The following is a 57671-nucleotide window of genomic DNA, read 5'->3' on the forward strand; positions in this document are numbered from 1 at the left end:
GGGAAACACAAGTCATCTGTCGCACCTACTTATTATTCTCAAATCGCTGCGGCAAATTCAAGGGTCGCCTCGAGCCAGAGACCGAAACCTTACTACTCAAGACTCTTTGGGATAGAACCGTACTAAAAAACGATATCCATTGGGCACGACAAAGCACTTGGTGGATGGATGGCAGCGAGAATCATGACCTCAGTGCAAAAGCTAATAACTTAGTAAGCTCACGGATTTTTATGAATGAACCGGAGTACAAAGATAGAGTTTACCCTGACTATGGCTTCGGCGGTGGCTATCACTACGGTCGCGCCGGGTATTATGGCAAAGGTATTGATGCCAATTCACGCCATGGTGGTGGTAGAGCTCATTTAAGTGATGGTAAAAAATATAATGCCGAGGACCATTACAAAGCCTGGACCAAATTCTTGAAAGAGTACTTTCGTGAACGCGCTAAGCATGGCTTTTTTATGGAAAGACACTCCTATATATACAGTAAGCACACCATGAATATGGTGGACCTGATATATGCTTACGGCGGAGACAAAGAACTTAGCAAGATCGTCGGAAACTTCATGACCCTCTATTGGGCTGACTGGGTTCAGGCGGGAGCCGCAGGCATTACCGGTGGACCAAAAACAAGGTTTCACAAACGTGCTGTAGGAGCTGAGTGCAATAGAGGAATGATTGAATTCTTACTTGGTGGACCTGCCAATACTGGAATTTGGAATTACTGGAATAATATCAATGACTATGAGCTGCCTGAACTTGTGCAGTTAATGGCACTAGATCGTGAAGGCATGAATAACTTTGTTTATCAATCCCGTGGAATCGGCGAAGAGATAGGCACACAACCAAGGCCTAAGGGCTTAGAACGAAGCACAGCAATTAACCCAAATTCAAGATTCCTCAAATATGTCTACGTTACCCCACTATATACACTAGGCACGCAAATGGACCACCCCCAGGCCATTCACTCACATTTGAGTAAGGCTGGACGTTGGCATGGTATGACCCTAACTGCAGATAATAATGCCAAGATTGTCCCTGTCTCTTTCCCAACCGAAGCTGATTATAGAGGTAAAACTGACCCTGTCTCATTGGAAGTCATGAATCGAAGCCTGCAATCAAAAAACACTCTCATTGTTCAGCGCAGTAGAGGCTACACTGCAATCCATCCGGACTGGTATCCCCAATACAAGCAAAGAACTGAGATGGGCGTTTATTTAGGTAAATCCTGGGATGAAAAAATTGAACAAGATGGTTGGATATTTTTACGAAAAGGAGATGTCTACGCCGCGGTTAAAGTGATCTTACGAGACCAAAAATTTGAAGACGAAAAAAAGAAAAAACAGTCTAAAGGAACACAAATCCTGTTTCATAGTCATGAAGATGACCCCACAGTAAAAATGCTGGACAAGCCCTACAGCTGGATTAGAAATAATGAATACATTAAATTTAATAATCGCTTTTCACCTGTCATTATTCAAGCTGGTGATAAAAACCAGTTTGTCAACTTTTCAAATTTCATGAAAGAAGTAGCGCAGTCGGACTGTCAACTCTACAAAACGGTGGTTCCCACCTTCAACATTCTCACCTTCACGCCTCCCGATAAAGATGCTTCTGAGATGGAATTTAATGCGGCAAATACGGCTATCCCCACTGTGGATGGCAAAGCCATCAACTATGAATACCCAATGACCTTCGACAGTCCCTATATCAAATCAAAATACGGTAGTGGAATCATTGATATCCAGTACGACGGCAAAAAGCTCAAACTCGATTTCAATGAATCATTGTGGAATAAATTATTTTAATTACAAGGAAGATAAAATGAAAAAGATCATCACAATCTCAATCTTGCTAATGGCCTGTACATTTAATCTATTTGCACAGGAACAAGTAAAAGTTAGCACAGCCGATCGCGGCGATGGCAAAGTATACATCTACAAAACCTCAGGCGGAAATGAACGCAAGATGGAGGTCTACTTCCCACCGAATTACGACCCTAAAAAATCTAAAGTCCCTGGCATAATCCTTTTTCATGGCGGTGCCTGGCTCGGAGGGTCTCTAGCAGAATTCCGCAGGACGTGTGCCTATTTTGCCAGTCGAGGACTCGTCTGTGCCACAGCAAATTACCAAATGCTTAAAATCAGCAAAGCCGAAGCCGGCAAACTGTGTGCTACAGGCGACACACACAAACGTGTATGCGTCATCGATGCCAAGAGTGCCATCCGTTGGTTCAAGCAACACGCCGACGAATTCGGTATCGATCCCAACCGTATCATTACCGGAGGAACCAGTGCTGGCGGTCACATCAGTGCACTCGCCACCATGAACGCTGATCTCAACGATCCGTCTGACCCGATGGATATCGATACATCCGTCGTCGCTTATATATGGGTTAACCCTGCTTTTTCCCGTGCTGACCACAGATCTCCCGAAATCTACCTAATGGATCACCTTAAAGCCGACTTAGCACCTTCCATCGTCTTCTGGGGCGAGAATGACAATTGGAAAAAAGGCTGGGACATCGCCTATGCGAAATGGAAGTCACTAGGTGTAAAAAATATTGAAGTCAAGATTGCACAAAACGAAGACCATGGTTTTTGGAATCATCAAGAACAATGGCAAAGAGCCATGCTCATCGAAACAGATAAATTCCTCATAAAGCATGGTTTCCTTAGTGGTCAGCCGACTCTCAAGATGCCAGAAAATAGTGAAAAATTTACATTTTTTAACACTAATGAACTAAAAAAATTAGACAACTCTTCAACTCGCCCCACTCCAAGAAATGAAGCCTGGTTGAAAAATCATGCCAAAAGAGAAAAAAATCTTCGAAAAAAAGAAAAAGTAGACATCTTACTTATTGGTGATTCTATCACCCATGGCTGGAATAAGCATGAAAAAATTCTCAGTAATCTGTTTGCAGAAGAACAAGTCTTGAATCTCGGTAACCCTGCTGACAAAACAGAAAATATTATTTGGCGATTGGAACATCATACACTGGATAAAATCACACCAAAAGTTGCTGTGGTTCTGGCCGGGACTAATAATTCCAATAATGATGAATACACCGATAAAGAGATTGCTGAAGGCGTGGAAACGATAATCCAAACTCTTCTGAGAAAACTACCTGAAACGAAAATCTTGCTATTGGGTATTTTCCCACGCGGATCATATGATCAAAGAACAAAAATAAAGCGTGGTCTAAAAGTGGCCACAATGAATGCACAGTGGGAAAAAATTACACGTGTCAACAAGATTTTAGAAACACTAGCTGATGGAGATAAAATTATTTATCTGAATATTAATCAGGCTTTTTTAAATGAAAATGGTGCCCTGCCCATATCAGTCATGCCCGATCTTTTACACCTAAACGAAAAGGGGTATTCAATTTGGGCAAAAGAAATGTTTACCACACTTACTAAAATTATGGAAAAATAAAATGCTAAATAATATTTATTCTTTAAGTCTATTACTTATTACTTCCTTAACGCTTGCTGGCAAGGACATCGATATACCTAAACTTATCAAAGCGAAATGTGCCTCATGTCATGGGCCCGACCTCAAAGGGCTCGGCGGTGTATTCCCTAACTTATGGGAGTCGGATTTAGTCAAAAAGAAAGATGTTAAAGGCATCGTAAAATTTGTTATCGCGGGAAGTGGGCCGGATTCCAAATCACTCGCCCAAATGCCTCCTCGTGGAGGCGCCTTGGATTTAACTGACGAACAGATTAAAAAGATAGCTATCTACCTAACGACTAACAAAGCGCCAAAAGATAAGATCGTAAAAGTACCAGAAGGTATGGGAGTTCTTCACAACAACTACGGTCCAGTTGTTGGTGCAACGATTGATCTAGGAGAAGATTTACAAGGCACCAAGCATATTGTTAGCAGATCACATATCGTTCCCTTAGGAAAAAATCGCAAAAATGGAATCGTCTTCGATAGCGACACGATGAGCTATGGCTCTATTTGGTTGGCAGGAAAATCCCCAAGTGTAGCCATTAAAGGCCTACCTTTTAAAAATGGTCATATGCCAAGTTTAAATAAACGCCATCAACACTTACTTAAATCAGGGTCACGAAATGGTTGGAGTCACGAAGGCAATTTGACCGACCCACGTGAACAAAAGTATGAAACTTATCCCGCAATGGGCCCCTTACCTAAACATTGGGCTCACTTCAAGGGTTATTATCTCTACGATGAAAAAGTTATTTTCAAGTACACAGTGGGCGATGCTGTCGTTTACGATAGCCCAGGTTTTATCGCCGGAGTCAATAAAGGAGCTATCACAAGAACCTTAAATATAAGTGGTGCCAAAGCTGAAAAAATCATTTTAGCTGAAGCTGAAAATGCCAAAATTGAAGATGGTGTAGTGAGCTTTTTCACTAAAGGCAATTCAGAACCGACATTTATAGAACTATCCGAAAAATCAAAACAAGCGAAATTTGGTATAGAAAATAATATCATTTATTTAAACATACCTGAAGGTGACTCTAAATTAAAATTGATCTTTTGGGCTGGTCAGAAAGACTTAAACCTTTCATTCAAATCTTTAGCTGGCAAAGCCGAGGATTTACTGGCATTCACCCATGGTGGAAATATTCAATGGCCTAAAGAATTCAAAACAACAGGCCAATTATCGACAGATACTCAATCAGCTTATGTCCTCGACCGTATCACCCTCCCTTATGATAATGAATATGAAGGAAGAATGAGAATCGGTGCCTTCGATTTTTTCGCCGACGGCACACGTGCTGCACTATGTACCTGGGATGGCGACGTTTGGATTGTAAGCGGTATTGACCAAGGTTTAAAAAACTTGACTTGGAAGCGCTATGCGACAGGGCTTCACGAACCACTTGGTCTAAAAATAGTTGACGAAGTTATCTACACGGTAGGTGATGATCAAATCACCCGTTTTCACGATTTGAATAATGATGGCGAAGCCGACTTCTACGAAAACTTTAATAATGATTGGGATCTGACCGAGGCCTTTCACGCCTTCTGCTTTGACTTACAGGTCGGCCCAAAAGGTGACTTCTTTTTCAGTTTCGGAAGTCCTGTGAATCCTGGTGGACATGGCTTTCAAAGAATTGGGCGTCATCATGGTACCATTATGAAGGTTAGTCCAGATGGACAAAAGATGAGCATTTACGCTTCAGGTTTTCGCGCTCCCAATGGCATTGGCATAGCAGCAAACGGTCAAGTTACCTGTGGAGATAACGAGGGAAGTTTTGTTTCCGCTAGTCCCATCCACTGGGTAGAACCCGACAAGTTCCACGGCGTAGTAGATACTTACCGTGGCACCCAGAAACTCAAGACCGAGCCTATTGCACGTTATTTTCTTCCCATGCGCCCGAAAAGGTGGGCTGAAAAAATCAAAGCTGAGGGTGGCAATATCGAAGAGATGGTTGACCACAGTGAAATGCCTAAACCACTGGCATGGCTCAGCAAAAAAAGACAAGTAGACAATTCTGGCGGTGGTCAGGTTTGGACAGGTGAAAATTGGGGGCCTTTATCAGGTGAACTCCTGCATCTTTCATATGGACAAAGCAAAGTTTACCTGGTTTTAAAGGAAAAGAAAAATGGGATCATGCAAGGAGGAGTCGTCAACCTTCCTTTTAAGCTTACCAGCAGCGCGATGCGTGCCCGTGTGAACTCTAAAGATGGCCAGGTCTATTTGTCCGGTTTAAATGGTTGGCAGTCAAATGCAGATAAAGATGGTGGCTTCGATCGTATTCGTTACACAGGGAAAAAGCTCTACATGGCAATAGGCTTAAAATCAGCAGAAGGTGCGCTAGACATAAGTTTTAGTCAAAAATTAGATAAAGCTTTCGCTCAAGATATTGCTAATTTTTCTATCAAAGCCTGGAATATTAAATGGAGCCAAGATTACGGATCACCAGAAATGCCACAGAAAGGTTTTCAAGTTAAGAAAGCTGAACTCTTGAAGGATGGTAAAACTGTTCGTTTGAGTATTCCTGATTTAAGGCCTGTTCACATGATGGAAATCCAATACAATATCAAAGCTGCAGATGGCCATATCATTACCGGCAAGATCGATAACACGCTCCATTCTATCAAGTCAGAAAATCTAGATAATCGTCTAAGTGATGCTGAAAAGAAAGATGGCTGGGAGCTACTTTTCGACGGTAAGACAACAAAGAATTGGCATAACTGGAAAACAAAAAAGCCCCTCAAAGAAGATAAGTGGGTTGTTGAAGATGGGACATTGCTCCTTAAGGAAAAAGGTCATGACATCTATACAAGTCAAGCTTATGAAAATTACGAATTGGTTCTGGAATGGAAAACGACGGGCAATAGTGGTATTTTCCTAAGAGTTAATCCAGCACTCGAAGGCCCCATTTGGAAAGTTGCTCCAGAAATGCAAATTGAAAATACTCCTGGGAATAAGAATAAATCAGCAGCGGGTTTATTTAATCTCTATAACATTGAAGGGGAGAAAGTACTGCACGTAAATGACTGGAACCATGTTCGCATTCGCATGCAAGATGGTAAGGCAACGCATTGGTTCAATGGCAAAAAAGTATATGAGTATGAAATCGGTTCTGCGGACTGGAACAAGCGTGTGGCAAAAAGCAAATTCAAAGATACAAAAGCTTATGGCCAAACAGCCAAAGGACATATCGGCTTACAGGATCATGGCGCCGTGGTTGCTTTTAAAAATATTAAGATCAGAAATCTAGGTAAGAATAATTAATAGAGTGGAAAATCATATGTTTAAAAATTCACTTATAATTAAACGATTGACATCCTTACTTTTAACGTTAATCGCTGGCATAAATCTGATTTACGCAGAACAAAGACCGAATATTGTCTGGATATTTTCTGATGATCATGCCCCCAATGCCATTGGTGCTTACGGTGGACGATTCGAGAAAGAGAATATCACACCACATTTAGACCAATTAGCCAAAGAAGGGATGATTTTTGATCGAGCCTATGTGGCCAACTCAATCTGTGCGCCAAGCAGAGCAACTTTGCTCACAGGTAAACACAGTCATATGAATGGTAAATACCACAATGGCGATCGCTTTAACCATGATCAAAATCAATTTCAAAAAGTCTTACAAAAACATGGCTACCAGACAGCTATGGTTGGAAAAATTCATTTAAATGGCGCCATGCAAGGTTTCGATTATTGGGAAGTTCTTCCTGGTCAGGGAAAGTATGTGCATCCGGATTTTATCACCAAGGGTGGTAAGACGAAGTATAAGGGACATTCAACGGATATTATCACAGATCGAGCCTTGCGCTGGTTGAAAAATGACCGCGATGATAAACCATTTATGTTGATGGTTCATTACAAAGCTCCACACAGAAATTGGACGCCTGCTCCGCGCAATATTGAAGCCTTCAAAGACAGAGTTTTTCCTGAACCCCATAACCTTTTTGACAACTATGAGGGACGAGGCCTTGCAGCTCATAAACAAGATTTAAGCATTGAAAAATCCATGAGGATTGAATATGATAATAAGGTTGGCCGAAATGGTTTTGATGAGCGCACTCAAGATTTTAAACAAAATACATATAAAGGCAAAGATCTTATTCGTTGGAAATACCAAGCTTACATGAAGGATTACCTAGCGTGTGTACATGGTGTTGATGAGAACATAGGCAGACTTATGGATTACTTAAAGCAATCAGGTCTAAATGAAAACACCATTGTTATGTACTCATCTGATCAGGGTTTTTACTTAGGTGAACATGGCTGGTTTGATAAAAGGTTTATGTATGAAGAATCTTACCGAACGCCACTCCTTGTACGCTGGCCGGGGATTGTTAAGGCAGGTACACGCAATGCTGACTTAGTTCAAAACATAGATTTTGCAGCCACCTTTTTAGATATGGCCAAGGCAGATATCCCCAATGACCTGCAAGGTAAAAGTCTTGTGCCGCTCATGAAAGGTAAAACACCCGCCGATTGGAGAAGCTCACTCTATTACAGATATTACCAATATCCCGGGACACATAGTGTACGACGTCATGAAGGGGTATCGACGAAAAGATATAAACTTATCCGTTTTTATGGTAGGGATGTCCCAAATGAAGAAGAATGGGAGCTCTTTGATTTAGAAAAAGATCCTCATGAAATGAAAAGTGAATTCAATAACCCTGAGTATGCCAATATCATTAAAGACTTAAAAGAAGAGTTAAGAAAACTTAAAACTCAATACAAAGTCCCTGCCGATAACTTTGACTTTAAAATGAAACAACTCCCCAATCAACTCCCTCGTGAGAAGAAATCAGTTTCCTCAAAATGATTGATGTAAATACGAGAAATTGATCTACTCAAAAACTGTTAAACCGTGAGAACAAGCATGATAAAAACTTATATCACCCTATTATTAAGCACTTTCTGCATGAGCGGAATCCTTCAGGCTGAAATAGAGAAAAATTTAGTAATCGGCCTTATTGGTGATTCGACTGTAGCTACAACTTATGGTTGGGGGCCCGCCTTCGCCAAACAAGTCAACAAAAATGTTACCGTACTCAACTACGCAAAAAATGGTGCCACCCTCGACTCGCTGTCCAGGCGTTTAGACGACCTGCTCGCAAAGAAACCTGATTACGTATTAGTTCAATTTGGACATAATGACATGAAAGTCTACGATGCCAAAGCCTACGCTAAAAAACTCAAAAATTATGTACTGCGAATCAAGAAGGCCGGTTCAAAAGCTATTATTTTAAGTTCTGTAACTCGTCGTAACTTTGATGAAGATGGCAAAATTTTACCAAGAACTTTTAATGGCAATGAAAGTCGCATTTTACCGAATTTTGCGCTCAGTGCAAAAGCTCTTGCAAAAGAGCAAAAAGTCCCCTTTTTAGATCTCAATACCATCAGCATTGCCCATCACAATCAAATCGGAGAAAAGGAAAGTCAGACATACAATTTTGAACCGACAGACACCACCCACTTTAGCCCAAAGGGCGCCCAGGCCATTGCCTCTATCATCATAAAAGAATTAGAGTCCGTTGCACCGGATTTATTTTTTTACCTCCATAATGGCAATAATCCAATCAAAGTATTTCTACTCGCCGGGCAATCAAACATGGTGGGACAAGTTTACGGGGGTGGCTTAAATGCCCCCTACAATCAGGCTTATTCAAAAGTTAAGACTTGGGACTACAGGCGAAACAAATGGGTGGCTTTAGCTCCTGCCTATCGAATTGGCCCAGAAATCGGCTTTGGGCATGCCATTACCAAAGTCTTACCGGATGACGATATTCGCCTAGTCAAATATGCAGCAAATGGCACTAACCTTTATAAGAAGTGGGCTCCGTCTACAGGAAGACAATATATCAACTTTATGAAAGCGAGCTATGGCGCTCTAGCTGATCTCGAAAATAAAAAAATACCCTATGAGATAACGGGGATGCTTTGGCTTCAGGGAGAAAGCGATGGAAAGGAACAAAAGGGAGCTGAATATAAAAAGAATCTTTCTAATTTTATAAAGGATATACGTCTAAGGTTCAATTCTCCCAATATGCCTTTTATCATAGCCCGAGTGCGCAATTTTTACGGCAAGGGCAAAGAAGCCCAATTGGTTCGCAAAGCCCAAGCAGATTTAGCCCAAGAAATGGCCTCTGTTGCCTGTTTTGATACAGATGATTTAAATCCACTTATAAACGGCGGCCACTACAATTTAGAAAACACTATTACAATCGGCCAGAGATTTGCGCAAAATTTTGATTTAATTAGCAAGGAAATAAACATGAGTCATGAACAAGATAAAAACGCATTCGACACCGCAATAAATCAAAACTGGAAAGAGGTTTTTAATGACCCTTGTACAGAAAACTGGCAAGAGAAGTGGTTTCTCGATGGTAAAATTGCCGCCGTTACCAATCGTGCCAATGGCATGCAGCTCGCTGCTGGTCCACAATTCTTAAACGATGACCACCACATGGTTTTATGGACTAAGGAAGAATTTACTGGAGATCTAAAAATTGAATTTGATTACACTCGTACTGATTTCGCAACCCGTTGTGTCAATATTATTTATATACAAGCTACAGGATCAGGCAAGGCCCCCTACTCAAAGGATATAAGCGAATGGAATAACTTACGCACAACTCCTGCCATGAAAATGTATTTTAACCATATGAATACCTATCATATTAGTTTTGCTGCATTTAATAACACTGATGATTTAAATGAAGATTACATAAGAGCAAGACGTTACATTCCAAATAGTGAAGGCCTAGAAAACACAGATCTTGAGCCAGACTATTTCAATACAGGCCTATTTAAACCAGGAGAAAAACATCACTTCACGATCATTAAAAAAGATCAACAACTATTTATGAAGATCTCTAATAATCATCAGACCGCTTACTTCCATTGGAATAATACAGAAGCTCCGGGAATTGAATCTGGTAGAATTGGTCTACGTCACATGTTCACTCGTTCCGCCATCTACAAAGACTTTAAAATTAGTGTCCCACAATAAAGGAGTAAATAAGATGCAAAGAGTAGCCTTTAAAATGCAGTTGAAACCTGGTTTCGAGAATGAATACAAAAAGCGTCATGACGAGATTTGGCCGGAACTCAGCCAAGCTCTGAGCAATGCTGGTATATCTGATTACTCAATCTTCTTAGATGAAGAAAGCTTAAGCCTTTTTGCGGTACAAAAATTGAGTGCCCATAACAGCGCAAAAGAACTTCCACAAACAGAGATTGTGAAAAAATGGTGGGATTACATGGCTGATATCATGGAAACAAATCCTGACAATTCACCCGTGTGCATAGAACTCAAAGAAATGTTTTTTCATGAATAAGCCCCTCCAAACAACCACTATCACGTTTTAATGAAACAATTAAATACAACAAAAGAGTTACAACTGAATAATTTATTATTTTCAAGAAATGACCAAAGTAATAATATTTTTAATTTTTTGAAGTATTCATGGACTTTCTCTTATTAATTTCAAACGGATCAATGATCAATGAACAAAACAACAAATAATAAAAAGCTCATTCTTATAATTCTTCTGGCCTTTTATGTATTATCGTATGCCGGGCTGAGATTAGGTAAAATGCTTGTTTATCGAGTAAGCTGGAATAACAAGATTAATTACGAAACAAAAACTCACGACACATCTGTTTCGTCAAGAGACATTTCATCTTGGAATGATGAAGCTCCTTTAAATAACTCTATGTTCACATTTGTTTTCAAACCATTGATAGCGCTTGAACTTGCTGTAAGACCAAAACCAAAACCCTTAGCCAATTACACTCCTAAACAACTATCTGCCATAATAGATACCCATAAAGCCTCACTAAGCTTACGTCAAAAAGCACGAGAGAAAGTCCTTACTAAAAAGACCTCTTGGCCCGGCGGAGCTTGGGGTGACACCATGTGGGAACTCTGTGCTCTCTACCAAAACGAAAAAATCGACCTAGCTAATCAACGCTTATTAGATCGTAGTCAAAATTTCACTGAAACGATTAGCAATCTGAACTCAGAAAAAGGCTTTGTTTTTCTTCCTGAAAATTACGGAAAGTATTCCCCTTGGGCATATTTTGCCATCACTGATTATGTTCGAATCCTCTCTCTCTTTAATTCTAAAAGCACTCACTTCCCAGGTCGCTTAAAACCCACAACAGAAAAGGCTATGAAAGAGGCTCTTTGGTTAGTGGTAAAAGAAATGAGCCGGGTAAAGGATGCTTCCTTAGATAATCTACTTGTGCTCTATGGCACTGAAAATCATGACCTAACCCTTCGCCCTGTTTATTATTTGGTAGCCGGCCTACTAAAAAACGACCCCGAATTTAAAGAACGAAAATATAACGATGGGTACACTGCACTCGAACATTACGATGCCTACAATCGCTTTTTCCAAGAATGGCCTGTGCAACGCATTAAAAGTGGTCTGTGGTTTGAAATCGGTTCAGATACCTATCAAAAGTATTCTTGGCCCTCCTTGTTTAATATGCAAGATCTCTCACTGGATCCACTCGTTCGTAAACGCTTTGGCATGCTCATGGATATAGCCTTTATCGAAGAGGCCCAAATCTCCGTTAATGGTCGTCGTGGGGGTGGTCGCAGCCGAGCGGGATACGGAAAAAACAGTTTCGAAACGTATAAAAATCTTCTCTATGCTCCTGAAGGCCTATATGCTGGATCTAGTCATTCGAAAGTAATCGAAACCAGTAGCTACCAACTGCCAGCAGCGGCAATCTTATTACGCAAAACTGAATTGCCGGCGCCTGAACCCTTTGTTATTGAAAATCGCATTCTTGGTGAATTAAAATCACTCAAAAAAGATAATTTCACAGCTTACACGAGTGATTCCGCTCTTATTAATTATGCCTACCGTACCCCTCATTACATCATGGGCAGTACATTGCAAAACCCAGCCTTAAGCATAACATCGCCTGATAGTGGTAAAGCCATACTAAAGTATAGTGGCATTAGCCGACAAAACCGTTGGTATGGAATTTTATTCGATGATCCCGATGCCCGCCAGACTCTAACTCCGTCCTTAAGTAAGCGTACCGACGATGAAATCTGTGCCATTTTCCCAGAGATCCAAGTACCGAAAGGAGGCCGCCCACAACACCCTCACTGGAGCTTTCAACACGAAAATGTACTCTTTATTCAACGCATTGATAATCAGCCTAAAGGCATGGGCTCCTACCACACCAATACAGTAAGCATGCGCTTCCACGGAAAAAAACTAAAAAAAATAGAGCAAGATGGCTGGATCTTCGCAAGTAATGGTAAGGCTTATGCGGCCGTTAAATTTATTAATGGTGGCTATACGTGGGACGAAAGTGGTGAACTGGCCAGTCCTCTAAAAAGCCCAGAGATCGCCACGAGTACACGCTACTTGATACACAGTGGTGATAAAGATAGTCACGATTCATTCGAGGCTTTTCAAAAGACAGTCTTAGCCAATCCATTGACCATCGAAGCAAATCGTATAGTCTATCAAGCCAGTCCTAATAGCCCGCAATTGGAATGCTTTCTCTACGACCCTCATACACACAGGGACTTTAAACTGCCAAAGATTAATGGGCAGGTCATTAACTTACGTCCCTCGTGGGCCTTCAAGAGCCCCTACCTCAATAATCAATTTGAAGATGATCAAGTTAAAGTAAGCGTTGGCCCCGTTCATCAAAATTACGACTTCAGAAAGGCCAAAATCACACATTGAGTAAAGATGATAAACCATAACTTCTAAAACACGCTTAAAAAGAGAATACTAAGATGAAACTAGCAATAATTGGAAACTGGGGGCACCACGTTCACGTCCTTCAGGAAACAGATAAAATGAACGATCTAGAACTTGTGGCAATTGCCCCCGGCTTTGAGGGTGAGGACTTGAGCTCAATGACTAATCAATATAACAAAGCTACAGTGTATGACGATCACCTCAAGATGCTCGAGCAAGAAAAACCCGATGTCGTTACAATTAGTACTCGTTTAGATAAAATCACCAGCCTCGCTATTGATGCCTCCAATGCAGGTTGTCATAGCATTTGCGAAAAACCCCTAGCACTCGAACATGAAGCTCTCTTGCTACTCTGGAAAACTATTACTAAAAATCGCACACAATGCATTGCCATGCTCCCAAACCGCAACCACCCCGTATTGGCCTTTGCCAAGCAACAAATTGATGCTGGCAGAATTGGTGAGGTAAGCTTATTGAATGCGAGAAAATCCTATAAATTTGGCCACACTCGCGATGAATGGTTATGTAAACGTTCAAGCTATGGCGGAACCATTCCATGGATAGGCATCCACGCATTAGATTTTATTAATTCTGTATCGGATTCTCCATGCACAAGCCTTTCTGCAATGCACGCCAACCTGGCTCACCCTCAATTCCCAGAGATAGAGGATTCTTGTACCCTATCAATCAAGTTTAAAAACGGAACTCTCGCAACGGCTAGCGTTGACTACTTACGTCCATTATCAGCAGACGGTCACGGTGACGACTGGATTCGCATTGTCGGAACTTCAGGAATTATCGAGGCCTCAATGGACCGTGGAGAATGTACTATTATCGACTCATCAGGTCATAGTAAAATCACAAGTTTTGATGACAAATCGCCCTATTACCCACCCCTAATGAGAACATTCCCAAAATCCGGAACTGGAGAAATCACAGCAGAAACTCGACGTAGTTTTCATCTTAGCCATTTAGGACTATCTGCTCGGGATGCTGCAGACACTGAGGAAAAAATGATAATAAAAAAGGCTCCATGGGACAAAACATAAGGGCTTTAAGAAGGCTTGTACGGGACTTAAAAAACTAAAATTTTTCGACCTAAGACGAATAACTAATTTAATAAAGAACAAAGGATTTACAGATGTTGAAAATTGCAATAATCGGTGTTTCTGGATACGGTAAAATCATTTATGATCTTTGCAAAAACTCAGAAAAAACAAAAGATGTAAAAGTAATTGCGGCAGTTATTAGAACCCCATCTAAATGCCCCGATGTTTATGAGGAAATCATAGAATCTGGTGGACAAGTTTTTTCAGATGCCGAATCAATGTTTTCATCCATGAAAGGTCAACTTGATTTAGTCTGCATCCCAACCGGGATAGAAACACACGCCTCATTAAGTATAGCCGCTATGGAAGCGGGAGCCCATGTAATGGTCGAAAAACCAGCTGCCGGCACAGTCGAAGAAGTAGATACTATGATGGAAGCCTCCAAGAGAACTGGTAAAATTGTAGCCGTTGGCTTTCAGGATATTTACCGAAACGATATACAGGAAATCAAAAAGAAACTCCTCACCAAGGAATGGGGTGAGGTTAAATCAGTCTCTGTACTTGGAAGCTGGCCACGTCCAAAAATGTATTATAGAAGGAACAATTGGGCTGGTCGCCTAAAGTCCGGTGATTCAATGATTTTTGACTCTCCTGCCAATAATGCTCTTGCTCATTATATGAACCTCGGTTTATATCTTGTAGGTGAAAACTTTAAAAGTAGCGCCAGTATTGCCACCATTGACGCCGAGTCTTATAGAGCATACCAAATAGAGACATTCGACACACTTATTTGTCGTGCAAAAACTAATAGTGGAATTCAATTTCACTACACTGTAACACATGCCAGCGCCGAGAACTTTGAGCCCATAGTCAGTATAAAAACAGATAAATATAAAATAGTTTTGGCATGTGATTCAAATAAGGTTTACGATCTTGATAATAAACTCATTACTGAACTAGAACATAATGACACATGGACTGGAAGAAATAATATTATTCCTGCAGTAGTGGATAAAATTAATGGACATGATTCATTTATTTGTGACCTCTCAATAGCTCGCTCACACACTTTATTCATCAATCGTCTTCACTCACAGAATAAAGCTAACGATTTTGCTAATGACCTCGTATACGAAACCGTAATTAAAGATAATGAACACTTAGTGGTAAAAGGTTTGTTACCTGCTTTAAAAGAAGCTTCATCTAAAGGTGCTTTATTTAGTGAAATAGGCTATAAATTCAATTAATATATCTGTGCATGCCAGTTAATATTTGAAGGGGGATTTTAAGATTAAATCCCTTTACGATTGAATATCATTCTATTTTTAAAACAACTCATTTCAATTAAGCTTAATTAAGAAATGAGTTGAAAATGATTTACCTCAACTCCTCATCCAGGTAAGCGATTTCTTTTTGTAAGGCCGCCATGACTCGCTTCTTGTAGACATACACAGAGTTTTGTGAAAGACCTTATTCAAGAGGAGATTCCATGCAGTCTTAATGATGTTACCCGCTGTATTGGGCTCGTCAAAGGCATCATGCCCAGTCGTTTTTCTTTAGCGCATGAGTCCATAGCGATAAAACCTTAACAAGTCTTTCAGCTAATCTATTTCCACGGGCAGATAAACTGCTACTTTACCGTAACTCTGATTATTCATTGCTCGTAGCCGAGCCATTCTTGGGTCATGAGCAGATGTTGGTGCTCCAGGGGCCATAATATTGTTTACTCGCTTGACTGATCCATCCTCATAGAGAAAATTACGATCTAATGTACCGCGAGCAACGTAACTCTTATAGAAAACTGATTTATTAGCCCCAGCAAGTTCCTCACTGGACATGCCTCCAGCATTATCAGGGTGCGAACTTGCCCATAGACCATCACCTCCGGGGATATATAGATCATTATCGGCAAGTAAAACACTGAAGGAGTTATTTATACCATCCCAGCCCCAAGTAATACGATCCCCCACCTTTAAAAGAGCCGTGTTGCGATAACCATTACCACTGATCAACTGTTGGCCGTAGTACATTTCGTATGCTCCCGCAAGATTGCCACTAGCGCTTTCCGGATTCCAACTTTTAGGCTGATTCAAGGGACAAAAAAAGCTTTTGATTGATATATAGTCGACCAACAGAGATCTTCCCTTGGAGCTCGGTTCCAGATTGTCAAGACGGGCCATCGTGCGTTGAGGCCAGTAATCATTGTTATCATTCGTGTAAGAGTATAGAGCTAAACCGTTTTGGCGCATATTCTCTGTACAGCCTACCAATCGTGCTTTAAACCTAGATTTCTTCAAATTAGGTAGCATAAGGGAAGCCAAGATCCCAATGATCGCAATCACAACTAAAAGTTCTATCAAAGTAAATTTTTTCATAATCAATCCTATTAGCTCTCAAACATAAACATATTCAGTATAATTCAAACGAGCGTTTGATTTATATAATAAAATCGCTAAATAATATAAATAAATCACAAAAACCATTCAAAAAAAAGGTGCTATTTTCTGATTACAAGAAACTTATATATAAAAAAAATTAAGAGATTCTATTCAGAAGCCCAAAATTTATAAAAAATTTTATATTTCAGCTATTCTACTTCCACTGGTAGGTAAGCTGCCTGCAGGTTGTAACTCTTAGCATTGTTTGCTCTTACACGAGCCATTCTTGGGTCATGATCAGCTGTTGAAGGTCCAGGGGGTAAAATATTGTTGACTCGCTTGACTGAACCATCCTCATAAAGAAAATTACGATCTAATAAGCCGCGAGAGTTGTTACTCCTATAAAGCTGTGATTTAAGACCAGATACATTACTCTCTGAAGGGGACATGACTCCACTGTTGTCAGGGTGCGTACTTATCCATAGACCACTATCTGAGTAATATTGATCAGCATCGGCCAGTAAAACACTGAAGGAGTTATTTATACCATCCCAGCCCCAAGTAATACGATCTCCCATCTTTAATAGAGCAGAGTTTTCATGTCCATCAGCACTGATCAGCTGTTGGCCGTAATACATTTCATAGCTTCCCCCAAGTGTGGTGGTAGTATCGGTTTCTGGATCAAAATCTGGCTTATTTAATGGACAGAATAAACTATCAAGTGATATATAGTCGGCCAGCAGTGATCTCCCCCGGGATTTATATTCCAGATGATGAAGATGTGGCACAGTACGCCGAGGCCAATACCGATCGTTATCATCTGCGTAAGAGTATAGAGCTAAACCATTTTGCCGCATATTCTGTGCACAAACTGCCAATCGAGCTTTATATCTAGACTTCTTCAAATTAGGTAGTAAAAGGGAAGCAAGAATACTAATAATCGCTATTACAACTAGTATCTCTATTAAGGTGAATTTTCTTTTCATTTATATTCCTTTAAGCTTATTGAGAGAAAGATTTGATGATTCTTCAATACTTAATTTGCAGTCAAAAAAAACCTGCCGTGCTTTTTTTTATTTTTTTTTGAGTTTCATTAAAATAAGGCTATGCACTTAATTCTTAATACCCGTATTATCGTCAGCTGACAAAATCTTACAGCAAAATTTAATTTTGCTTTACCCTCTTAGACATTTATTTTGGGCTCTTTTTCACCCAAATAACTCAACTTGGACTTATTTTACATGATCAAATTTTTCCTGTAAAATATACAAGGAATAAATGGGCTATTCACTGCAGCTCAATCATTTTATTGACTATCAACAAGGTTCAAGACACACTTGGATAAACCTGTAAGAGCGGTGTTTCATTAAACATTGAAACCTTTCTTAAGTTTGTTTTTTCATTTAAAAAAGTCAGATCAGTGCAAAACCACTTAATTCAGCTCTTTGAAATACTTGTCCCAGGCATCATCTCCGGCATCGAAATCACCGGGTTCAATGCTTACACTGCCATCGAAGCAATAAACATATCATTAGGTGATAAATGCCTTTATTTAATGAGGTCAAATAAGTTTAAGCTCTTAGATATTCAATCATTAGTGCATCCAAGGCAGGAATTGATAAACTCAAACATTTTATACTTATAAGTGTAGGAAGACGCGACAACAACAGCATCTCTATCAAGGATAGATTGAATGTAGTTCATGAATGGCAGGATATTGTTATTCACTTGAGCTTCCTCTAATGCATTGAAGTATATCTGCCTTTCCTCATGCTTAATGATCTACCAAGGCAGCTTTTCTTTACAAAGGAAGTAATTCATTACGAAGCGTGATGATAGACCGGGGACAGGTTAAATTTTGAAAGGGAAAACTCTGTAAAAACTTGCAATAAATCTTTGGGACAATCTTTTTGAAAAAAAAATAAAAAAAATATGAGTGACCTATGAATAAATCGAACTTATATGTACAGATGCTTGAGCTTTCTTTAAAAAAAGCACCTTTCATTCTCTGAAACTAAAAGTCACCTCAGTTCCTCGTCCAGGTAAGCGATTTCTTTTTGTAGAGCTGCCATGACTCGCTTCTTGTAGACATATACAGAATTTTGTGAAAGCCCCAGTTCCCTGGCGACTTCTTCACCTTTTTCACCGGAAGCCAACTTTTGAAAAGACTGTAAAACCTTCTCCTCAAACTTAGCGGAAATATTCTCCCAGGCGGTCTCAGTCACATGTTTTTCCCATTCCTGCTGACAAATTTGCTCAATTTCTGGAGGCAAGCCCTTCTGAAGTTCTTGAGCTTCAAAATCACTTTCAAAGACGCTCGCCTTTTTACTTTTATGATAAAAAGTGTTGGCCGTTCTTTGAGTAATCACACTCAACCAAGAACGAAAGCGACCTTTTTGAGTTTGGTACTCGAAGTCAGGCAGTTTTTTCCAAGCAATCAGCATGACCTCTTGAATGATGTCTTCCCGATCAACTGGCTGAATTTGCTGTAAATTTTGCACCACTCGGTAAACGTAGGGTCTATAAAAAGCAATAAATTCTTCCCAAGCATCATCATTATATTGATCACGAATTTTTAACAAGAGAGTTTGTCGCGTATTTTTTGCTTGATTCATAAGGTGAAATTACTCTTGAATAAGGTCTTATTACTAATAAAAAGTGTGCTAGGATTAATTGTAATAGCTTAATAGTTATTTGTCACTTCTTCATCTAATTTAAAGTTCTAATGCTTAGTGCCGATCTATTAATTCTTCTTATTGTTAAATGCTTAAGTCTGTAAATGAGTATAAAGTCTATTGCAGTAGTATTTTATAAGATATGTAATACATTATATATTATGTATTACATAATATATAAACGAGAGCTTATATGAAGACTACAGAAAACATAGTGAAGTTTTACGAAGCATCACCAGGTGTACATACACTCAAGGAGCTCGAAACTATAGGTGCTTACGCCAACCTAGTTCGCGATCTCGTAGCTCATGGTATACTCGAAGAAGTAGCGCGCGGGCTCTATCGACTTAGTACACAGGAAGAGCCTGAACACATACATTTTGAAGCAATAGCAGTTGCCATACCCCAAGCGGTTTTTTGCTTGCTAAGCGCATTGACTTTTCATGAAATCGGAACACAGAGACCTTTTGAATATCACATTGCAATTCCTAAAGGTAAAAGAGCTCCTCAGCGTCAAGATTTTACTATTCAAAGTTATCAACTCAGTACTTCATCCTATCAAGCAGGCATAGAAAAACACGGGCGAATCAAAGTCTATAGTGTTGCTAAAACTGTGGCAGATTGCTTTAAATTTCGCAATCAACTTGGTCTTGATGTGGCATTGGAATCCCTCAAAGATGTTCTACGTAATAAACGTGCTAGCGTAGCTGATCTATTGGAGATGGCGGAAGTTTGTCGAGTTAAAAAAGTGATAATGCCTTACCTGGAGTCTTTGGTATGAAAAATCATGCAGCCTCAGTACGTGCCAAACTTAAGAATCAGATGAAACAGACTAAGGAAGCCCTTCACTTTATTGAGTTACAATATGTTCAGGAACGCTTCCTATATCGTTTATCTCTATCATCCTGTAAAGAACAATTTATATTGAAAGGTGGCACTCTATTTTATGTATGGGCGGAACAAAAATATAGACCCACTAAAGATTTAGATTTTATGTTTTACGGAGACTTAGCGCGTGATGTAATACTGGATCAGATCAAAGAAATATGTGCTATAGATTACCCTGAGGATGGTATTAATTTTGTTTGGAGCAGTTTTACTTACGAGGAGATAAAAGAAGCTCAAGAATATGATGGTTTACGGATTAACTTTACTGCGAAGATAGGAAGCTCAAAAATTGCTATGTATTTGGATATATGTACGGGAGATAAGATTACGCCAGCACCTCTAGAGTTATCTTACCCGAAACTATTAGCTGGGTTCAAAGAAGTAAAACTCAAGATGTACCCCAAAGAGACGGTGATCGCTGAGAAGGTTCATGCTATGATTAGCTTGGATCTAGCCAATAGTCGTATGAAGGATTATTTCGATGTCTATATACTAATCACTGAATTTAGTAAAGACTTATCAGAAGAAATATTAATTGAAGCACTTACAAGCACCTTTTCTCACCGAAAAACTGAAATACCAACACCGCCGGCAAAGGTGTGGACATCTTACTTTTATAATGAATCCATAAAAATAAACCAGTGGAAAGCTTTCCTTAGGAAAAACAAGATTACTCTGCAAGTAAGCTTAGAAGATGCATGTACAGAAATTGGAGCCGTATTAAACCCACTACTCCTTAAAAAGCCTGTAGAATAAACATGAGTTTAGATGACAAAAAATTCACCGACTTCCTACAAAAGCAGTATAAGCTTGTTCAGGAGAAGCTTGCTCAGGAGAAGATTGAGGCCGAAAAGCCAGCTTCTTATCATGATCGATACATAAACAAAACTCTTATCGGTGAAGGCGCACAAAAACAAATTTTCCAAGTTTACGATACAGCTTGTAGTCGTGACATAGCCATGGCGGTACTCAAGGGTAATTCACAGGTAGAAAAAGCACAATTTTTGCGGGAAGCGCGAATCACGGCTTTACTGCAGCACCCAAATATCATGCCGGTTTATGAAACGGGTAAAGATGAATGCCAACACCCTTACTTCACTATGAAATTGGGACGAGGCGATACTCTGCAAGAGCTTATTGACGCAAAAACAAAGCAGCCCCTCCAGGAACTTTTGTCCCTCTTTCTCAAAGTCTGCGAAGCGCTCATTTACGCTCATTCAAAAGGTATCTTACATCGAGACCTCAAGCCCGAAAACATCTACGTCGGTCAGTTTGGTGAAGTTCTCTTATGTGATTGGGGCTTGGCTAATATCGTACTGGAAGACTGTGAAGAAACTATTCTTGATGATCAGGACTTACAAGATCTCAATTTAAAGGTATCTCTCAAGGGGATCATTAAAGGAACTCCTGGCTTTATTGCTCCTGAAATTTTAAAAACCGCCGACTACTCCTTCCAGAGTGATGTCTATGCCCTGGGAGCTATTTTTTATTGTTTGTTAACTGGCCAAGAGCCAAAGACAACGGACACTCAAGAGCAAAGCCTTTTTAGCAAACAAGACAACTCTGAGTCGGATAGTTTAAAAGCCATCTGTAAAAAAGCTCTCGAACCCAATAAAGAAGCTCGCTATCAAACTGTTCGTGAAATGTCTCTGGATATCAGAGCCTACCTCAATGGCTTTGCGCCTAAAGCGGAAGATGCAGGTACACTTACGCAAATCAAACTTTTATATAAACGCAACAAACGCGTTATGAATACAGCTGCTTTTTTTCTCATTCTCATCACTGCTTTAGGTCTCGGTTTTATATATTCACTACAGCAAAATGAAAAACAGGCCTTAAAGCTATTAAGTCAATTAAAGGAATCTGATTTAAAGCGTAAAAATGCTGAATCCGAGTTAATCCCCCACTATCTACAAAAAGCCAAAACTGCCTTTCTTGAAGGACAAGCGGAAACGGCACTGACACTTGCTCAGGTATGTTTTGATTATGATAAGGAAAACAAAAAAGTTCGAGACTTATTAGGCAAAGCACTCATGTCCATGCAAAATTTTGAGGAGGCTGTAAAAATATTAAAAGGCATTAATCCTGAAATATATTCAATAGCTAAAAACTGTGTTCAAATAAAGGCCCGAAAAAGTGCCAAACCTGAGCAAACTATAGCTCTACTAAAAACTGTCGGGGTTAAGCCAGAAAATGACAAGGCTTACATCTATCGCAACATATTATATCAGGAATTTGCTAAGAGTGAGCCACAGGACAAACTTAGACTCTTGCGCAGTGTACTCATGATGCGCAATAATTTAACATCAATGAATTCGGTCTTGGAATTCAAAGATGATGCCTACACCATAGACCTCAGCAATAATCCCGATTTAGAAATCCTAAATGTACTGGCCAAATTTGGTCCTGCCGTGGTAAAAAACTTTGACTTAAGTCATACAAAAATAAAATCCTTATACCCCATAAAAAACTTTAATATCATCAACCTTCATTTAGCACACACCGGTAAATTACCTTTAACTCACTTCAGTCATTATTATGAATATCTCGACGCTGAGGGTTCAAAAAATGACTTTTCCCCCTTCTTGAAAAACAAGCCCGTTCAATACCTCAATATCCACCAAACACCATTCTCTAGTTATAAGGTTCTAACGACATTAAAAAAATTGAATACCTTAATTGTGACTAAAGGCAAACTCCCTGATAGTGTAAGGGTAAAACTCCCGCCAAACTGCAAGATTATAGAGAAATAAATCTTATTGGATTTTGCTGATAGATTTAATCCCCTCAAACCAGGTCTCTGCCATTTTTTCGTAGAGTTTGTTAGTGGGATGGTTGATACCATTGGATAAGCGCTTCTTGTCAATTGATTGTGGATTTTTAGAATCCACTAAAAAGTGATGATAGAGGTCGACAGTTGAGATAGCTCTCCCCTGCTCTTTATACTTTGAAATAAGCTTCTCACGGATAAAAGTATTGTAATCGAAAAGGAGCTTTTTGTAACTTGAGTAAGGAGTGATTTGAGCGACAATAAGTTGTACACTTTCATCTGTTTGATAGATAGTTTTAACTAAAGAATCCAATTGCTGAGGGCTCTTGGAATTAATGCCATTAACACCAATCAGTAACAGAATAATATCCGGCTTATCTTCTACCATCCACTGAGCAATGTTTTTTTGAATTTTGGGAATTGACCAGCCTCCATAGCCACGGTGCCCATCTTGGCCCATGGCTTTGAGATCGAACTTGGGAAAAATTGCTCCACCATGAGTAGGATCGCCAAATTTTTTATTCATGGGTTCTGCTGATCCCCCCACAAACTTGAAGTTGATTTTCGCTTCACTTAGAAGTTTATAGAGAGGCGCTCGATAGCCGTATTCAAAAGGATGTTTCCATGCAGAATTATCGGTGTAGCCAGCGGTAATGGAATCGCCCAAAGGCATGATGCGAAGGACTTTATCATTGGCCATTACATTTAAAGACATTAGTAAAATAAAAACATAGATCGTTTGTTTCATTGTATCCTTTTTATGTGGTGTATCTAAATACACCAAGCTTATTTTTCTTGTTTGCTAAGCCACATTTACATGTGGGCCTCATATATTTTATGGCTTCACCATAACTTATTTTCTTTCATTTTCACACCCACATTTACATGTGGGGCTAATACATTTTATGGCTTTGCCATAAATAACGATCAGTAATTAGATTCATGGCGAAGCCATGAAATATCTTAGCATGGGGTGTGAACCCCATGTATAGGATGAAATATCTAATCCCATGCCTTTAGGCATGGTACAATCATGGCGAAGCAATGAAACATCTTAGCATGGGGTGTGAACCCCATGTCTAAGGATGAAATATCTAATCCCATGCCTTTAGGTATGGCACATGGTTGAGACACAAAAAAAGCCCAAAGTCAACGATTCGACTTTGAACTTAATTCATTAGATCAATACAAGTTAAGCTGAGTATTTCTCGTTGAGCTTATTCATGAAATTGATGCATGTTTCCGTTGCACCCCAGGCATCATCCCAGAAGCAAAGGTCATTTGTCCACCAGCCATCAGCTGGGTGATATTCGAGGATTGCTGGAACGATTTTATCGAAATCTAAAATACCGAGTCCAAAAGGTGGGTGTGAAGATGTTTCATCTTCACCATTAGCATCTTGGTGACACTTATTATCTGAGTCAATTAAGTGAACGTGATTGATGCGTGGTCCAACCATTTTAAGGAACTCAGTTTGACATTCAAAAACTTCTTTTTCACCGTTTTGACGCGTACCAACAACACTCATGATTTGAGCATGGCAAGTATCGTAAAGGAAACCAAAGTTTGGTTTTTGGATGGCATCGAGAATTTCGACGATCTCTGAAGGCTTATTGAAAGCAAAACCTGGCTCAGCTTCCCAAGTTACTGCAAGGTCATATTCAGCAGCAATATCGCAACACTCGTTCCAAGTATCAACAACACGCTTTTTAGCTGTAGCGTAATCCACCGTCTCAAAAATTGTTGGTGGTTGAACTGTATCAACACGAATTGTTTTGATCCCCATATCAACTGAGAATTCACAATTGCGTTTGAATTCAGCTACGTACTTTGAGTTATCTTCGGCATCGACAAGGTTTTCGCCCCAAAGATTCGCAGCAATACCACTGATCTGTAGGCCGTAAGATTTGATCTTCTCTACTACTGCTTGGCGCGACTCTTTTGTAGGTAAGTCATCGGGGTTTGGGTGAGGTGGGAAAGAACCCAATTCTAAAGCATCGTAGCCCAAGTCTGAAAGCTTTTGGCATACAGTATCAAAATCTACTGGTTTATCTGCGTAAGGACCAATTGTGTAGGCCCAAGTTCCTATTGATGTTTTCATTATCTATCTCCTATGTTAATGAATTGAGCTCGAGGGCTCGTTTATTTATAATCATATCACTACAAGTGCTTTTAAAGGCTTTGAGGTGTGCTGCTTGGCGGTGGGCTTCCAGATCGTCGGCCGTCGCCCAGCTCTCTAATACAGTAAATAAAGAAGCGTCATCTTTAGATTGGTAAACGGCATATAAAACACAGCCCTTTTCAATCTTTGATTCGCGCTCAAGTCCGGCCATGACCTTGGAAAAGATCGGGATGCTATCTTCTTGAACTTGAAATTCTATCCACTTTGTAATCATTTTAAGCCTTTACGTAGCCCGGACTATCGGCCGGCATATCGTAGTATTTTTTGAGTTCGTCATCGAGTCGCATGAGCGTAACCGATACCCCTGCCATTTCCTGTGCAGTACAAAACTCACCGAGCTCCGTATCGTGAATGGTCATACCCTTAGATTCTAAGTACTTGTGCATGTGACGCATCACAATGAACATCTCCATTCTTGTCGTCGCGCCATAGCCATTGACCAAGGCAATAATATCATCACCCGATTCAAAAGGAAGGTCGGCAATAATAGCGTCGCACAAACGCTCTGCAGTGGCATCGGCAGTCATCAAATCAACTTGCTCAATACCGGCTTCACCATGAATACCCATGCCGAATTCCATGCGACCTTCTGGAAGTTCAAAAGTCTTGAGCCCCGTTTCTGGAAGCGTGCATTCTGACGTGGAAACACCGAGTGAACGACAATTAAATACCGCGCGCTCAATCAGTTTTTTCAGATCATCAAAGCCCATGCCTGCTTCGGCTGCAGCACCCGCAACGTGAATCACGAGGTGATCGGCCGTTGTACCACGACGTTCTTCAGCTTGATCCACTGGGAAGGCTGATATTTCATCATTGATGAGTACAGTTTCAACTTTGTGACCTTCGAGGCGAGCAAAATCTTGACCCATATCAAAGTTCATCACATCACCAGCATAGTTATTATAAATCATAATAACACCCTCACCTGAGTCCGCTGCTTTGATCGCATCGAGAACTTTATCGGGAGTTGGTGCCGTAAAAACCTGGCCATGCACTGAAGCATCCGCCATGCCTTTACCAATGAATTCTAAAAAGAGCGGTTCATGCCCTGCTCCACCGCCAATGACAATACCAACTTTGCCTTTGATCGGTGCATCAATACGTGCACAGACGTGAGGGGCAATTCGCTTAACTTTAGTTTTATTCGTCAAACAAAATCCATCGATGAGTTCCACTGCCAAGTTATCTGGGTCATTAATAAGTTTACGCATCTTAAGCCTCCTTATTTGCTTGCTTCGCAAAGCAGTCAATGATTAAACAAACTGAAGTCGCACCCGCATCGGCATGGCCGAGACCACGCTCACCCGCATAACGCGAACGACCTTTTTTGGCCACGAGTTCTTTGGTGTGCTCGAGACCAGCTTCAGCAGCTGAACTCATTTCTTTAAGCGCAGTGGCTAAGTTTTTACCATCTGCCTCTGCCTGCTTAAGGGCACGTATACCTGGTGCGAGTGCATCGATTAAAGTTTTATCGCCTTCGGCAGACTTACCAATTTTTTGAACGCGAGCTAAGCCACTCTCAAAAGATTCGATAAGGTGAACTAAGTTCATTTCATCTGATCCATGAACTGTCATTCCCATGCCTAAAAATAGACTAGAGAAAATGGGACCTGAAGCTCCTCCCATGGTTGAAACCATGCCCATTGCGTAGGCCGCAAAGAGCTTATCCAATTGCTGAGGTTTTTCAGTGTCAATTTTTATCTGTGCAGCTTTAACACCACGACGAATCGTTGTGCCGTGATCACCATCGCCGACGACGGAGTCTAGCTCACAGAGTTTCATGGCATTATCGCAAATCACTTCCGTGACATTGCCGAGAATGGCATAAACATCTTCTAGCTTCAAGTTATCCATATTCTCTCCTAGTTTAAAATTAGTTGGCTAATGATTTGTAGAGTTCAAAAGCTTCTGCAGGTGTGCTATCATCGTGAACAACTGATTTTACAGCTTGCATCATGGCGAGAGGAGCCTCTGACTGGAAGACATTACGTCCCATATCAACACCAGCAGCACCACACTGAATAGCTTTGTAGCAAAGGTCGAGTGCTTCGAGTTCAGGAAGCTTTTTACCACCAGCAATCACAACTGGCACTGGGCAAGCTGCTACAACTTTCTCGAAACCTTCTGTGTAATAAGTTTTTACAATGCTAGCACCATTCTCAGCGCAAACACGTGCAGCCATACCGAAGTAACGAGCATCGCGAGTCATCTTTTTACCAACTGCAGTAACACCCATAACTGGAATGCCATATTTATTACCGATATCAACGAGGCGACTGAAGTTAGCAATTGTCTTAGCTTCAGTTTCTTCTTCGCCGATAGAAAGCATTGCGGCCATAGCTGAAACATTCATGCGAATCGCTTCTTCTTCGGCAATCAATACATTGTGATTCATTTCTGTAAGAATAGTTGTACCCGTGTCAGTACGCAAACATACTGGCTGAGTGCAAGTAGCAGGAATTGAACTGCGAATCATGCCGCGTGTACCCATAAGGCAATCAGCGTGCTCGGCGAGTGGCGCAATATTGAGGTCAATACGCTCGAGTCCCGAAGTTGGGCCCATGAGGAAACCGTGGTCAAAAGCGAGCATGACTGTACGGCCTGATTTCTTGTTAAAAATACGTGAGAGACGGTTCTTGAGTCCCCAATCGCCGTTATTTAAACCCTTGAGGTAAAAACCGTCGGTTTTTGCTGGTGTGTCGAGTCCAAAACTCTTTCCGTCTCTGATGTCGTCTGTATCTGCCATGTTATTTTCCTTGTTTTTTATTAAATTTATTTAGTTTGTTAGTTTAAGATTGATGCCTGCCTTTCTGGCAAGACTTAGATTATTCGATCGTTTCCGCCGTCAACTGGAACTTGCGCACCCGTTGTTTTACTGAAGAGTGGCCCCACCATAGCGGTGCACATTTCAGCAATATTGGCTGATTTGATTTCTGTTTTAAGTAAGTTGCGAGTTTTGTATTCCTCAATCGTCATACCATAGCGTTCGGCCGAACGTGCCAAAGCTTCTGGCGTCCAAAGGTCGGTATCGAAAACCGCATCTGGGTGGATGACATTGACGCGAATACCACTGGGAGCTAACTCTAAGGAGAGTACGCGAGCCAACTGCGTTAAGCCTGCTTTCGAAACTGAATATGCTGCAGCACCGGGGCCCGGAGCACCAACATTGCGTGATCCCACAAATAAAACCGCGGGTTCAATACCTTGTTTCAAGTAAGGGGCTGCGTATTTAACTAAGAGTTGATTTGCAGTGAGGTTGATACGTAGGGTCATATCCCATTTATTTGCATCTAGATCTTCGACATATTCACCCGCGGTAAAAATGCCCGCGTTGCAAATAATGAGGTCCAGACCGCCAAAAGTTGCCACCGTTTTTTCAACTACGGCCTTGAGCTGATCTTCTTTGCCAATATCGCAAACGAGTCCAAGTGAATTGGGTCCTGTAAAGGATTCGATATTTGGTGAAATATCTATACCAACAACCAAGGCACCATGACTCATCAGGTCTTCGGCACATTTACGGCCAATTCCTGCTGCGGCACCAGTTACAATGGCAATTTGCCCTTGAAGCATGGGTTTAGAACCACCCTTTTTGAGCTTGCGTTGCTCAAGTTCCCAGTATTCGATCTCGAAAAGGTCTTTCTCGCTAACGGGACTCCAACCACCAAGTGCTTCTGCATCCTGAATACCATTAGCTGTGTGAGCCGCAATATCGCTGATTTGTCCTGCTTCTTTGCGATTGACGCCAAAACTTAAAATACCTGAACCTTTCCAAACGCCCCAACGTGGTGCGGGATCTAGAATAGTATGCTCTGGTCCAGCATTGCGAGCAAAGTAAGCTTCGTGATCTGCCTTAAATTGGGCTAGATCAGCACTTGAATCTTCCGCTATGATAACGGGAGTTCGCTTGGTGCGAATACTGTGATCTGGTGTGAGTGTTCCACGAGTGGCAATACTATCGACATCAGCACGCTTAGAGAAGCCGACGGCTGCGGGTGATTGATTCACTTGGATTGTGACTGCTGAGCCACGAAGATCGGAAACGGTTTTTCTGATTTTAGCTAATTCGAGTAAATCGAGTTCACTTGAACGAGATTCTTCTCTTACTGATTGGCGCTTTTCAGAGATGAGTTTTTCGGCTTTATCAACGGCCTCTATGTGAAGTTCATAACTCTCTTTTGCGTCGTCCGCAAAAGTAAACAAGCCATGACCACAAAGGATGACGCCTTTTTTACCTTCGAGTAAACCATCTTTCACGGCTTTATCGAATTGCTTAGCCAAATCAAAACCAGGCATCACATAAGGCAATATAAGAAGTTCAGGAAAAAGCTTGTCGAGTTGTGGGCCATAAGTTTCGCTATTAGAAATGACGACAATGGCATCGGCGTGACTATGATCCACGTATTTAAAAGGGATGCAAGCATGAACGAGAGTTTCGATAGAGCCATTGGGAGCCGCAGGATCGAGGAGAGCTAAGCGCAATTGCTTCACCATTTCCACATCGCTGAGTTCTTTCATTCCCGCCAACTGAAGACATTCTTTTTGGCGTTCTGGAGAGAAACCTGCTTTTTCGATTGTTTTTAGGTCCCAGCCACTACCTTTGATGTATAGAACTTCGACTTCATTACCGAAGATATCTGTTTGTGTTGATTTGACCGAGGTATTACCTCCGCCATGAAGCACCAAATCTTCACTCTGCCCCAAAAGGCGTGAAGAATAAACTCGCATAGCAAGGTCATCGCCAGCTAGTTTTGCTGCTTCAGCATCATTCCAAAGACTTTTCATATTTATCCTTTGATAATGGGAACGAGTACATTTTTAGTGTAATCACCGCATTCAATTGTTACTTGGTCAGGCTCATTTACTGAACGCTCACATTCGTCTTCAACAATGATCCAACCTTCAAAATTAGTATCGACTAGATCTTGTGTAAGAGTTTTGAAGTCAACAATACCTTCGCCCATCAATGCCCAAGATTTATCTTCGTGCATGTCTTTGTAGTGCACGTGATTGATGAGGGCACGGTGGTCACGCATCATTTGAACTGGATCCATATCAGTGTAGGCCATGTGACCAACATCTGGAGTCCAACCGATGACACTTGAGTCGAGTTTTGGAAGCAATCTATCATAGTCAGATTGAGTTCTCCAAATTGATGTCTCGGGGGAATTGGGGTGATAAGAACACTTAATACCTTTAGCAACAGCGCGACGCGAGATTTCGTTAATGCAAGAAATCAAATTATCTTGACGCTCAATGAGGGTTGCATCTTCGCGAGTCGTTGGCATCTGACAAAGCATCATCACAGCATTTGGGAAAAACTCTGCAAGAAAGTCGATGAGCTTATCCGCAGCTTCACGCTCGGCAGCAGTTTCTTGCGGGTTTAACCAATCATCGAGAAGAACTACTGAAGAAAGTTCAATTCCCGCTTCTTGCATTTCAGCTTGAAGTACTTTTCCGTCGTAGGAGCTATACATAAACTTATCAATGGGTTCAAAACCTTCGAATCCAGCTTGCCCACAAATTTTTGCCATGTGACCAATTTTATCTGTATAGGGTTCGCCTTCTTCAATACATCCAGCCATTACCCATGCGTAGTGCTCGCTTGCAATTTTAATCTTACTCATTTTTATATCCTTATTTTCTATGAATGTTTTAGCATAAATTCTGTTGTGTCACGGTTGAAGTCCTCTAGAACTTCCCAGTGATGGGCATGACCCGTACCCGGATAAATCTTTAACTCAGAGCCTTCTATGAGTTGGTGAAGCTGCTGAGAAAATTTAACTGGTGTGAAAATATCTTGATCACCAACGGTAATGAGCGTTGGGAATTGACTGAGTGCCGCAACGCGATCAACTGCGTCGTGTGCCATACAAGCATCTGCTTGCGCAAGGAAAGCATGGAGCTCCATGTAGTTTTCGTGGGCCGTCTCCTGACCTTCCACAAGTGCTTCCTGACATTCTGCTATAGTAAAGAATGGCGGAGCAAAAATCCAAAGCTGAAGAAGCTTCATGAAATCTGCGGGCTTCGCAATTTTTCTCATATCTTTGAAATGATCAAAAACTTGTAAGGCGTAGGGATCGCATTTTGCCCAACTACTAATAATTACTAAGGACTTAATAAGTTCAGGATGAGCCAAGGCGAGCTCTTGGGCAATGATGCCACCCATAGAGATACCCGCAACGTGACATTTCCCTAAATTCAATTCCTTAATTACACCCGCGGTATCATCCGCCATCATACGACTTGTATAAGGCCCTTCAGGCTTATCTGAATCACCAGCACCGCGGTTATCAATAATGATACATTTAAAATGTTTCTCATACTCGAGTACGTGATCCTCCCAAAAAGCACCACGTGCGCTTAGCCCCATAATTAGGATTAATGGTTCACCTTCGCCGCGTATCTCGTAAGCAATTTTAACATCATTACTCATTTGTATATATCTCCTAGTTTTATTTACATGCCTTAGTTTAAAAGCACCCAAGCAAAAGTGATATAATACGATTTCCAAATTTTATAACAAAATCAGCAATGTTTTATTTTTGCATTTGCACTCTACTGACTAAGGGTTTATTAGTAACAAAGATAAACAAGGGATAACTCATGAATCAGAACATCTTCTATCTTCAGGACTTTTATAAGAAAAACGACTGCCAACCTCCAAGTAGCTTATTAATTGAACAAATTGATTCTTTTTATTTTGCCAAGGATCTCCAGGGTACTTTTATCTGCATTGATAAATCCTTACTCAAGCACTTTCATATGCAAAATAGTGGCGACATTTTAGGTAAGACTGACTTTGATATTCAAAGGCATGATCTAGCTCAAAAACACCGTGACGATGATGAGATTATTATAAAAAATGGCAAAGCAGTACCAAGTAAAATTGAGCTCGTAGGAGATGGCAAAGGCAATGTTAAGTGGGTTCAAACCACCAAGGCTCCCTTAAGAAATCTGCAAGGAGAAATTGTCGGAATCGAAGGTCTCTCACGAGACATCAAGATGACAAAAGAAAGCATCGAGCCCTATAATGAATTTAAAAACACCATTAGCTTTCTGCAGAAAAACTTTAAGAACTCGATAAACATTAAAGATTTAGCTTACCAAAATGCTATGAGTGTGAGTACTTTTGAACGTAAATTCAAAAAGCATTTTGGCTGTAGCCCCAGTCAATTTATCAAAAAACTGCGCATTGATCATGCTTGTGACTTACTTTATTCAAACTATGACCTTTCAGACATTGCCTTGGAGTGTGGCTTTTGCGATCAAAGCTATTTCAGTAAAGAATTTAAAAAAATCATGGATATGACTCCTAGACAATTTAAGGTTAGCTGTAAGAAATAGTTTTTCCCTGACGATTAAGAGGCATATAGTTAACAAAAAAGTGAGTGACTTATGCCTAATCGTCGACGTTTCATGAAATTTGCTTCCTTGGGAAGCCTTTTAGCTTTCTCTACGAAGGCTCAACAAATCCCTACCCCAAAACAAATCGAAGGGCCTTTTTACCCTAGCTACGAGATCAAAGACAAAGATTTTGATCTAACTAAAATTAAAGGTAATAAAGATAAGGCTTCAGGAGAGCTCATCGAAATTCACGGTCGGGTTTTTGACTTGGATGGTAAAATTATAGAGGATGCCACCGTCGATCTTTGGCAAGCCAATGCGGTAGGACGATACCGCCACCCCCACGATGATAACAAGGCTCCTCTAGACCCCAATTTTCAGGGTTGGGCAATTGTTCCCAGTGGAAAAGATGGTGGCTTTAAATTTAAAACGATCATGCCTGGAGCTTACCCCATAGGTAAAAAGCGTTTAAGACCTCCACATATTCATTTTAAAGTCTCAAAAAAAGATTATCATGAGCTAACGACGCAAATGTATTTCCCTGGAAATGAACTCAATAAAAAAGATAACCTCTTACAAAAATTAACTAAAGAAGAGCAAGCTTTACTGATTGCTAAAAAAGTTAATAGCTCACCGACAATATACGAATTTAACATCTACCTCAAAAAGGTATAGGATTCTTCTGTATTATAATTGTATGTGGGGGGGGGAGTGTGAGCTTAAGCTACCCGACCTGGACTTGAACCAAGAATGAGAGGATCAAAACCTCCTGTGTTACCAATTACACCATCGGGTAATAAAGAAAAATTGCTACCCGACCTGGACTTGAACCAAGAATGAGAGGATCAAAACCTCCTGTGTTACCAATTACACCATCGGGTAAAAATTTGCACAGCTACCCGACCTGGACTTGAACCAAGAATGAGAGGATCAAAACCTCCTGTGTTACCAATTACACCATCGGGTATGCTGAACGGTTTGAAACATAATCAAAGTCAAAAATATTTCCACTGGATACAAGGCAAAAATTTCACTTTTCTTAGGGATAAAAACAAATATTAGATTAGATTGCTCAAATAATTAATTTTTTACGGTAATCCACAACATGTCTTTTAGCTTATTTGTTAACAGCGAAACTGACTCTCTCATCATCGAATGCACTGAATCTTTACTAGATAGCTCATCTCATGATCAGCTCAGTTCATTAATAGGAGAAAGTCGTTTTTCTATAGAAGAAGTGGCAAGAGGCTTTCAACTCAAACTTCATCAAGGCAAGGCCGAGTATGAAGAGCAAGCTCTAGAAGCAGGATCAAATACTCATATCTTGAGTGGGCGCGAATTTACTATTGGCAAAATTCGTTTCATTGCTTCGGTCAAAAGCGCACGTGCTGAAGTTTCTGGACGAGAAGATGTCAAATCATTGACTGCGCGAGGCTTAATTGCGCTAATTTTGTTATTTGAGATTCTTTTCATTACTGTATTACCGAAAACCTTCACTGGGGAAGAAAACTTCAAACGCGAGTACTTACTTGAAGAAATTAGTGAGGAACTCGATATCCTCAGAAGAGAAGTCCAGAGTGAGCTCAAAGGAAGTGGCAAAAAGAGCTCGATAAAAAGTGGAATTTTGAAGGATATTAAAGAAGCTTTAGATGAACTTGCACAGGACTTGCGCCTCAATCCAAAAGCCTTTTCGCTGGCGGAGCTTGAAAATACTAGTGAAGATCTGACCAAATGCGATAAGTTAATTCACCGACTCAATCACTCACCTATTGTGAATGGTGGCAATATCACCATCAATAAACAAGCCCTACTGGACCAAGCTTTTACTGAATGAGAAAAATCGTTTTTATAAGTTTAATTTTACTCCTAAGTATCTTAGCCTATTTGAATAGAAGTAAAAGCAGCGACCTCTACGACAAAACCATACGCAAAGCATCCGAGCGCCACCAAGTTCCCTTCTCATTAATCAAGGCACTCATACGTAAAGAAAGTAGTTTTATAGCTCGCCAAAAAGGCTTAGCAGGTGAATATGGCCTCATGCAAATCATGCCTATTGCTGCAGATGAATGGGCGCGTTTAAGTAAACGAAAAAAACTCCAACACTACGACATACTTCTCGACCCAGAAATTAATATTGATATTGGTACTTACCTCTTATCCGTTAACCTCAAACGCTGGAAAAAATACGATGAGGGAACACTTTTAGCTCTAGCCGAATACAATGCGGGCTTAGGCAATCTGCGCAAAGAAAACTGGCTTCCGGAAAAATATGACGGAAAAGTCTTGGAAAGAATCACTTTTCCCATGACGAAAAAATATGTAAGTGATATACTGCTATATAGAACCGAATATTTGGAGCAAGACAAATGAGCGAGAAAGAAGCTCTATTAAAACTTTTAGAAGACGAAGATCAGAAAATTGCGACCATAGCAATTAGTAAACTTCTACAATATGGCCCTGAAATCTTCCCTGCACTTAGAGAACTTCAGGAATCGGCCAACCCCTTGATTCGTCAAAGAGTGCACCAAATCGAAGCTATACTTGAAAAAAAGATATGTCTTAAAGATTTCATCAAACGCATTGAGAATGATGAAATTCTTATCTGGGAGGATTTAATTTTCCTCAACTCAATCTACTACCCCGAACTTCGACGCTCCGATTTGCAGAGTTCCATGGAGGAAGCCTACAAAAACTTGAGCTCAGGCGAATTCAACACTGCTAAGCTCTGCAACTACATGAAGGACAAAAGCTATTATGTCCCGAAGAATGATATCTTAGACTCTGGCATCAACCTTATTAGCTCTGTACTCATCAATGGTGAAGGTAGCCCACTGATGTTATGTATCATTGCACAATTACTTGGCAGACGCTTTCACTGGCCTTTCCAAATTGTCCTTCACAAGGGGCATCACTGCTTAATTGACAACCATAAAATGTTGATTGAACCCGCCCACAATTGGAAATGCACTTTGATTGACGAAAAGATTAAGGCGCACCCCTGTTCAGAGAAAGGACTAATCTTGACAGTGATTGCCAATCTCTATCTATCGGCTTTAGTCGAGGGGCAACTCAAAATTTTACATACACTTTCGACTCTAATGTCAAAAATTAGCAATACTGAACTCGCCGATTTCCCCTATCCCATCGGTAAACACAACGATAATATTTTAAGTACTAATAATAATGAATCCAGCTGACATACTCAAAAAAATAATTGCCACCAAACATTTAGAAATCAAAGCACAGGAAGATCAGCGTGAAGCGATCAAAGCACAGGCTTACGCAGTTGGTCCTACAAAAAAAGATTTCGCTCAAGCCCTAAAAGCTCAGTCAGGTCTCGCTGTTATTGCAGAAGCTAAAAAAGCCTCGCCTTCAGCAGGAGTAATTTCGCCAAATTTTGATCCCGTGGCCATCGCAAAAAATTACGCCGCCCTTGGTGCTGCCGCTATTTCGGTACTCACGGACCGCGATTACTTTCAGGGATCCCTAGACTACCTCGCTGCCATTCGCAAAGAAGTTGACCTACCACTTTTACGTAAAGATTTCATTATTGATGAACTCCAAATCCACGAAGCTCGCATTGCTGGTGCCGATACTTTTTTACTAATTGCCGCAGTCTTGACAGAAGAAGAGATACGCAATTTCCTTGCAATTGGACGAAAGTTCAACATGGAAGCACTCGTCGAGATACACGACGAAGACGAAGCTCACAAGGCCCTTGCTGCCGGAGCTCAAATTATCGGAGTTAACAATCGCGACCTCCGCAATTTCACCACTGACTTAAGCCTAACGGGGAAATTATCTAAATTCATTCCCAATGACAAAATTTTAGTTGGCGAGAGTGGCATAAAAACTGGTAAAGATAGTCGCTTGCTTTTAGATTGTGGCTGTTCAGCAATTTTGGTTGGAGAATCACTCATGCGTGATCCGCAAAAATTTAAAGAGTTACAGGAAGGTCAAGTCTAATCCACTTGCTTGCAGGCTTAAACACAAAAAAATTTCGAGGGTAGAAAAAATGTCAGACGCTAAGTTATCGAGCACACCAAATACGGGGGATCACGTCCTTAAATTTTCAGGTGACACACAAGAATTCACCTTAACGAGTCAACTTCCAGGCAAAGCTTATTTAAGAACAAACATCAATCAATCTGCCATCAGAAATGAACAAGTTATTCGTCATATCGAAAATGATGAAACTGAATTTGATTTGGGCTGGAATGATTACCCCATGAACGACCTTGGCAATGGATCATTCTCTATCACTCTTCCCTTAAGTGAAGCCGGTCATTTTAGAGCTAAAGCCTACCTCGTCTTAGGAAACGGCCAACAAGTCTGGCAAGATGGAGCCGATATTGTACTGAACATTGAACCTAACAGTACTCGCTATGCCAATAGTATCTATTGTGCTTTCCCTCGTCAATTTGGCCAGAACAAAAACTTACAAAACGCCCCCGATCACGATAATTTAAAAGATCTCGACGCTCAGGGGTACACTGTCATCCCTCCTTCTGGAAAATTTTCAGACCTCATTGAAGAACTCGATCATATTTTTGATAATTTAGGCTGCGATATTCTTCACCTATTGCCGATTAACCCGACGCCTACAAGCTATGCCCGCATGGGACGCTATGGTTCCCCCTATGCAGCCCTCGATTTTACCGCTGTAAATCCCGAACTTTGTAACTTCAATTTAAAGACAACTCCTGTCCAACAATTCTGTGAACTTGTCGATGCGGTCCATGCCAAGCAAGGGCGCATTATTATTGATATTGCCATCAACCATACTGGCTGGGCTTCCAAGATTCATGAAACAAACCCTGAATGGGTAAGACGCCACGATAATGGTGATATTTTTCAACCTGGTGCTTGGGGAACTGTCTGGGAAGACCTAACGGAACTCAATCACAAAGATACCAAGCTATGGATTTACTTGGCCGATGTATTCCTCACTTGGTGTGAGCGTGGAGTCGATGGTTTCCGCTGTGATGCTGGCTACATGATACCTGAACCCGCCTGGAAATACATTGCTGCAAAAGTTCGTGAGCAATACCCAGAAACAATCTTCTTATTAGAAGGCTTAGGTGGTCCTTGGGAAACGACAGAAAATATGTTGAACCACTGTAACCTCAACTGGGCTTACTCCGAGCTCTTCCAAAATTATAATAAAGATCAAATCAGCGCGTACATGAAGTACTCAATTGATTTTAGTCAAAAATACGGCCCCATGGTTCACTATGCCGAGACTCATGATAACATGAGGCTTGCGGCAACATCCTCCCTATGGGCAAAATCACGTACAACTTTATCTGCTCTGCTCTCACATAATGGCTGCTTTGGATTCACCAATGGCGTCGAATGGTTAGCCACAGAGAAAGTTAATGTTCATGGTGCAAGTGCTTTAAATTGGGGTGCTGAAGAAAATTTAGTTAAAGAAATCAAAGAACTAAATCAAGTCCTCCATACCCACCCAGCTTTCTTCGAAAATTCTCAAATCAAAGAAATCCAAGTAAACAATTCTAACTTACTCGCTTATGAAAGGTATTCAGAACAAGGCTCTGCACCTGTCCTCATTCTCATCAACTTAGATATGGAACATGCTCAAGAGGTCAATTTAGAGCCTCCTCATCATTACGCGGACCTACTCATTGGCAACAAAAATATCGACTTAAGTAACAAGCAGCTGCATTTCACACTTGAGCCTGGAGAAATCATTTGCCTTGGCAATCACTCAGACAAACTCGATTGCCCGCAAGATAAACAGAAGCATCAACAAGCTAAAAAAGTTATCTCTAGCCTATCTCAGAAATTAAATAACTTTAATTTAATAAATGACTTAGATTCCCAAGTTACTAAACTTTTGGACTCCCCTCTCAAATGGCTTAGAGAACAAAATATTATCCCCACCAGCTGGGAATTCCCTCTCGACCTAAAGCGCCAAGTTCCTTGCCCTGTTGATTCGTCAATTTTATTCAAAGCACCCTATAACTTTAAGGTTTTTGTATTTGGTCGCAAGCATTATTCTTTCCAAGCAAACGATGGTCTTCATTACATTTTATTAATGCCACTAGAAGATCAAGGCCACATTTCTTATGAAGATCTAAAGCTAGAGATCAATAGCCCCAATGGGATTGAAAAACATGAGTCAACACTCGTTCGCTTGAGCACCGTTGATCTGCCTTACGAAGATAAATACCCCGTCCAGGATTATAATAATGTAATTCTCGACACCAATGGCAAAGGCGCCATGATGAGGCTCAACACTGGGATTTCAAATATTTGGACGCGTTATGATGCCCTTTTGGCGGCAAACTTAAGTCCAGATTACCCCGAGAATCGTCATATTATGTGGCGTCGCAATCGCATCTATGTCGATTGTCATCACGCCACTTATGAGCTCACAGAAAAATTCCTCACAGAAATCCGTGGTAATGGCCGTGACCGCAAGCTCATTTATGAACTTCCACTCGGTCATCATCGTTGCCTCATTCTTAGTGTTCAAGCCTTTATGCTACCGGGAGAAAACGCCACGACCTTTATCATTTCTCGAGAGAAAAGCTCTCTTAAAGAAGCATCTCAAACTAGCGTAAAAATCTATATCCGCGTGGATTTAGAAGATCGCGATTTCCACTCCGACACAAAAGCCGGCGCAGGACTTGAAGGTCTGTGGTCTAGCAAAGTAAAATCGAAAAAACGTGAATTGCGTTTTGCTCCCGATGCGAGTCGCCAATTCTTATTGAAGAGCTCAAATGGTGAATTCCACCGTGAAGATGAGTGGTCTTATAACCAGTATCAAAGAAACGAGGCTTTGCGTGGGCTCGAAAGTCACTGTGACTTATATAGTCCTGGCTTCTTCTTACTCGACCTCAAGCCAGGCGAATCTTGTACTCTACTTGGACAAGTCTTGCGAGATAGCAAGAGTCAAGGCACTAAAATAGCTGATATTGTAGCGCCACAGAAAAACGAATTAAATTCATACTTGGATCAACTTACAGAGGCAGTCAGTCATTATGTTGTTGCACGTGATGGCATGAAAACGGTCATTGCTGGTTACCCTTGGTTCTTGGATTGGGGTCGTGACACCCTAATTTGTTGCCGTGGTCTTATCAGCGCAGGTTTTGGAGAAGATGTCGTAAAAATCCTCCAGCGTTTTGCAAGCTTTGAAGAAGCTGGCACGCTACCGAACTCTATTCACGGTGCCGATGCCGCCAATCGCGATACGAGCGATGCTCCTCTGTGGTTCTTCATTGCTTGCAATGATTATATCGAAGACTGCGGTGATGATAAAATCCTTAAGTTAGATTGTAATGGTCGTACATTGCTCGACATAATGAAATCTATTGCGGACAACTACATCGCCGGTGCCCCAAATGGCATTAAAGTCGACCCTGAATCCTTATTAGTCTACAGTCCATCTCACTTCACTTGGATGGATACCAATTACCCTGCGGGCACACCCCGTGAAGGCTACCCCGTAGAAATTCAAGTTTTCTGGATTAAGGCACTCAACATACTCTTTAAGTATACTGCTGATAAAAAGTGGCAGAACCTTGCAGACAAAGCACTCAATTCATTTATTAAATATTTTTGGAATGAAGAACGCGGATTTTTATCTGACTGCCTTCATTGCAAAAGTTATCACCCCGCCAATGAATCTCAGGCCGATGATGCTCTGCGCTCCAACCAACTTTTTGCCATCACACTTGACGTCATTCAAGATAAAGACATGCAACAAGCGATTTTTGAATCTTCGTCCTGCCTGCTAATTCCTGGTGCCATCAGAAGTTTAGCAGATAGAAACAATGACTTCCCCTTGCCAGTTTACTCAAATTATGGTGAATTGCTCAACAACCCTCAGAACCCATACTTCCATCATTATGAAGGGGACGAAGACACAAGAAGGAAACCTGCCTATCATAATGGTACTGCTTGGAATTGGCCCTTCCCTTCTTACCCAGAGGCGATGCTGAAGATTTATGGTGAAGAAGCTATCCCAACAGTTAAGTCACTTTTATATAGCTCGCGAATTCTATTTAATACGGGTGCTTTAGAGCAAATCCCAGAAGTTATGGACGGTTCTGCACCGCACACTCCCAGGGGTTGTGATGCTCAAGCTTGGTCTGTCACAGAACTGCTCCGCGTCTTGAAAAAATGTAAACATTAGTGAATTTTTCGTGAAATAGTATTTTTTTTATACTTTTTTACAATAAATCTCTCTTGCTTACGTTAAGTTCATTTAAGTACAAAATCGCACTAAATTTGACCATTGATAAAAATTTATGTTTTTTTTGATTTGCGTGAAAGATATGCTTTAATATATACGATTTAGTTTTTATAGACCAAATAAGATATGGATGAAACAATTATGTCAGACAATGAAAAACCGAGAAAGCCTAAAGCTTTAGACTATTGTAAAGCGACTGTACTATCAATTATGATTTTTGCCGCTGTATTTTATAGTCACAAATATCTCACTATAAAATATGACTACTTACTTCCCGACATCTACCCACATGAAAATGTTGTAGGCACTTGGAATGATGATGCAGGAAAAAGCAGTGTTGATTTTGATGCTAATGGCTTTTGCCAACTGAAAGACGCAAAGAAAAAAATGCTCTTTATCAAAACAGAAGCTAACAATTTCACTCTCTTCAAATTTGGACGCGATAAAAAAGGCAACCGCTTAGGTACAATTGCTCATAAAGTAAAAGTCCTTGGAGAAACTAAACTTGAACTGGATAAAAACTCCTACACCAAGCTAGTCGCTCAGAAATAATTTTAAGCCCACTTCACAGTGGGCTTTTTTATTGCCTCGAAAGATTTGCAGAGATCCCTAAACTTTTTACCTAAAAGCTGTTTAGATCCACGCTCCCTGATTTAGTCTAATTAAAACATGACTAAAAAAGGATAATCTGTGAAACGTTCCAAATACACTCCACTTCTCGCAGGCATGGCACTTATTAATGCTTCGCTTTTTGCGGCTCCCCCTGCCAAAGATAATACTAAGCCTTTCACAAGAAAAGCTATTGATAAAGATGCCGCTTACAAAAGCCCTGCTTATGCAAAACATCGTGAAGCATCCCTCACTCTCGACGATCGCTTTGAGCATAATTTATTTGCATCTCCCCCCTTTATCGAATATGTTACCGCCGTTTCTGCTGACGTCGATGGAACTCTATACGTCTCACAAGACCCTAATGGTAGCCTAGGCCACTACATTGGCTTAGGTAATGTTGTTACTGCCAAGGACACTAATGGTGATGGCAAGGCCGATAAATTTGTGGACTTCATCCCAAAAATCGAGAGTGCTCGTGGTGGTCATATTGTCGCTGGTACTTACTATCTCTTACACCCTCCTTATTTAACGGCTTTTAAAGACACGACTGGTGATGGCGTAGCTGATCAAAAGACTCTCTTAGCTGATGGTTGGGGCGGTGGTATTGAACACCCACGTGGAGCTGACCATACGACAAATGGCGTTCGTATGGGTATTGATGGATGGCTCTACGTTTCCGTTGGTGACTTTGGCATTAAAGACTCAAAAACAGCGAGTGGCGAAGTTTTCCGCTTTCACGGAGGTGGTGTCGCTCGTATTCGACCTGATGGCAGTGAACTGGAAATGTATGTTGATAATACTCGTAACCAATTCGATGTCGCCATTTCACCTACTTTAGAATTATTCACCCGTGACAATACCAACGATGGTAAGGGCTGGAACTTACGTGTTCACCACCAAGTTCCTGAATCTGACTTTGGCTACCCCAAACTCTACCAAAACTTCCCAGACGAACACATTGCCTCTCTCGGCGATTATGGCGGAGGCTCCGGTATGGGAGTGCTTTTCTTAGATGAGCCTGGCTTTCCAAAAGACATCAATAATAAACTCTACACATGTGATTGGACTACTGGTAAAGTTTTTAGCTTTGATATGAGAGCCAAGAATGGAACTTATGAAGTTAAGCAAAATATTTTCACCCCACTGACTCGTGCAACCGATATTGAAGTTGATGGGCAATCCAAACTCTACTTCTCTGACTGGGTTGGTGCTAGCTTTGCTTATGCGGGTGACAACAAACCCGTAAGTCGTATCTTTTCTGCGAAAATTAAGGGCTACAATGCTCCTAAAGCTCCAAATTTAAAGACAGCCAATAATGCTGAATTGATTAAGCACCTCACTGGTCCGAGCTCAACCATCCGACTCCATGCACAGCAATACTTACTACAAAAGCCATTATCTAAGCAGAGTATTGCTCTACTGACTCAAGCTTGCTTGGATAAAAAGCTTTCGGTCAATGCTCGCACAGCAGTTCTGTTCACACTCAAACAAGCCCTGGGCGAAGCGAGTCATGATACCTGTAAAAAACTTTTAACTGACCGCAGCATGCGCGAAATGGCGCTTAAGGCTCTAACTGACCGCAAATCACAAATGACTCATATTTCTCCTGAACTTATCTCACCCTACCTTAGTGATACAGACCCTAAGGTTCGACTTCAAGCTTTTATTAGTTTGCGTCGCCTAAATAAATTCAGCGAAGCGAGCAGTGATGCCCTCATCGAAGCTGCCACAAAATCATGGAAAGCTGATAGCGTTGGTAAATTAGGCACTAGTGCCTTACCTCACTTAGCCTCTCGTGCTCTTGCGGGCTTGGCACAAAACCATCCACAAGCATGGCAGCATTACCTAGCTCGCTTTAAGTCTGGTGATTATAAGACTCAAAAAACTCTTTCTTATGCACTTAAAACAGTTCACGACCCAAAACTCATTGATCAACTAATTGCGGAACTCGCAAAGGATAAATGGAATGATGCTAGTCGTTTACTTATTCTCGATATACTTGCACGTCTATCTCGTAAAGAAGCTGAATGGGATTTAGTTGCTTGGTGGGGAACGCGCCCAAATGATAGTGGCCCTTACTACGAAGGTAAAAAGTGGCAAGAAACAGCTAAAATTATCAAAGCCATCGAAACTAACTTTGGTAAATTTAAAGCGAGTTCACAAGTTGATGTGATCGATCAATTGGCCCTCAATCAAATTGACACAACTAAACTTAAGCTCGAAGGCGTAGATATTCTCTTCTCTGCACTGGATGCTCAAACACCTACAAAACAGCATATCTCTACTTTACAGGCAGCCGCACTTGATAGTGCAAAACCTTGGCCCACTCGCCTCAAAGTCGCCAATAAACTCAGTAGCTTTAGCGAATGGATTGATCCCGGCGCCATTCGTTGGGTCAAAAAAGGCAAAGGCAGAAAAGCACCAAAAGAAAAAGTTGTTAATGAACAGAAGGTTCAAGCTTCTAAAGAAATGCGTCTCATCGCAACAAAGGCACTCTTAACGAGCCTTTCTAAATTCCAAGCGGATATTCAGTCTCTCGACAAAAAAGACCCAAATGCAAAAGCGGTCAAAGCTCTTGCCCACGACTACTGGACTTTCCCAAGCCAAAACAAAGGTGATTTTGCGGATCTCGCTAAATTAGCTAACGAACTGGATGACCAAGCGGCTGCTTTAGCATGGAAGAAAATTTTCTTTGCTTTCTATAAAAACATTGGTGAGAAAATTGTCGCGAATCAAAAAATTATCGATAGCGAAGTAGGTTTACATAACCCTGGTTACTACCAAGCGATTGCCGATCTTTACCTACTCGATGATAAATATAAAAAACGAGCGCAAGCTAATTTAACTTGGGATTACGAAGGAACTCGTAAGGCCGCAAAGCTTGTCATGGATATGCATCAAGTGGTTGTGAAAGTTGCAAAAGATCCTAAAAAATCAGCACCACTCCTAAGTGCAGGCTTAGAAGGAGCTGAAAAATACGCTCTTGAAAACAAAGGTGATATTGCCTTAGGTGCCAAGCTGTTTAACAAAAACAACTGTATTGCTTGTCACGCCGTCAATAATGCCGCGATTCAGAAAGGACCTTATATGGGAACGGCTGGAAGTCAGTTCCAAAGAAAATTCCTCATTGAATCTATTCTTAATCCGCCAGCAGCCATTGCACAAGGTTTTCCTACTTATGAAATCTTTCCAAAAGGAGGTAAACCACCTCATATTGGTTTCCTCGTGGATGAAGACAATACCTATTACTACCTCATGAATGCAGCTGGTCATACAGAAAAAGTGACGAAAGAACATATGCAGGATAAAAAACTAAACAAGATGTCGCAAATGCCACCTGGTCTAGTTTTTAACCTCAACTTACATGAATTCACTTCTCTCATCGATTACCTCGAGTCCATGAAGTAGAATTTATTCAATCAATAAAAAAGGCCAGCTTCTTGTGAGAAGCTGGCCTTTTTTATTTAAGTAACTTATTCTAGCTCAAGGCCGCCTTAACTAAACCCGAAAGCTTGCCACCGTTAACTAAGAAGCCCGCCCCCTCGACCTGTGATTTCACCGAGGCAATTGTACGACCCATATTTTTCATTGACTTATCATCAAGATCTTCAATCACTTTTTCAATGATTGCTTTCATCTCAGCTTCATCCATTTCTTTAGGAAGGTAAGTTGCCACAATCTCTAAACGCGCCTTGAGTTCGGCCACTTGCTCTGCGTTGCCCGCTTTTTCAAAAGCATCGAGTGATTCATGCATTTCTTTTTGAATTTTCTGAATGATGGTCGTGATCTGAGCATCAGTCACTTCAATCTTTTCATTGATCTCTTTATTTTTAATTGCACCACGAATTTCTGTTACAACAGCTTTCCTAGTGGCATCTTTTGCTTTCATGGATTCTTTAAAATCATTCATCAAACGCGTTTTCATGTGAACTCCTAATTTAAATTCAATGAACTAGGCTAACTCCTAATAAGCTCTTTAAAAGCTTTAGACCGTTGCGAAAGACAAAAAATTAGTCTTGTATAGGCTCGTGAGTCACCATCTTGCGCAAAGCTTTTCTAGAAACGCTTCCAATAATCGCCAGACTCAGAATGGTCGCAATTAAGCCAAGAACAAAAAGTGAGCGATCAGCTCCTTGACTCAAATCTAGACTAGACAGTTTAGAACCAGCAATACTCACCAGAATCACGCGTGGTGCTAAACCTATGGCTGAGCCAAAGACGAATTCCAGTTTATTCACTTTACCTGCGGCCAAAAGCACGTTAGTTCCCGCAAAGGGCATGATGGGAGATAAACGAATCAAGATAACCATACTCAAAGTTCTTAAGCCATGGCTTTTCAATAACTCCGTATAAATCATATGAGCACGAGGCTTTTTCTTTAATAAAGCTAAAAGTTCATCGTCTAAAAAGCGACTAAACAAGATGTAGGAAAACATGGAGGCTAGTGTAATTGTCCCCAGTGCATACATAGGCCCTAAATAATGACCAAAGAGAATACCCCCCAACAAAGACACTGCATGGGTAGGAATTAATGAACAACCAGTAAGAATTAAGCCCAAGATTAAGAAGATCAATAAACTCATGGGGTGGGAACGCAAGGCATCGAACCATACATCGGTGCTAGCACTCAAAACAATGGCGCCCACTCCAGGACCCATAACCGAAAAAGCCAAAATGGGGCCAAAGTTACCTAGGTCTTTAATGAAAGTAGTGATTTTTTTAAACATATGCTCCGTTTTCATCCTTAATTTCGGCTCTTTAATACAGCCGATCAATTTGACGTCCACTTACATACTTCTCTTCAAAAAGATTTAAACCTCATATGAAGATTATTATCGAGGCTTAATTGATCAGAAAGTGTTACCTTCGATAAACCTACCCTTTATAAAAACTTGGTACACTTCTTCGTCACGTTCGAGCACACGCTTCGTTATCCAGTCACCCGCTTTTCGTCCCAATCTATTGATTTGCAAACTCACCGTACGCAATTCACCTGGCAGAACTGAACTTACGCTTGAACCATCAAAACCAGAGATCGAAAAATCTCCAGGGACTTTGTAAGAATATTTTAAGGCTTGAAACATAAAAACGCTGGCCAAGATATCGTTCATTGCAATAATATCTGACTGCTGCTTTTCTTTTAAACGCCTGAGGAATGACTCATTAATTTGTTCCAGATCAGTTAATTCAATACACTCATAGTGATTAATCGACGTTTCTTCGCAAGCCTTAATAAAACCTTTTCGACGTTCCAGGGTTATTTCATTTTCTCCATACATCTCAAGAAAGACTGGCTTACTCAATCGACTTACACTTTTTTTCACAAGCTCTTTCATGGCCTCTTGGTTATTGAAGGTAATGAAGTCATTCTCTATGGGCGACCTATTCAAAACGAGAAAGGGAATATTGTTTTCTTTGAGGTAAATTTCTGTTGCTTTAGGTATTTGACAAAAAGCAAAAATGACTGCGTCGGCTTGGCCACTCTTCTTGCTCGAAAAAAGGTCTTTCGTTTTGGTACTTGTCTCACAAATAATATTGAGTTGATTCTCCGGGACTCCAGCTTTTATACCATCAATGAGCTCTGGAACTGAGTAAAACAGCGGTAAGGAAGGGTCACTTAATTGCCCCAGAACTAATTTAATATTTAATATGGCGCGGCTCTTTTGTTTTTTGATAGAGCGCTTGGTATAGCCTAGACGATTGGCAATCTCAATAATCTTGTTGGATCTTTCGTCACTAATTAATGACGAGCTATTCAAAACTCGTGAAACAGTACTAGCTGAAACTCCTGCTTCTTCTGCAATATCATAAATAGTAACTGACATAGACTCACCTTTAATTATTATTTACATCTACAATAACGACTTTTTTACATGCAACAAATGCTTAGAGATTTTTTATTTCTAAACTGAGAATACTGAACTTTATACTCAAAAAATAAAAAACATTAAGTTTTTATTAAAATATATTTGCATGCAATAAAAACTGGACATACATTGCATGCAACAAATGAAATAAGGATTGCAACAATGGCCCAAAAAGATCTTAGTAAACTCTGTATTCATACCATGACCAATAAGCCATGGACTTTAGATGAATGCCTTAGCAATTATGAACAGGCTGGCATCGGCGGCATTTCGGTATGGCGCAATGTTATCGAGGGTAAAGATTTACAACAAGTTAATCGCGATATCAAAAACTCGGGTTTAAGCCCAGTATCTTTAGTTCGCGGTGGTTTTTTCACTGGTGAAAATAAATCGGAACGTCAAGCTGCTATAGATGAAAACAAAACAATCATTGATGAAGCCCAAGCTATTGGCGCCCCACTCGTAGTTCTTGTTTGCGGTGCTACACCAGGTCAAAGCGTTGAACACAACATCCAACAGATTCGCGATGGTATTGCGGCACTCCTACCACATGCAGAACAAGCAGGAGTCAAATTAGGTATTGAACCACTTCACCCCATGTATGCCGATACCCGCTCTGCAATTAGCTCTATGCGCTCTGCCAATGAATTGGCAGAAGGACTCAATCACTCACATGTCGGCGTAACTGTTGATGTTTTCCATCTTTACTGGGAAGAACACTTACGCAATGAAATTTTGCGCTGTGGTAAAAATGGCAACCTCTTTTCCTACCATATCTGCGACTGGAAAACGAATCCCAGTGACATGCTCAATGATCGTGGCCTCATGGGCGAAGGCGTAATTCCTATCGACCGCATCAGTGAATGGGTTGCCGAAGCTGGCTTCAATGGCTTCCACGAAGTTGAAGTCTTCTCCAACTCTTACTGGGAAATGGATCAAAAACTTTACCTAGACAAAATCATTGCCTCTTACAACCAATTATCTGAGCCAAAAGCTTAGAAAACTCTTATAAAACAAACAAGGAATAACACCATGGAAATCAGAAAAATCGGAATCATCATGAACGGCGTTACAGGCCGTATGGGTACTAACCAACACTTAGAGCGTTCAATTCACGCCATCATGCAAGAAGGCGGAATTAAAATTAATAACGATCTCACTCTCATGCCTGATCCAGTTCTTACTGGCCGTAATGAAAACAAGATCAAAGCTCTAGCAGAAAAATACGGTATCGAAAAATACACAACTGACCTTCAGTCAGTACTCGATGATCCTTACTACAAAATTTTCTTCGACTCATCAGGAACTCAATTCCGTCGTAAGTTTGTTGAAATGGCCGTTAAAGCTGGCAAAGCCATCTACTGCGAAAAGCCAACTGCAATCACTACTGACGAAGCTCTTTACCTCTACACACTCTGTACTGATGCTGGACTCAAAAATGGCGTAGTTCAAGATAAACTTTGGCTCCCAGGCCTACGTAAATTCTCTATGCTTAAAGAACAGGGTTTCTTTGGCGATATTCTCTCAATCAAAGGTGATTTTGGTTACTGGGTATTTGACGGCAAAGTGGAAGACCAACCGGTGCAGCGCCCTAGCTGGAACTACCGTGAAGAAGATGGCGGTGGCATGATCATCGATATGCACTGTCACTGGCGTTATGTTTTCGACAACCTTTTTGGCGAAGTAAAATCAGTTTCTTGCCGTGCGGCGACTATCCTCGACGAGCGCGTTGATGAAAATGGCGATACTTACAAATGTACTGCAGATGATACTGCCTACGCAACTTTCGAACTCGAAAATGGTAAGCATATCCAAATGATTTCTAGCTGGAATACTCGCGTTCGCAAAGACGATCTACTCACTATTCAAGTGGACGGAACTCATGGTTCTGCGATTGTTGGCCTACGTAAATGTTTAGTGCAACCTCATTCCATCACTCCAAAAGCAGTTTGGAATCCAGATATTGATTCACCAATTAACTACCTCGATCAATGGCATGAAGTACCTGATGCTGGTTTCTATGATAATGCCTTTAAAATTCAGTGGGAAAAATTCATCCGTCACGTTGAACTCGATGAAGATTTCCGTTGGTCATTACTCGAAGGTGCTAAAGGGGTTCAACTCGCTGAACTCAGCCTCGATTCTCACAAAGAAAGACGTTGGGTTGACGTCCCCGAGTTAGGTTAAGGTAGAACGATGAGCGAAGCAGCTGTAGTTTTAGTAACTGGCGCAAGCCGCGGCCTCGGCCGTGGCATTGCCATCGAACTCGCCACAAATGGTTACTCAGTAGCTATTAATTATGCTGGCAATCAGGTCGCAGCTGAAGAGGCTGCTGAGCTCTGTCGCCAGGCGGCACCCAACGATAATCAAAAATTCTTCCCTGTGCGTGGCGATATTTCATCTTCTGAATCACGTTCAGCAATGCTCAAAGCCGTACTCGATCATTTCGGACGTCTTGATGCCTTGGTAAACAACGCTGGTATTGCTCCAAGCGTACGTGCAGATATTACCGAAGCCAGTGAGGAATCATTTGAATCATTAATCAAAACTAACCTCATGGGTCCCTATTTCCTTACTCAGGAAGTCGCTAATTACTGGCTCAAAGAAAAACCATCGCCACTCAAAGGTGGTTTCCGCATTATTTTCGTTACTTCCATCTCGTCACACACAGCTTCTATCAGTCGTGGTGATTACTGCATCTCAAAAGCAGGTCTCTCGATGGCAGTACAACTTTGGTCTCAGCGCCTTGCCGATGAAAATATCCAAGTCTATGAACTACGTCCTGGCATTATGAAAACCGACATGACCGCTGGCGTCACATCAAAATATGATGCCCTTATAGAAGATGGTCTCGTCCCACAAAAACGTTGGGGCACAGCCAAAGACCTCGGTCTCGCTGCCAAATCACTCATCGATGGCGACTTCCCATTCTCAACGGGCACAGTCATTGATGTTGATGGTGGCTTCCAAATCAGACACCTCTAGGAGAATTATTATGAGTCAAACAATCCCACAACACATCCTCGACTCGCTCACCAGAGTCAAAATGCCTGGCGGTGCGAGTGAACGTCAACATAAAGAAATTGTTGAAATTGCTGGCATGCAAGTTCCCATCTACACCACAAGTTCACTAGTACTTGGTAGTGGTGCCGCAGGCTTACGTGCCGCGGTTGAACTGAAACGCAAAAATATTGATGTAACAGTTGCGAGTAGTTCCATGTTTGGCGGTACATCCGCATGTTCTGGCTCAGATAAACAAACTCTCCACACCGCTGGCACCAGCAATAGAGGCGATGATTTTGTCAAACTCGGACAAGATATAAGCTCCGGCGGCGGTATGGATAAAGACACCGCTTACATCGAGGGTGTCGATTCACTACGAGCTTTCTCCAGTTTACAATACATGGGACTCCCACTTCCCCAGGACCGCTTTGGAGCTGTTTTACGCTACCAGACTGACCATGATGAAGTGGGTCGCGCCACCAGTTGCGGACCTCGCACTTCGCGTCTCATGGTAAAAGTCCTCTGTGAAGAAGCCATTCGTTTAGGTGTTGATTTCCTTAAAGGCACTACTGGTGTCCAAATTCTAAAAAGCCAAAGAGATGGCCAAGAAGTTTCCTCTGGTCTCATTGCTATTAACCGCACTGATGAAAGCAATGAATTTGGACTCATTGTCATCCTCTGCGATAAACTCATTTTAGCAACAGGCGGACCCGGAGAATTGTATCGCGATAGCGTTTACCCAAAAAATTGTTTTGGCTCTTTAGGTATGGCCTTAGAAGCAGGTATTGAAGCTACTAACTTAACTGAAAGCCAATTTGGCATCGGTACACGTCGAACTGAGTTCCCATGGAATTTATCTGGTACCTACGTTCAAGTTTTGCCTTACATCTATTCTTTGGATAAAGATGGCAAGGAGTACAACTTCCTCGCGGAATACTACCGCAGCACTCAAGAACTCGTTTCCAATGTTTTCCGCAAAGGTTATCAATGGCCCTTCCACGCCACTCGTATGCTAGATTATGGTTCAAGTTTAGTCGATTTAGCCATTTTCATCGAGAGTCAGAAAGGTCGGACAATCTTGATGGATTTCAATAGAAATCCCGAGGCCGTCGTCAATGATCAAGAATTCAGCTTAGAAAGACTCGACGATGACGTCCGCGATTACTTAGTTAATAATGAAGCTCTACAAGAACTTCCTATTGATCGCCTGCGCCAAATGAATCCTTTAGCGATTGAACTCTACAAAATGCATGGCCATGACATCAGCAAAGATCCCCTGCCCTTTAATGTCTCGAATCAGCATATGAATGGCGGCGTTGATGTGGATATTTGGTCACAAAGTTCACTTAAGTCATGTTATGCCATTGGTGAAGTTGCGGGAACCCATGGCGTCACCCGTCCAGGTGGAGCCGCACTTAATGCTGGACAAGTTTTTGGCACTCGCTGTGCTGAACATATTGCTAGCCAAGGTGCAGAAACTCCTGCAAGTGAAGGCTTGCAAGAACATCAAGCCACGATTGAGAGTATTTTTAATGAACTCTCCAAGGCTGTAGCTAATGAAAACCAACCTACTTGTGATGAAGTTCGTGATATCATCCAAAATCGCATGAGCGATAAAGCTGGCTTTATCTGTCAACGCGATGAGGTCCTCAAAGCCTTGCTCGATACCCAAACCCTTAACCGCAAGTTGGAAAAAGGTCTAAGTATCAAGACATCACGTCACGCAGCAAGTTATTTCCAATGGCGTCAAACCGCCCTTTCTGCTGAAGCCGTACTCAATTGCTTAACACTCTACATCAAAAATGGTGGTGGGAGTCGCGGTGCACGCGCACTCTGTGCAAAAGACGGCTCAGACGTGCCAGATACGCGCTTAGGTGAACTAAATGAATACCGTTTCATCACTGAGAAAGAAGCTCACAAGAATGAAAAAATCGTCATTGGTCTCGACCCCAAAACAAATGATTTTGTCACTCGTATTGATCCACTAAGAGAAATGGAAGACCCCTCAAAAATCTTCTTTGAGAAGAATTGGGCTCCCTACCTCACAGAGGAAATCTACCAAAAGGGTTTCAAACACTAATTTTTCTATACCTGGCTCTCGCTGCCATACTCCTTAGTCAAAAAGCAGAGCCAGGCATAGATTCTTTTTATAGGATAAAGACATTGAACCCCATAAAAAAAATGACCCGCACCAACAAAACCAACCTCAACCACCATATGTGGAATAATAATGGCGTTTGGTTCATGCAGTACACCATCTATCCCACTCCGGTCACAAAACAGCGCATTCGTCGCTCACTTCATACCCATTCAGTTATTGAAGCTAGAAAACTTCGCGATGAAATTTTAGGGGGTTACCTTGCGGATTTAAAACAATCCTGCAATTTGTAATTAGTTAGAAGAATTAAATAAGGAATAAAATTCATGAAAAAACTCGATACCAAAAGTGAAATTGAATTCCTCAAAGAACTCCATGCAGATCCCCAAGCAGAAAAAACTTACGCCCTCTTACGCGAAAGCTTCAATGTCCTCCAAACACGCTCGCAGATGCTCATTGGCCTCGTCACTATTTGCTTAACTATCACCGGTTTCTCAGGCATTAAAATTGCCGAATCATGCCTCCCTGCCAAAGTTTCTATTTTTATCGGCGTTTGCTCCACACTCATCACTGCACTTTTACTTGTTTCTGGCCCCTTAAATCTACAATGGCTCAGCCAATACCGTGCCGACACTCTGGAAGCAACCCTACAAGAACTCATTCTCCGCCGTGATCGCCGCACCAAAACCTATCACCACGCCTCTTTATGCCTCATCATTGGCCTCGGAGCCTATACACTAAGCCTCGCTTTCTACCTACTATTTAGCTAGACTCCACCTTCTACCGCCTAGTCGAGGAATGGCAATTCCTCGCGGGGTGTATGAGGGGCTGAGCCCCCTCATCTCATAATCTCTACAATCCATCCATTCACTCCATCCGCGGTGGCAACCGAAATCCGCTCCTAAGTAACCCAAGCTTCCTAAACAAAACCTCACGCAGAGCCACAAAGGCGCAGAGTAAAAAAAACTCTAGGCCCTCAGTCCCTAATCATTCAAAATTTAAAATTAAGAATTTAAAATTCACTTCTCACCCTACCGTCCGTCGATGGCTGGCAAGCCTCGCTGGGAAGGGGACAGAGTCCCTAGACTACCTACATGAATTTAACTTACTTATTGCCTACGGTATTAGCCACAAGCCGCTCTTAAACTATACCTTCCTTACTAACAAAACATTCTCACATGGGGATGCCAAGTTGCCGTACTAAAGACTTATTCATAAAAATAAGCTACAAATTCAATTTAATTTATAGCGACCTTCTCGTCTAAGCTTTGCGGAGTACGCAAAGCCCTGCTCTATTAAAGTATTGATATTTACTTGGAGGTAGGAGTCACTCACACAACACAGTCCCCCTTTATTTTACAAAAGTGCTTTGCCCACTTTTGATGCGGAGCCTGCCTAGCCAAAAGACACTTAAAAAACAGCTTTTATCTTTTAGTATAAAAATGACATTTTCGCCTTTGTATTTATACGACAATATTATCACAAGGTCTAATTCAGCTCTTTTTTCTAATTTGGGCGCGGGTTATACGAACTAAATCATTACATATAACACCACTCTCTCTGTATAAGCGACAGTGTTATCCTAAGTCAGCAAGTGCATATAACACTTTTTCATCAAAACAAATGATTTATAATCTCATTCAGGATAATCCGGGATAATGGCGCAAATATTCGATTCATTTGACGCAATCATACACCTTGAATTTTACAAATAAGACAACTAATTAAATAACTACACATCATTTGTACCATAAATAAAAACAACAAAAACAATCAACTCAACCATAAATGGCAACCCGATCACAAGCTCCACTCAGATCGTATAATACCATGTTCTGTAGGAATAATAAAAAAAGATTTTTAGAGCAAACGCAGTGAAAAACGAAATACGATTATCAATCTGTATTTAGCCTCTTAAATCACCATGAATTACGAAGCTGATTTGGATCACAAACTCAGACAAATGCGAAGTCAGCAATAGTCCTATAGAAATGAAAAAATTAAAAGAAAATAGAAAAATACAGAACCAGTAACTGGAGTTGATACTTTCGTTATGAGTCACAATTTAAATAGAAAGTACAAACTCAGTTTAGACGTTAGGGTAAAATATAATGACAAAAAGAAAGAAGATCATATTCATATTAATTACATGCTCAATACTGACCGTCATTACATACAGATTTTACACAACTCTTTCTTTTGTAGCGACAGGAATCTATGAGCATTCACCAAACGAATCTAAAGTAGCTCATATACACGAACACAATGTAGAGCATTTTTGGGGAGGAGATAGAAATTATTCCACAATAAAAATAAAAGACAAATCTGGAAAGCTACTTAAATACGAAAAACACGAACATGGAACAGATAGATATAATTGGTACTATAAAGGAAAAATTATATGGACATCTGAACAAAATTTAGAATTTAAAATAGAAGACAAAACAATTATCGAAATAGAATTAAACAAACCCTAACCAAAAAATGAACCTGAAATTCTCGTTCCTCGAATTCAGGTAATTTATGTCGTTCGATAACAAAAATTAAAATAACAAAATGAGTATCGTAGAATTACTATTAGACACAGCAAGAGAAGACACGAATCTCTTAATCAAAAACGATGAACTTGGAGATAACTTTAATATACCAAGAACAGTTGACTTTATTTTAACTACAACAGAACTAGAAAAAGCTGAAACAGCGAGAGACTTTATTGATGACAATCGTTATGGTGATTCCTCAATTGAACAAATAGATGATCAATATCGAGTAGTAACCAAAATAATAATGCCAATTAACCAAAATATTTTATGTTCTGTATCTGGCTTAATTGCCTGTGTCGGTAAAATATTTGATCTAGAATATGACGGTTGGGGAAGCGAAATACAAAAATAAAACATCGAACCAAAAAATGCACCTGAAATTCTCGTTCCTCGAATTCAGGTAATTTAGGTCGTTCTGTAGGAATAATAAAAAATATTTTTTGAGTAAAACGAATCTTACAAAATACATCTCCAAAGACTCAATAATTGATCGATCATTACAAGAAAATACGAAACATAAATCAATCTCATTAAAGTGAACTACCTATTCTACAAAACGCAGTTTTACTCTGAGTAGATGCGAAGTCAGCAATTCATCAAAAACAAACGCAATTCATTCCTCAAAACAATCTGAGTAAATGCGAAGTCAGCAAATAGAATGTAGTCTTATAGAAATGAAAAATAACAAAATACAGAACCAGAAAATGCACCTGATATTCTCGTACCTCGAAAACAGGTGATTTAGGTCGTTAGAGTAGAATAAAAAAAATGAAAAAACTTGGAATAACAATCAGTATTATCGGCATATTATTGCACATGAATACATGTTTTATTCAAAGTGAAACAAAGTTTGGTTTTAACATTCTTTTATTAGTATTTTCTAGTATCCCCTATATTTCATCATTACTCATTTTAAGAAATAAAAAATCAGAAGTAATCGGAGCATTAGCGCCATTGCTTCCTATCATTACTGATTCTATTGCATATTATTCAGTATTTATTTCTCCAACTTCCTCAACTGCTCCATTAGCATTGATATTTATTCCTCTATGGAATCTAATTGTTTTTATGCCTGTAGGAATTATTACAGGATTAATTATCCAAAACTCAAAAAGAAAAAAAACTCTAACAAGAAGCCGGAAGGAAGATTTTCGCTAAGGCTCAATCTCCCTCAGCTTAGACGTTAGGGTGAAATAATATGAAAGAATCTGAAGTACGAAAATATATCATATACATCATAAATAAATATGTTGATGATCCTATAAAAAAAGGTGAACTGCTATTATGCGCAAATACAGCAGATGCGCCTCCTGTAAGAGGTATCTTTAGTGATCTTAATTCTATGGATATAGAATTTGAGACATCCGATGCAGGCATTATAAAGGATATCTTTTATTATTTTGGATAATATGCATTTACAAAAATTAAAGAAGATAAAACTATAGCACCTAAATACAGTAACCACCGAAGATCAATAAACCCTAACCAAAAAATCGAACTGATATTTTCGTTTTGAATCAAATTTTAAATAGAAAATACAGCTCATTTAGATCGTTCTATGGTAATAATAAATGATCATCTTTAATACATATTTTTGTCCGAAATGCGGTAAAGGATTAGAATCCAAAGATTGTGAAATTGAGAAAATTAGATTTTCACAAATTTGTAAATGTAAAGAATGTCAGGTTCCAGTCACAACTTCAGGATTTAGTTTCATAGTAGCTGGAGCATTTATAATTTTCTTTATGTCAATGATCCTAGCAGCAGGAGCATTTGAATTAGGTATTATACTTGGAGCACCATTTATACTTCTTGGAATCTACAGAATAATAAAAAACTTTTTTATCAAAAAAAAACATAGAACCAAAAGCCGGAAGGAAGATTTTCGCTAAGGCTCAATCTCCCTCAGCTTAGACGTTAGATTAAATATATGAAAGGTATCTTAAAAATTATCACACTCATTTGGGAATCATTATTTTTCAGTCATTACAACATTGAAGAAAATCAGAAACAAAGATTTCTCAAAAACAATCCTGATTACAAAGAGGAAGAAATACAGAAGAGTAATTTAAAAATTGAACCAAATAATACTAAGAAACCTAATTCTTTTATTGTCCTGAATCCGTGATCAGGTTTTGAGATTCATGAGATAATGGTTTGGTCGAGTAATTCTTAGATCGTTTTTATCCCAGATTGTGAGATGTCCTTATTTCTTAAGCCTATCGCTCGTGATCAGGTGTCTAAGGATAGTAAATATAGCAATTTCTAAGGCAATTCACCCAACTTGGACAGAGTAAAGCACAAAACTCAATAAAAGAGCTTTGCAATAAACTTCTTATTAGTGGATTAAAGGCTAAATGATATTTTTTGATACAGCTTAAACCAAGGGCTATGTCGACCAAACTTGAGAGTTTCATCTCCTGCGTGCTTTACGTGTTTACAAGCGGTTAAAATCAAGTCACGTATCACGCACCGTAGGCGGCGTCGTTGGGCTTTGATTTTAATTGGAGCCAAAGATTTATTATGGATAAGGTGATTACCAATGACTCTGAGCACATTAAAAGCGAGCATAGCGCAGTGCAAAAAGAATTGATTCGCTTTAAATTTCCCTGAGGGTAAACGCTCTACATTCATATCGCTCTTCAATTCGCTATGGAACTGCTCACTGGTTCCATGATCGTGATAAAGTTCGATCACATCCTCGGCTTCTAAAGGTAAATTCGTCCAATAGGTCTCCACTTCGATTTCTGGCATCAAAAGTCGATTGCCATCTTGATCTTCGAGTCGTTCCGTAACTTTAAAAATAACAGGAACCACTTTATGTTCTTCATTGTT

The 57671-nt window shown here is 40.6% G+C and carries 47 protein-coding genes and 1 pseudogene (2 of these 48 running past the window's edge); 32 read left to right on the forward strand and 16 right to left on the reverse strand.

Translation table 11 applies throughout. The annotated features are described in order from the left end of the window. From PQO01_RS10170 to PQO01_RS10210, 9 genes are all read left to right on the forward strand, one after another. Positions 1-1808, forward strand: partial view of a hypothetical protein gene (locus PQO01_RS10170; protein ID WP_274313902.1) — the 3' portion only. 844 nt of this gene lie to the left of the window's left edge; only the last 1808 of its 2652 coding nucleotides appear in the window; its start codon lies off the left edge, out of view; its stop codon occupies positions 1806-1808. Positions 1809-1824: 16 nt separating this feature from the next. Further along, a complete protein-coding gene (locus PQO01_RS10175) occupies positions 1825-3438 on the forward strand; it encodes a GDSL-type esterase/lipase family protein (RefSeq protein ID WP_274313903.1) in 1614 nt (537 codons plus the stop codon). Between the two features lies 1 nt (position 3439). Next, the gene (locus PQO01_RS10180; protein ID WP_274313904.1) at positions 3440-6721 is read left to right on the forward strand and encodes a 3-keto-alpha-glucoside-1,2-lyase-like domain-containing protein; all 3282 of its coding nucleotides are present in this window, start codon (positions 3440-3442) and stop codon (positions 6719-6721) included. A gap of 16 nt (positions 6722-6737) precedes the next feature. Continuing rightward, entirely contained in the window at positions 6738-8285 is a 1548-nt protein-coding gene (locus PQO01_RS10185; protein ID WP_274313905.1) for a sulfatase family protein, read from the forward strand. 99 nt (positions 8286-8384) lie between these two features. Next, positions 8385-10475, forward strand: a complete 2091-nt coding sequence (locus PQO01_RS10190) for a DUF1961 family protein (RefSeq protein WP_274313906.1) — start codon at positions 8385-8387, stop codon at positions 10473-10475. 13 nt (positions 10476-10488) lie between these two features. Further along, complete coding sequence (gene rhaM / locus PQO01_RS10195; RefSeq protein WP_274313907.1) at positions 10489-10803, forward strand: L-rhamnose mutarotase; 315 nt, start codon at positions 10489-10491, stop codon at positions 10801-10803. A 168-nt stretch (positions 10804-10971) separates the two neighbouring features. Next, positions 10972-13185, forward strand: a complete 2214-nt coding sequence (locus PQO01_RS10200) for a hypothetical protein (protein ID WP_274313908.1) — start codon at positions 10972-10974, stop codon at positions 13183-13185. 53 nt (positions 13186-13238) lie between these two features. After that, complete coding sequence (locus tag PQO01_RS10205; protein WP_274313909.1) at positions 13239-14252, forward strand: Gfo/Idh/MocA family protein; 1014 nt, start codon at positions 13239-13241, stop codon at positions 14250-14252. Between the two features lie 92 nt (positions 14253-14344). Continuing rightward, positions 14345-15499, forward strand: coding sequence for a Gfo/Idh/MocA family protein (locus PQO01_RS10210; RefSeq protein ID WP_274313910.1), 1155 nt, complete (start codon positions 14345-14347; stop codon positions 15497-15499). Positions 15500-15853: 354 nt separating this feature from the next. Here the strand turns inward: PQO01_RS10210 and PQO01_RS10215 are convergent, their stop codons facing one another. The 3 genes from PQO01_RS10215 to PQO01_RS10225 all read right to left on the reverse strand — a co-directional run bounded on the left by PQO01_RS10215 (position 15854) and on the right by PQO01_RS10225 (position 19245). Beyond that, positions 15854-16627, reverse strand: coding sequence for a type II secretion system protein (locus tag PQO01_RS10215; RefSeq protein WP_274313911.1), 774 nt, complete (start codon positions 16625-16627; stop codon positions 15854-15856). Positions 16628-16839: 212 nt separating this feature from the next. Beyond that, positions 16840-17616 carry a type II secretion system protein gene (locus PQO01_RS10220; protein WP_420792903.1) on the reverse strand — a complete coding sequence of 259 codons (777 nt, stop codon included), beginning with the start codon at positions 17614-17616 and terminating at the stop codon, positions 16840-16842. 1035 nt (positions 17617-18651) lie between these two features. Beyond that, positions 18652-19245 (reverse strand): RNA polymerase sigma factor, encoded by a 594-nt coding sequence (locus PQO01_RS10225; RefSeq protein ID WP_274313913.1) that lies wholly within the window; start codon positions 19243-19245, stop codon positions 18652-18654. 253 nt (positions 19246-19498) lie between these two features. Here PQO01_RS10225 and PQO01_RS10230 point away from each other — a divergent pair, with 253 nt between their 5' ends. The 3 genes from PQO01_RS10230 to PQO01_RS10240 are packed head-to-tail and all read left to right on the forward strand — an operon-like array spanning position 19499 to position 22946. Then, on the forward strand, positions 19499-20086 hold the full coding sequence (locus tag PQO01_RS10230) for a type IV toxin-antitoxin system AbiEi family antitoxin domain-containing protein (RefSeq protein WP_274313914.1): 588 nt from the start codon (positions 19499-19501) through the stop codon (positions 20084-20086). Continuing rightward, positions 20083-20949 carry a nucleotidyl transferase AbiEii/AbiGii toxin family protein gene (locus PQO01_RS10235; RefSeq protein ID WP_274313915.1) on the forward strand — a complete coding sequence of 289 codons (867 nt, stop codon included), beginning with the start codon at positions 20083-20085 and terminating at the stop codon, positions 20947-20949. The genes PQO01_RS10230 and PQO01_RS10235 overlap by 4 nt, the downstream gene beginning before the upstream one ends. Before the next feature lie 2 nt (positions 20950-20951). Continuing rightward, positions 20952-22946, forward strand: a complete 1995-nt coding sequence (locus tag PQO01_RS10240) for a serine/threonine-protein kinase (protein ID WP_274313916.1) — start codon at positions 20952-20954, stop codon at positions 22944-22946. Between the two features lie 3 nt (positions 22947-22949). Here PQO01_RS10240 and PQO01_RS10245 read toward each other — a convergent pair whose 3' ends face one another. From PQO01_RS10245 to PQO01_RS10285, 9 genes are all read right to left on the reverse strand, one after another. Next, positions 22950-23711 (reverse strand): SGNH/GDSL hydrolase family protein, encoded by a 762-nt coding sequence (locus tag PQO01_RS10245; protein WP_274313917.1) that lies wholly within the window; start codon positions 23709-23711, stop codon positions 22950-22952. A gap of 444 nt (positions 23712-24155) precedes the next feature. Then, entirely contained in the window at positions 24156-25064 is a 909-nt protein-coding gene (locus tag PQO01_RS10250) for a sugar phosphate isomerase/epimerase family protein (RefSeq protein ID WP_274313918.1), read from the reverse strand. Between the two features lie 10 nt (positions 25065-25074). Then, on the reverse strand, positions 25075-25359 hold the full coding sequence (locus PQO01_RS10255) for a putative quinol monooxygenase (RefSeq protein WP_274313919.1): 285 nt from the start codon (positions 25357-25359) through the stop codon (positions 25075-25077). 1 nt (position 25360) lies between these two features. After that, positions 25361-26356, reverse strand: a complete 996-nt coding sequence (locus tag PQO01_RS10260; protein WP_274313920.1) for a dihydroxyacetone kinase subunit DhaK — start codon at positions 26354-26356, stop codon at positions 25361-25363. A 1-nt stretch (position 26357) separates the two neighbouring features. Then, a complete protein-coding gene (gene dhaL / locus PQO01_RS10265) occupies positions 26358-26999 on the reverse strand; it encodes a dihydroxyacetone kinase subunit DhaL (protein ID WP_274313921.1) in 642 nt (213 codons plus the stop codon). Positions 27000-27018: 19 nt separating this feature from the next. Beyond that, complete coding sequence (gene lsrF, locus PQO01_RS10270) at positions 27019-27891, reverse strand: 3-hydroxy-5-phosphonooxypentane-2,4-dione thiolase (protein ID WP_274313922.1); 873 nt, start codon at positions 27889-27891, stop codon at positions 27019-27021. A gap of 74 nt (positions 27892-27965) precedes the next feature. Then, positions 27966-29930, reverse strand: coding sequence for a bifunctional aldolase/short-chain dehydrogenase (locus PQO01_RS10275; protein ID WP_274313923.1), 1965 nt, complete (start codon positions 29928-29930; stop codon positions 27966-27968). A gap of 2 nt (positions 29931-29932) precedes the next feature. Beyond that, the gene (locus tag PQO01_RS10280) at positions 29933-30772 is read right to left on the reverse strand and encodes a sugar phosphate isomerase/epimerase family protein (protein WP_274313924.1); all 840 of its coding nucleotides are present in this window, start codon (positions 30770-30772) and stop codon (positions 29933-29935) included. A gap of 17 nt (positions 30773-30789) precedes the next feature. Further along, positions 30790-31581 (reverse strand): alpha/beta fold hydrolase, encoded by a 792-nt coding sequence (locus PQO01_RS10285; protein ID WP_274313925.1) that lies wholly within the window; start codon positions 31579-31581, stop codon positions 30790-30792. Between the two features lie 170 nt (positions 31582-31751). On the opposite strand from PQO01_RS10285, the gene PQO01_RS10290 reads away from it, so the two are divergent. The 9 genes from PQO01_RS10290 (at position 31752) to PQO01_RS10330 (ending at position 44733) form a co-directional block, all read left to right on the forward strand. After that, positions 31752-32492, forward strand: coding sequence for an AraC family transcriptional regulator (locus PQO01_RS10290; RefSeq protein WP_274313926.1), 741 nt, complete (start codon positions 31752-31754; stop codon positions 32490-32492). A gap of 51 nt (positions 32493-32543) precedes the next feature. Next, positions 32544-33167: a protocatechuate 3,4-dioxygenase gene (locus PQO01_RS10295; protein WP_274313927.1), complete on the forward strand. Its 624-nt coding sequence runs from the start codon at positions 32544-32546 to the stop codon at positions 33165-33167. A 430-nt stretch (positions 33168-33597) separates the two neighbouring features. Then, positions 33598-34326 (forward strand): hypothetical protein, encoded by a 729-nt coding sequence (locus PQO01_RS10300; protein ID WP_274313928.1) that lies wholly within the window; start codon positions 33598-33600, stop codon positions 34324-34326. Beyond that, positions 34323-34862, forward strand: coding sequence for a lytic transglycosylase domain-containing protein (locus tag PQO01_RS10305; protein ID WP_274313929.1), 540 nt, complete (start codon positions 34323-34325; stop codon positions 34860-34862). Before PQO01_RS10300 ends, PQO01_RS10305 begins: the two co-directional genes overlap by 4 nt. Further along, complete coding sequence (locus PQO01_RS10310) at positions 34859-35689, forward strand: transglutaminase family protein (RefSeq protein WP_274313930.1); 831 nt, start codon at positions 34859-34861, stop codon at positions 35687-35689. Before PQO01_RS10305 ends, PQO01_RS10310 begins: the two co-directional genes overlap by 4 nt. Further along, positions 35676-36458, forward strand: coding sequence for an indole-3-glycerol phosphate synthase TrpC (gene trpC / locus PQO01_RS10315; RefSeq protein ID WP_274313931.1), 783 nt, complete (start codon positions 35676-35678; stop codon positions 36456-36458). The genes PQO01_RS10310 and trpC overlap by 14 nt, the downstream gene beginning before the upstream one ends. A 49-nt stretch (positions 36459-36507) precedes the next feature. Further along, positions 36508-40653 (forward strand): amylo-alpha-1,6-glucosidase, encoded by a 4146-nt coding sequence (locus tag PQO01_RS10320; protein ID WP_274313932.1) that lies wholly within the window; start codon positions 36508-36510, stop codon positions 40651-40653. A gap of 201 nt (positions 40654-40854) precedes the next feature. Beyond that, positions 40855-41265, forward strand: coding sequence for a hypothetical protein (locus PQO01_RS10325; protein ID WP_274313933.1), 411 nt, complete (start codon positions 40855-40857; stop codon positions 41263-41265). Between the two features lie 138 nt (positions 41266-41403). After that, entirely contained in the window at positions 41404-44733 is a 3330-nt protein-coding gene (locus PQO01_RS10330) for a DUF7133 domain-containing protein (protein WP_274313934.1), read from the forward strand. A 70-nt stretch (positions 44734-44803) separates the two neighbouring features. Here PQO01_RS10330 and PQO01_RS10335 read toward each other — a convergent pair whose 3' ends face one another. The 3 genes from PQO01_RS10335 to PQO01_RS10345 all read right to left on the reverse strand — a co-directional run bounded on the left by PQO01_RS10335 (position 44804) and on the right by PQO01_RS10345 (position 47150). Then, positions 44804-45250 (reverse strand): GatB/YqeY domain-containing protein, encoded by a 447-nt coding sequence (locus tag PQO01_RS10335; protein ID WP_274313935.1) that lies wholly within the window; start codon positions 45248-45250, stop codon positions 44804-44806. An 85-nt stretch (positions 45251-45335) separates the two neighbouring features. Then, positions 45336-46052 (reverse strand): TVP38/TMEM64 family protein, encoded by a 717-nt coding sequence (locus PQO01_RS10340; protein WP_274313936.1) that lies wholly within the window; start codon positions 46050-46052, stop codon positions 45336-45338. 123 nt (positions 46053-46175) lie between these two features. Beyond that, the gene (locus PQO01_RS10345) at positions 46176-47150 is read right to left on the reverse strand and encodes a LacI family DNA-binding transcriptional regulator (protein WP_274313937.1); all 975 of its coding nucleotides are present in this window, start codon (positions 47148-47150) and stop codon (positions 46176-46178) included. 204 nt (positions 47151-47354) lie between these two features. Here PQO01_RS10345 and PQO01_RS10350 point away from each other — a divergent pair, with 204 nt between their 5' ends. The 11 genes from PQO01_RS10350 to PQO01_RS10400 all read left to right on the forward strand — a co-directional run bounded on the left by PQO01_RS10350 (position 47355) and on the right by PQO01_RS10400 (position 56728). Then, positions 47355-48191 carry a sugar phosphate isomerase/epimerase family protein gene (locus PQO01_RS10350; protein WP_274313938.1) on the forward strand — a complete coding sequence of 279 codons (837 nt, stop codon included), beginning with the start codon at positions 47355-47357 and terminating at the stop codon, positions 48189-48191. A gap of 33 nt (positions 48192-48224) precedes the next feature. Next, on the forward strand, positions 48225-49379 hold the full coding sequence (locus tag PQO01_RS10355; protein ID WP_274313939.1) for a Gfo/Idh/MocA family protein: 1155 nt from the start codon (positions 48225-48227) through the stop codon (positions 49377-49379). 9 nt (positions 49380-49388) lie between these two features. Continuing rightward, positions 49389-50177, forward strand: a complete 789-nt coding sequence (locus PQO01_RS10360) for a 3-ketoacyl-ACP reductase (protein ID WP_274313940.1) — start codon at positions 49389-49391, stop codon at positions 50175-50177. A 10-nt stretch (positions 50178-50187) separates the two neighbouring features. After that, entirely contained in the window at positions 50188-52275 is a 2088-nt protein-coding gene (locus PQO01_RS10365; protein ID WP_274313941.1) for an FAD-dependent oxidoreductase, read from the forward strand. An 83-nt stretch (positions 52276-52358) separates the two neighbouring features. Then, positions 52359-52586: a hypothetical protein gene (locus PQO01_RS10370; RefSeq protein WP_274313942.1), complete on the forward strand. Its 228-nt coding sequence runs from the start codon at positions 52359-52361 to the stop codon at positions 52584-52586. A gap of 33 nt (positions 52587-52619) precedes the next feature. Next, a complete protein-coding gene (locus tag PQO01_RS10375) occupies positions 52620-53063 on the forward strand; it encodes a hypothetical protein (protein WP_274313943.1) in 444 nt (147 codons plus the stop codon). A gap of 1341 nt (positions 53064-54404) precedes the next feature. Beyond that, a complete protein-coding gene (locus PQO01_RS10380) occupies positions 54405-54770 on the forward strand; it encodes a hypothetical protein (RefSeq protein WP_274313944.1) in 366 nt (121 codons plus the stop codon). A gap of 79 nt (positions 54771-54849) precedes the next feature. Continuing rightward, on the forward strand, positions 54850-55188 hold the full coding sequence (locus PQO01_RS10385; protein ID WP_274313945.1) for a ribonuclease E inhibitor RraB: 339 nt from the start codon (positions 54850-54852) through the stop codon (positions 55186-55188). Between the two features lie 416 nt (positions 55189-55604). After that, the gene (locus tag PQO01_RS10390) at positions 55605-55994 is read left to right on the forward strand and encodes a hypothetical protein (protein ID WP_274313946.1); all 390 of its coding nucleotides are present in this window, start codon (positions 55605-55607) and stop codon (positions 55992-55994) included. 40 nt (positions 55995-56034) lie between these two features. Beyond that, a complete protein-coding gene (locus PQO01_RS10395) occupies positions 56035-56244 on the forward strand; it encodes a hypothetical protein (RefSeq protein ID WP_274313947.1) in 210 nt (69 codons plus the stop codon). A 163-nt stretch (positions 56245-56407) separates the two neighbouring features. Further along, complete coding sequence (locus PQO01_RS10400) at positions 56408-56728, forward strand: hypothetical protein (protein ID WP_274312902.1); 321 nt, start codon at positions 56408-56410, stop codon at positions 56726-56728. A gap of 454 nt (positions 56729-57182) precedes the next feature. Here the strand turns inward: PQO01_RS10400 and PQO01_RS10405 are convergent. Beyond that, a pseudogene (locus PQO01_RS10405) lies at positions 57183-57671 on the reverse strand (IS1380 family transposase) (its annotated part continues 696 nt past the right edge of the window); the annotation flags it as partial.

Origin of the sequence: Lentisphaera marina, from assembly GCF_028745505.1 — a bacterium.
GTDB lineage: Bacteria > Verrucomicrobiota > Lentisphaeria > Lentisphaerales > Lentisphaeraceae > Lentisphaera > Lentisphaera marina.

What these genes read in the sequence shown, in the direction of transcription:
- PQO01_RS10175 (WP_274313903.1), top strand. Translation starts at nt 1,825, where the DNA reads ATGAAAAAGATCATCACAATCTCAATCTTGCTAATGGCCTGTACATTT.
- PQO01_RS10180 (WP_274313904.1), top strand. Translation starts at nt 3,440, where the DNA reads ATGCTAAATAATATTTATTCTTTAAGTCTATTACTTATTACTTCCTTA.
- PQO01_RS10185 (WP_274313905.1), top strand. Translation starts at nt 6,738, where the DNA reads ATGTTTAAAAATTCACTTATAATTAAACGATTGACATCCTTACTTTTA.
- PQO01_RS10190 (WP_274313906.1), top strand. Translation starts at nt 8,385, where the DNA reads ATGAGCGGAATCCTTCAGGCTGAAATAGAGAAAAATTTAGTAATCGGC.
- rhaM (WP_274313907.1), top strand. Translation starts at nt 10,489, where the DNA reads ATGCAAAGAGTAGCCTTTAAAATGCAGTTGAAACCTGGTTTCGAGAAT.
- PQO01_RS10200 (WP_274313908.1), top strand. Translation starts at nt 10,972, where the DNA reads ATGAACAAAACAACAAATAATAAAAAGCTCATTCTTATAATTCTTCTG.
- PQO01_RS10205 (WP_274313909.1), top strand. Translation starts at nt 13,239, where the DNA reads ATGAAACTAGCAATAATTGGAAACTGGGGGCACCACGTTCACGTCCTT.
- PQO01_RS10210 (WP_274313910.1), top strand. Translation starts at nt 14,345, where the DNA reads ATGTTGAAAATTGCAATAATCGGTGTTTCTGGATACGGTAAAATCATT.
- PQO01_RS10215 (WP_274313911.1), bottom strand. Translation starts at nt 16,627, where the DNA reads ATGAAAAAATTTACTTTGATAGAACTTTTAGTTGTGATTGCGATCATT.
- PQO01_RS10220 (WP_420792903.1), bottom strand. Translation starts at nt 17,616, where the DNA reads ATGAAAAGAAAATTCACCTTAATAGAGATACTAGTTGTAATAGCGATT.
- PQO01_RS10225 (WP_274313913.1), bottom strand. Translation starts at nt 19,245, where the DNA reads ATGAATCAAGCAAAAAATACGCGACAAACTCTCTTGTTAAAAATTCGT.
- PQO01_RS10230 (WP_274313914.1), top strand. Translation starts at nt 19,499, where the DNA reads ATGAAGACTACAGAAAACATAGTGAAGTTTTACGAAGCATCACCAGGT.
- PQO01_RS10235 (WP_274313915.1), top strand. Translation starts at nt 20,083, where the DNA reads ATGAAAAATCATGCAGCCTCAGTACGTGCCAAACTTAAGAATCAGATG.
- PQO01_RS10240 (WP_274313916.1), top strand. Translation starts at nt 20,952, where the DNA reads ATGAGTTTAGATGACAAAAAATTCACCGACTTCCTACAAAAGCAGTAT.
- PQO01_RS10245 (WP_274313917.1), bottom strand. Translation starts at nt 23,711, where the DNA reads ATGAAACAAACGATCTATGTTTTTATTTTACTAATGTCTTTAAATGTA.
- PQO01_RS10250 (WP_274313918.1), bottom strand. Translation starts at nt 25,064, where the DNA reads ATGAAAACATCAATAGGAACTTGGGCCTACACAATTGGTCCTTACGCA.
- PQO01_RS10255 (WP_274313919.1), bottom strand. Translation starts at nt 25,359, where the DNA reads ATGATTACAAAGTGGATAGAATTTCAAGTTCAAGAAGATAGCATCCCG.
- PQO01_RS10260 (WP_274313920.1), bottom strand. Translation starts at nt 26,356, where the DNA reads ATGCGTAAACTTATTAATGACCCAGATAACTTGGCAGTGGAACTCATC.
- dhaL (WP_274313921.1), bottom strand. Translation starts at nt 26,999, where the DNA reads ATGGATAACTTGAAGCTAGAAGATGTTTATGCCATTCTCGGCAATGTC.
- lsrF (WP_274313922.1), bottom strand. Translation starts at nt 27,891, where the DNA reads ATGGCAGATACAGACGACATCAGAGACGGAAAGAGTTTTGGACTCGAC.
- PQO01_RS10275 (WP_274313923.1), bottom strand. Translation starts at nt 29,930, where the DNA reads ATGAAAAGTCTTTGGAATGATGCTGAAGCAGCAAAACTAGCTGGCGAT.
- PQO01_RS10280 (WP_274313924.1), bottom strand. Translation starts at nt 30,772, where the DNA reads ATGAGTAAGATTAAAATTGCAAGCGAGCACTACGCATGGGTAATGGCT.
- PQO01_RS10285 (WP_274313925.1), bottom strand. Translation starts at nt 31,581, where the DNA reads ATGAGTAATGATGTTAAAATTGCTTACGAGATACGCGGCGAAGGTGAA.
- PQO01_RS10290 (WP_274313926.1), top strand. Translation starts at nt 31,752, where the DNA reads ATGAATCAGAACATCTTCTATCTTCAGGACTTTTATAAGAAAAACGAC.
- PQO01_RS10295 (WP_274313927.1), top strand. Translation starts at nt 32,544, where the DNA reads ATGCCTAATCGTCGACGTTTCATGAAATTTGCTTCCTTGGGAAGCCTT.
- PQO01_RS10300 (WP_274313928.1), top strand. Translation starts at nt 33,598, where the DNA reads ATGTCTTTTAGCTTATTTGTTAACAGCGAAACTGACTCTCTCATCATC.
- PQO01_RS10305 (WP_274313929.1), top strand. Translation starts at nt 34,323, where the DNA reads ATGAGAAAAATCGTTTTTATAAGTTTAATTTTACTCCTAAGTATCTTA.
- PQO01_RS10310 (WP_274313930.1), top strand. Translation starts at nt 34,859, where the DNA reads ATGAGCGAGAAAGAAGCTCTATTAAAACTTTTAGAAGACGAAGATCAG.
- trpC (WP_274313931.1), top strand. Translation starts at nt 35,676, where the DNA reads ATGAATCCAGCTGACATACTCAAAAAAATAATTGCCACCAAACATTTA.
- PQO01_RS10320 (WP_274313932.1), top strand. Translation starts at nt 36,508, where the DNA reads ATGTCAGACGCTAAGTTATCGAGCACACCAAATACGGGGGATCACGTC.
- PQO01_RS10325 (WP_274313933.1), top strand. Translation starts at nt 40,855, where the DNA reads ATGTCAGACAATGAAAAACCGAGAAAGCCTAAAGCTTTAGACTATTGT.
- PQO01_RS10335 (WP_274313935.1), bottom strand. Translation starts at nt 45,250, where the DNA reads ATGAAAACGCGTTTGATGAATGATTTTAAAGAATCCATGAAAGCAAAA.
- PQO01_RS10340 (WP_274313936.1), bottom strand. Translation starts at nt 46,052, where the DNA reads ATGTTTAAAAAAATCACTACTTTCATTAAAGACCTAGGTAACTTTGGC.
- PQO01_RS10345 (WP_274313937.1), bottom strand. Translation starts at nt 47,150, where the DNA reads ATGTCAGTTACTATTTATGATATTGCAGAAGAAGCAGGAGTTTCAGCT.
- PQO01_RS10350 (WP_274313938.1), top strand. Translation starts at nt 47,355, where the DNA reads ATGGCCCAAAAAGATCTTAGTAAACTCTGTATTCATACCATGACCAAT.
- PQO01_RS10355 (WP_274313939.1), top strand. Translation starts at nt 48,225, where the DNA reads ATGGAAATCAGAAAAATCGGAATCATCATGAACGGCGTTACAGGCCGT.
- PQO01_RS10360 (WP_274313940.1), top strand. Translation starts at nt 49,389, where the DNA reads ATGAGCGAAGCAGCTGTAGTTTTAGTAACTGGCGCAAGCCGCGGCCTC.
- PQO01_RS10365 (WP_274313941.1), top strand. Translation starts at nt 50,188, where the DNA reads ATGAGTCAAACAATCCCACAACACATCCTCGACTCGCTCACCAGAGTC.
- PQO01_RS10375 (WP_274313943.1), top strand. Translation starts at nt 52,620, where the DNA reads ATGAAAAAACTCGATACCAAAAGTGAAATTGAATTCCTCAAAGAACTC.
- PQO01_RS10380 (WP_274313944.1), top strand. Translation starts at nt 54,405, where the DNA reads ATGACAAAAAGAAAGAAGATCATATTCATATTAATTACATGCTCAATA.
- PQO01_RS10385 (WP_274313945.1), top strand. Translation starts at nt 54,850, where the DNA reads ATGAGTATCGTAGAATTACTATTAGACACAGCAAGAGAAGACACGAAT.
- PQO01_RS10390 (WP_274313946.1), top strand. Translation starts at nt 55,605, where the DNA reads ATGAAAAAACTTGGAATAACAATCAGTATTATCGGCATATTATTGCAC.
- PQO01_RS10395 (WP_274313947.1), top strand. Translation starts at nt 56,035, where the DNA reads ATGAAAGAATCTGAAGTACGAAAATATATCATATACATCATAAATAAA.
- PQO01_RS10400 (WP_274312902.1), top strand. Translation starts at nt 56,408, where the DNA reads ATGATCATCTTTAATACATATTTTTGTCCGAAATGCGGTAAAGGATTA.